The sequence below is a fragment of the Pseudomonas sp. NFACC51 genome (assembly GCF_900103575.1).
Taxonomy (GTDB): Bacteria; Pseudomonadota; Gammaproteobacteria; order Pseudomonadales; family Pseudomonadaceae; genus Aquipseudomonas; species Aquipseudomonas fluorescens_Q.
The window spans coordinates 285,858-341,657 of record NZ_FMXH01000007.1 but is presented as its reverse complement, the minus strand read 5'-3'; the positions used below and the strand labels follow the sequence as shown (position 1 = coordinate 341,657).

The window sequence follows — 55,800 nt, the reverse complement described above, 5'->3', positions numbered from 1 at the left end:
CGATGGCCGAGACGATCGCCGCGTCATCGCTGTCGTGCTCCAGGTCACGCACAAAGCCGCGATCGATCTTCAGCTCGTTGGCCGGCAGGCGCTTGAGGTACATCAGGCTCGAATAGCCGGTGCCGAAGTCGTCGATGGACAGGTCCACGCCCATGTCCGAGAGCTGTTGCAGCACCGTCATGCTCGCGTCCGCATCGCTCATGGCGGTGGTTTCGGTGATTTCCAAGGTCAGGCTGTTGGCCGGCAGCTGATGCGTTTCCAAGGCCTTGGCCACGCTCTGCACCAAACCGGTATGGCAGAACTGCAACGCCGACAGGTTCACCGCAATGCGCCAATCGGTATAACCGAGCACGTACCATTCACGCATCTGCCGACAGGCTTCGTTCAACACCCATTCGCCGATGGGGATGATCAACCCGGTCTTTTCCGCCAGGTCGATGAAGGTGTCGGGCATCAACAGGCCCTGGGTCGGATGGCTCCAGCGCAACAAGGCCTCGGCGCCGACCGGCTGGCCGTTGGCGGCATCGAACTTGGGCTGGTAGTACAGGCTGAATTGCCGCTGTTCGACGGCGATACGCAAGTCTTGCAGCAACTGCAATTGCTTGCGGGCGTTGCTGTTCATCGACGCGTCGAAAAAGCTGTAGCCGTTCTTGCCGGCGCCCTTGGCGTGGTACATCGCCGCGTCGGCGTTCATCAACAGTTCGTCGGCGCTCTGGCCGTTGCCAGGGTAAAGGGCGATACCGACGCTGGCGGAGATCTGCAAGTCATGCTCAGCCACCCGGAACGTGCGTGCGATCAGGCCGACCTGACGTGCCGCCAATCGCAAGGCGTCGTCGGGTTCAGCCAGTTGCACCAGCAGCACGAACTCATCACCGCCGATCCGCGCCAGGGTGTCCTGGCTGCGTAGGTCCTCACGCAGGCGCAGGGCCACGTCCCGCAGCAACAAATCGCCCATGTGGTGACCGAAGGCGTCGTTGACCGGCTTGAAACCATCCAGGTCGATGAACATCAGGGCGAAGCAGCCACCCTGCTCTTGCACCCGGTGCATGGCCTGGTCGATACGATCAGCCAGCAATACCCGGTTGGGCAGTCCGGTGAGGGGGTCGTGCAGGGCCAACTGGGTCAGTTCCCGGTTGGCCAGGGTCAGCGATTGGGCCAACTCCGCAGTACGGGCTTCCAGGCGCGCATCGAGAATCGACGTCAACAAGGCGATGGCCAGCACCGCCAGGGTGGTGATCAACACCAGATTGTCCAGGCCCTTGCCGCTCAAGCCGTCCAGGGAGCCACAAAAGCTGCCGTCGCTGAACCGCGCCCCGGCCATGCCGGTGTAGTGCATGCCGACGATGGCGACCCCCATGACCACCGCAGCGCCTGCACGAGCCAGACGCACGTGGGGCGTGTTCTGGCGCAGGCGAAAGGCAATCCACAACGCCGCCGCCGAAGCGCCGACAGCAATCACCAACGAAGCCCCGAACAGTGTCGGATCATAGTCGATGCCTGGCTGCATTCGCAGAGCGGCCATGCCGGTGTAGTGCATGGTGCTGATCCCGGCGCCCATGATCAGCGCGCCGAACGCCAGTTGCCACGCCGGCAATCGCGGCTGGCTGACCAGCCATAAGGCAAAACCGCTGGAAAGAATCGCGACCAGCAGCGACAGCGCGGTGATGGATACGTCGTAGCCAAGCTCCACCGGCAAGCTGAACGCAAGCATGCCGATGAAGTGCATGGACCAGATCCCCACCCCCATCGCCAGCGCGCCCCCGGCCATCCACAAATGCGCGGCGCGCCCCTGGGCGGTCGCGATCCGCCCGGCCAGGTCCAGGGCGGTATAGGAAGCCAGCACAGCAACAAACAAGGAAATCGAAACAAGGGCGGGGGAATAACTGCCGATGAGCATGTTTTTTTCTCGTAACTGGAGACCGGACTGCTTCCATGCCCGGTTGAAGGCCGGCGATTGTACTTAATCGTGACAGGGACGCACGAACCAAATATCAAAAAGCCATCAACGCTGGAATATTTTCGACGAAAGACACCACCCCTCGCAGAAGGACTATTTTTGTAAACCATCAATCCTGCGTTCACCGCAGATTCGTTGTGGGAGCGAGGCTGCTCGCGATGGCGGTGCGTCAGTCTACGCACCAGGCCCAAGCCGTTCAGCTACTATCGAAGAACCACTCCAAGGAGGATTCATTCATGGGCGTTCCCGCCAACCGGGCTTTGACCACTGCGCTGGTAGTCATCGATGTACAGAACGACTTCATCCCCGGCGGCCAACTGGCCGTGCCGGGTGGCGATGAGATCGTGCCGCTGATCAACCAGTTGGGGCATTCATTCAGGCACGTCGTCCTTGCCCAGGACTGGCACCCGGCCGGGCACGCCTCGTTTGCGTCCAGCCATCCGGGCAAGCAACCGTTCGACATCGTCCAATTGCCCTACGGCGAGCAGAAGCTCTGGCCCGACCACTGCATACAGGGCAGCAATGGCGCCGCGCTGCACCCGGCACTCGACCTCCCCCATGCCAAGCTGATCATTCGCAAGGGCTGCAACCCGGACATCGACAGCTATTCAGCCTTCATGGAAGCGGATCACCTGACCCCTACCGGCTTGACCGGCTATCTCAAGGAACGCGGCATCGACACCGTGTACCTGGTAGGGCTGGCCCTGGATTTCTGCGTGATGTTCTCGGCGCTGGATGCCCGGTTGGCGGGGTTCAATGCGCTGGTGATACTGGATGCCTGCCGGGGCATCGATATCGACGGCTCGATGGAGGCGGCAATCCGACGGATGCAGGAAGCGGGCGTGCAATTGATCGACTCCAGCGCGATAGATGGCCGTCCCTTCGCTTGACGGCTCATACTAGGTGCCTCCTTTGCGGACAGTGAGTCTCCATGCCCTTCCTCGCCCGTACCCACCCGCGTCTGTCCAGCGCCACGGTCCTTGGCCTGGCGGTGGGTATCCTGGTTCCCGTGGACTCGATCATCAGCAAAATCCTGATCGGCTGGAATGTCGGCGTCTGGACCTACCTGGTGCTGATGTCCTGGCTGACCGTGCGGGCCAAGGCGCCCGACGTCCGGCGCATCGCCGAAATCGAAGATGAAAATGCCGGGCTGGTCCTGCTGGTGGTCTGCATCGCGGCATTGGCCAGCCTGGCAACCATCACCTTCGAACTGGCCGGCAGCCGCGACCTGGACGCCGCCGGCAAACTGCTGCATTACGGTTTCACGGCAATGACCGTGATCGGTTCGTGGTTGCTGATCGGGGTGATCTTCAGCGTGCACTACGCGCGGTTGTATTACACCTGGGAAGGCAAGGAGCCGGCGCTACGGTTTGCCGAAGGGCTGACCACGCCCAACTATTGGGACTTCCTGTATTTCTCTTTCACCATCGGGGTCGCGGTGCAGACGTCCGACGTGGGGGTCGCCACCCGGCAGTTGCGCAAGATCGTCCTGGCTCAATCGTTGATCGGGTTTGTGTTCAACACGGCGATCCTGGGGTTTTCGATCAATATTGCGGCGGGGTTGTTTGGGTAAGGGGCCATTGGGACCGCTTCGCGGTCCAGCGGGAGCAAGCTCCCTCGCCACAGAGATCGGACCGAGGCTCAAGCGGGTGTTGGCAGCCACAGCCTGAAGCGCGCCCCGCCCAGCGGCGAGGCTTCGACGGTCAGCGTGCCGCCCTGGGCTTCCAGGGCTCGGCGGCTGATGGCCAGGCCAAGGCCGAAGCCGCCGGTGGCGCGGTCGCGGCTGCGATCCAAACGGTAGAACGGCTCGAACACGCGCTCGCGTTCGCTATCGGGAATGCCAATGCCATCGTCGTCGACCCAGATCTCACAGCCTTGATCACTGACCAACACGCCCACCTGGATGCGCTTTTCGCAATAACGCATGGCATTGCGCAACAGGTTCTGCAAGGCCCGAGCGGTCAGGCGTGGGTCCAGTACGAAACGCTCCAGCGCGCCGTGCAGCAGCACGTCGATCACCACATCCGGCGCCGCCAGGTCCTCGTCGACGCTGCCCAGGATGCTGTCGATGAACTCGTCCAATGCCACCTCGACCCGTTCGGGCAGGCGTTGCGGGTTCTGCAGACGGCTGTAGGACAGCAGTTCCAGCACCAGTTCATCCAGCTCACGAATGTGCGCGACCAACCCTTGCAGGCGCTCGCGACTGGCCGGCGGCAGGTCATCGGACAGCGCCAGGGCCAGGCCGAAGTCGAGCCGTGTCAGTGGCGTGCGCAGTTCGTGGGACACGGCGTTGAGCAGGTCCCGCTGTTGGTTGAGCAGGTTCTCGATGTCACCCGCCATTGTGTCGAACACATGGGCCAGGCTGCCGATGTTCGAACTGGAGGCAATGTGCGTACGCTCACCCAGATGACCTTTGCCGAAGCGTTCGGCGGTGCGCCTGAGGCGTTCCAGGTCGCGCCAGTGAGGCCGCAACCAGAGCAACAGGCAGGCCAGCATGGTCGCGCCGATCAACACGTTGATGCTCCAGTACAACCAGCTGACGTCGGCCGGGTCCGGCGGCACGACCATTTTCACCGCGGTGCGCCCGTCCAGCGGTGCCGCCGCCAAGGTGCGCCAGGCCCAGTCACCGATGCGCACCACGTTCTCGCCGCGCTTGAGACGCGCCTGCTCATCGGCACTGAAGCCGCCGTCATCGATCGCCGCCAGCTCGATGCGCAGCGGCTCGAACTCCTTGTCCATCTGCGCCGCCAGCGCCGGCCACTGCTCGCTGGGCACGGCGCGGAACTGCTTGACCATCAAGGTTTGCAGGCCACGGGAGTAATCGAGGTTGTAGGTCATGAAACGGTCTTGGAACAGGCGGATCACCAGTTCGGGCATCAGGTAGATCGCCGCGCTGTAGGACACGATGGTGACCAGGTAAAGGCGAATCAGCAGCTTCCACATCGGCTCAACATTCCCACTCGGAACGACTGAACAGATAACCCTTGCCCCACACGGTCTTGATCTTGCGGGCTTCGTCGGCGTTGTCGTCGAACTTGCGCCGCAACTTGGAAATCGCCACGTCCACCGAACGGTCGGTGCCGTTGAACTCGATGCCGCGCAGGCGCTGCAGGATCTGGTCTCGGCTCAGTACTTCGCCGGAATGCCGGGCCAGCACCACCAGCAGGTTGTATTCGCCGCTGGACAGCTCCACCGCTTGTCCGCGCCAGGTTACGGTGCGCTCGGATAGGTCGATGCAGAGGTTGCCCATGAGGATGCGGTCGTTGACCGTCTGCGGCTCGGTCAGGCTGCTGCGGCGCAACAAGGTACGCACTCGCGCCAGCAGCACCCGGGGCTCGCAAGGCTTGGTCACGTAGTCATCGGCGCCCATCTCCAGGCCCAGGACCTGGTCGTGGCTGTCGTCCCGGGCAGTGAGCATCAAGATCGGCAAGGTCGCCGAGTCGGCCCGCAGCAGGCGGCAGACTTGCAAACCGTCCAGCCCCGGCAGCATCAGGTCGAGAATCACCAGGTCCGGCGGATCGACGCGTGCCCGCTCACGCACATGATCGCCACGGCTGAGCACGCTGACCTGATAGCCGTTGCGCTCCAGGTAACTGGCGATCAGTTCGGAGAGTGCGCAGTCGTCTTCGACCAGGAGGATGTTGGGCATGGGTGTTTCCAGAAAGTGCTGTGGCGCCGGAAATGACGCTATCGCGAGCAGGCTCGCTCCCACAGGGGCCTGAGTTGCACTAAAGACTCAATGTGGGAGCGAGCCTGCTCGCGATGAGGGCCTGCCAGGCGCAGAAGATCTCAAGCTGCCAAGGATATACGCCCCCGCTCATCCACGAGCAAAACCCTTACACAATTTCACACAGCCACTACAAAACGTTACCGCTGGGCCCGCAGCAGATCCGCCGCACACGAGGTGATCCGCTGGCACGCATCCGCCAGCTTCACCTGATCGACCACCAGCCCGAGGCGGATATGCCCTGCCGCACTGGGCCCGAACGCCTCGCCGGCCAGCACCGACACGCCATAGTCGTCCAACAACCGTTCGGCAAATGCCTGGGCGTCGAGACCGGTCCGGCGCACATCGACCATCACGAACATGCCGCCATCGGGCCGCACCGGCTTGAGGCCTGGGCAGTCGTCGAGCATGGCGCACACCAGGTCCCGGCGCTGGCGATACTCGTCGTGCATCTGCGCCACTTCCGGCAACTCCTGCTCCAGGGCGACCTGGGCTGCGCGTTGCACGAAATCCGGCAGGCCAAACAACATACACAAGGACAGGTTTGCCAAATGGTCGGCGAGGGATTCAGGGCCGATGACCCAGCCGATGCGCCAGCCGGTCATGGCGTGGGATTTGGACAGGCTGTTGATCGTCGCGGTGCGCTCGGCCATGCCCGGCAGGCTGGCGGGGCTGATGTGCTCGCCGTCATAGAGCAAGTCGCTGTAGACCTCGTCACTGATCAGCCACAGGTCATGTTCGATGCACAACCGGGCCAATGCCTGCCAGGTGGGCATCGGCAGGCTGGCGCCGGACGGGTTGTTCGGGCTGTTGAGCAGCATCGCCCGGGTACGCGGGGTCACAAGGGGGGCAACGTCCGCAGGTTCGACCCGAAAACCGTTCTCCGGGCGGACCGCCACCGGCACCACTGTCGCCCCGCAGGCACCGAACACCGCTTCATAGGTGACATACATCGGCTCGGCGACGATGACTTCGTCGCCAGGGTTGAGCAGGCATTGCGCGACCGCATACACCGCGCACTGCGCCCCCGGCAGTACGACGACCTGTTCGGCCCCCGCAGGCTGGCCGCAACGCAGGCGATGACGCCGGGCAATACTGGTGCGCAAGGTGTGCAAGCCGCGGATGTCCGAATAATGGGTCTCACCGGCCCGCAGGCTGCCCACGGCAGCATCGACAATGGCGCGCGGGGTGTCGAAGTCCGGATCGCCCACTGACAGCAACAACACATCCATGCCCTGTTCGCGCATGGCCAGCGCCCGGTCGTGAATCTGCCAGGCGGCGGCACCATCGCCGGTGATGCGTTGGGTCAAGACTGAAAAGCGCATGTATCTCTCCTGATTGCGCAATATCCAGCCTCAACCCTATCTCAAATCACAAACCGCGCCACCATCGCATTCAACCCCACCGCCAGGCGCGACAGTTCGTGGGTCGCGTCGCTGGTCTGTTTGGCGCCGCTGGCCGACTGGGTGGCCAGGTCGCGAATGTTCACCAGGTTGCGGTCCACTTCACGGGAAACCTGGGCCTGTTCCTCCGATGCACTGGCGATGACCAGGTTGCGTTCGTTGATCTGGTGGATCGACTGAGTGATCTGCTCCAGGGCCACGCCGGCGGCGCGGGCCATTTCCAGAGTGCTTTGGGTACGCTGGTTGCTTTGTTGCATCGACTGCACGGCCTGGCCGGTGCCGTTCTGGATACCGGCGACCATTTTTTCGATTTCCTGGGTCGATTGCGCAGTGCGATGGGCCAGGGCCCGGACTTCGTCGGCCACCACCGCAAAACCGCGTCCGGCCTCCCCGGCGCGAGCGGCTTCGATGGCGGCGTTGAGGGCCAGCAGGTTGGTCTGTTCGGCGATGGCGCGGATCACGTCCAGCACCTTGCCGATGTCGCGGCCCTGGACCGCCAGGCCTTCGATCATCGAGGCGGTGGCCTGCACGTCGTGGGTCATGGTCTGGATCGCGTCGACGGTTTCGACCACACGTGTGCGGCCTTCCTGGGCGGCCTGGGTCGATTGGTTCGACGCCTCGGAGGTGGACACCGCGTTACGGGCTACCTCTTCGACCGCGGCGGTCATTTCGTTGACCGCCGTGGCCGCCTGTTCGATTTCGTTGTGCTGCTGTTGCAGGCCGCGGGAGGATTCCTGGGTCACGGCGCTCAGCTCTTGCGCCGCAGCGCCCAGTTGAGTGGCCGAACCGGCAATCTGCTCGATGGTCTGGCGCAGGCTGACTTGCATGGCGGCCAAGGCCTGGAGCAAGCGCCCAGGCTCATCCTTGCCATCGTCCGCGATGACCTGGACCAGGTTGCCACTGGCAATGGTCCGCGCAGCCTCCAATGCCCGGTTGAGCGGCGCGACGATGCTGCGGGTCAGCAGCAAGGCCAGCACCACGGTGGCCAGGGCGGCGGAGATCGAGACAATAATGATGCCGGTGATCGCGCTGTCGTAGTGCTCACCGGCCTTGGCCGAGGCTTCGCCGACTCCGGCCACGTTGATCGCGATGAGCTTGTTGAGCTGCTCGCCCATCAGGTCGGTGCCTTCCTTGATTCGCGTATTGATGTGGGTGCGCAGCTCATCGGCCTTGTTCTGCCGCGACAGGTCGAGCATTTCCTTCTGGGCTTGCAGGTATTTTTCCAGGGTCGCGGAAAAGACCTTGTACAGTTCGGCCTCCTGCGGCGTGCTCGGCAGCGCGGCGTAGCTGCTATTGGCCTTGTTCAGTTTTTCCACCAGCACGCCGATGCGGCTCTCGGCCTCGGTCAGGCTGGCCGGATCCCGGTTGACCAGAATGCGGAACGAGAGGATGCGCATGCGCAGCACGTTCTCCAGCACATTGGCCAGATAACCGACGCTGGGCACCTGGGTCTGTTCCATCTCCAGCGAGGCCTGGCGAATGACAGACATGCGGTTGGCGGCGAATACGCCGAGGATAACGACGAGCAACGCGATGACGGCGAAGCCGAGAAAGGCTCGTGGCGCGATATTCAGGCTGCGTAGGGACATGGAAAGACCTCGAAATGTTGGGTCGAGCGTCCATGCTGGCAAGCGCACTGATTGGAGTTATGGGGATACACGCTTAATCCGTTATCGGCTGGGCTTTAGGATTTGTGCAGGGTGTGTAAAAAAATATTTCCCAATGCTTTTTTGTGGCGAGGGAGCTTGCTCCCGCTGGGTTGCGCAGCAGCCCAAATCGAACGTGGTCAACCTTGCACATTGCGGTGGATGGTTTCGGCGCCGCTTCGCGGCCCAACGGGAGCAAGCTCCCTCGCCACGGGTACAGTGTTCGACCACTTTATCGATGCGCCACCCGCCAAAGCCGTGCAATGTCCCGGGCACGCTCGCTCAGCAGGCGCGGGGCGTCGGTGCAGGCTTGCTGCAAGGTCATCGGTCCGCTGGCCAGGGCGAAGGCGGCGTCGATGCCGTGTTCATACAGCGCCTGGTAACCCTCCCCCAACGTGCCGGCAATGACCACCACCGGTACACCGTGCTGGCGGGCGATGCGGGCCACGCCGAAGGGGGTTTTGCCGCGCAGGGTCTGGGCATCGAAACGGCCTTCGCCGGTCATCACCAGATCGGCGCCGTTGACCGCCTCGGCCAGCCCGGTCAACTGGGCGACAACGTCCACGCCGGTACGAAACTGCGCACCCAGGAACGCCTTGGCCGCGAACCCCAGGCCACCGGCGGCGCCGCTGCCCGGCTCGTCGCGCACATCCTTGTTCAGCGCCCGCGCGCAGTGTTCGGCGAAATGCCCCAGGGCCCGGTCCAGTGCCTGCACTTGAGACGCCGAGGCGCCCTTCTGCGGACCGAAAACCACGGACGCGCCATGGGGGCCGCACAGCGGGTTATCGACATCGGCAGCGATCTCGAAGCTGACCCGGGCCAGGCGTGGGTCGAGTTCACTCAGGTCGATGTGCGACAGGTTCACCAAGGCCAGGCCACCGGGAGGAAGGGGTTGGCCCTGGTCATCCAGCAACACCACGCCCAGGGCCTGCATCGCACCCGCCCCGGCGTCGTTGGTGGCACTGCCGCCGATCGCCAGGATGACCCGGCCAGCGCCCTCATCGAGGGCCGCGCGAATCAGCTCGCCGGTGCCGTAGGTGCTGCTGGAGCAGGCGTCGCGTTGCCCCGGCGGCACCAGTTGCAAGCCACTGGCTTCGGCCATTTCGATGATCGCGGTGCGGCTCTCGGCCAACCAGCCCCAGCGCGCCTCGACAGCGACACCCAACGGACCGCGGACCCGGGTGTGGCGCCACTCACCATGACAGGCCGCCAACACCGACTCCACCGTGCCCTCCCCGCCGTCCGCCATCGGACATTTGATCAACTGCGCATCCGGCCAGACCTCGGCCAGCCCCTGGGCGATGGCATCGGCGACGCCCTGGGCACTGAGGCTGTCCTTGAACGAGTCGGGGGCGATGACTATTTTCATATTATTCTCCGGTTCCGATGCACAGCATGCTGCCAGTTGACCGCCGCCATGATGCCGGTCCGCTGCACAAAAGGCAGCGGGCATTATTGTTCAAATTCACAAATACCGGTTTTCCAGGAAGATTCAGGTTGAAGCTGCCGGCCTCATCGCCAGCAGGCTCGCTCCCACAGAGGTAGTTCCGCAGCTCCCACAGCTGATTTGGAGGGTGTTTGAGAATTCTGTTTGATCCGTGCGGTGGTTCTGGGGTTTGATTGGGCCTTTCCCCATGGATGAAAGGATCTTGTCATGAGCTACCGCACGCTAGGCCATTCCGGGTTGCAAGTCTCGACGCTGACCCTGGGCACGATGATGTTCGGCGAACAGACCAGCACCGAGGATTCGCTGCGGATCATCGACAAGGCCTGGGACCAGGGCATCAATTTCATCGACACCGCGGACGTCTACACCAATGGTCGCTCCGAGGAAATCGTCGGCGAGGCGATCGCCCGTCATCGCCAGGAATGGGTGCTGGCCACCAAGGTCGGCTTCGGCCCGCCGGACGGCATGCCCAACCGCAGCGGCCTGAGCCGCAAGCACCTGTTCAATGGCATCGAGGCCAGCCTGACGCGCCTGGGCACCGATTACCTGGACATCTATTACCTGCACCGCGAAGACCACAACACGCCGCTGCACGTCACCGTGTCGGCCATCGGCGACTTGATTCGCCAAGGCAAGATTCGCTACTGGGGCCTGTCGAACTACCGTGGCTGGCGCATCGCCGAAGTGATCCGGATCGCCGACAGCCTGGGCATCGACCGGCCGGTGATCAGCCAACCGCTGTACAACATCGTCAACCGCCAGGCCGAAACCGAACAGATCACTGCGGCGCAGCACTACGGCCTCGGCGTGGTGCCGTTCAGCCCCCTGGCCCGAGGCGTGCTCAGCGGCAAGTACGCGCCGGACGTGGCGCCGGACGCCAACAGCCGTGCGGGCCGTCAAGACAAACGCATCCTGGAAACCGAGTGGCGGGTCGAGTCCCTGCGTATTGCCCAGCAGATCCTGCAATACACCCAAGGCCGCGGCGTGGGCATCGTCGAGTTCGCCATCGCCTGGGTGCTGAACAACAACGCCGTGACCTCGGCCATCGTCGGGCCGCGCACCGAGGAGCAGTGGGATTCGTACACCAAGGCGCAATCGGTGAAGATCAGCGCGGAAGATGAAGCGTTCATCGATTCGCTGGTGACGCCGGGGCATGCGTCGACGCCGGGGTTCAATGATGTGAGTCATTTCGTGCCGGGGCGAGTACCGCGTACGTCATAATCGTTCATCGAACAAGAACGTGGCGAGGGAGCTTGCTCCCGCTGGGCCGCGCAGCGGACCCTTCAGTTGCGGCCGCTTCGCAGCCGAGCGGGAGCAAGCTCCCTCGCCACAACTACTCTCGTCACCACAACAGTGTTCCCATCAAAATAAGAGGCCTCAGTGTCCAAAGGCATCGCTCTATCGGTCTCGGCCTCCGCGCTGTTCGCCGTCATGTACTACTACACCTCGTTGCTCTCACCGCTGACCGGCGTGGAGATCTTCGGCTGGCGCATGCTGCTGACGATGCCGTGCATGACCGCGTTCATGCTGGTGACGCGGGAATGGAAACTGGTCACGGCGCTGATCCAACGCCTGATCGCCACGCCACGGCTGTTGATCGCAGCAATAGCCTCGTCGGCACTGATGGGCGCGCAACTGTGGCTGTTCATGTGGGCGCCGCTCAATGGCTACAGCCTGGACGTGTCGCTGGGGTACTTCCTGTTGCCGCTGTCGATGGTCCTGACCGGACGCATCGTCTATGGCGAACGCCTTTCCTACCTGCAGAAAGTCGCCGTGTTCTTCGCCACCCTGGGCGTGTTCAACGAGTTGTACCAGGTGGGTGGTTTTTCCTGGGCAACCTTGCTGGTGGTGATTGGCTACCCGATCTATTTCATCCTGCGCAAACGCATCAAGACCGACAACCTGGGTGGACTCTGGCTGGACATGACCCTGATGCTCCCCGTTGCACTGTGGTTCGTGCAAAGCGGTGAACAGGGCCTCGACGTTTTCGATCAATACCCATGGCTGTCGCTTCTGATCCCGGTGCTCGGGGTGATCAGCGCCAGCGCGCTGGTGTCCTACATCGTCGCCAGTCGATTGCTGCCGTTCAGCCTGTTCGGGCTGTTGAGTTATGTTGAGCCGGTGTTGCTGCTGGGCGTTGCGCTGCTGTTGGGTGAAAGCATCAAGGCCGGTGAATGGCTGACCTATATCCCGATCTGGATGGCGGTGGCGGTGCTGGTGTTCGAAGGGTTCAAGCACTTGGTGCGGCAGCAGCGCCGGACTTAAGGTCACCGCCTGCCCTGTGGGAGCGAGCAAGCTCGCTCCCACAGTTTGGATTTGTATCGGCAATAAAAAGCCCGCCTGGCATCACTGCCGGGCGGGCTTTTTTGCACTCAGGCCTTACTCGGTCGCCAGCACTCCACGGCGCACCTGGTCGCGCTCGATGGATTCGAACAGCGCCTTGAAGTTGCCTTCGCCGAAACCATCATCGCCCTTGCGCTGGATGAACTCGAAGAACACCGGCCCCATCAGGGTTTCCGAGAAGATCTGCAACAACAGGCGCTTGTCGCCCTGCTCGGAAGCACCGTCCAGCAGAATGCCTCGCGATTGCAGTTCATCCACCGGTTCGCCGTGGTTCGGCAGGCGGCCTTCGAGCATTTCGTAGTAAGTGTCCGGCGGCGCGGTCATGAAGCGCATGCCAATGCTTTTCAGGTGATCCCAGGTCTTGACCAGGTCATCGGTGAGGAAAGCCACGTGCTGGATGCCTTCGCCATTGAACTGCATCAGGAACTCTTCGATCTGTCCGGCGCCCTTGGACGATTCTTCGTTCAACGGGATACGGATCATGCCATCCGGGGCGGTCATGGCCTTGGAGGTCAGGCCGGTGTATTCGCCCTTGATGTCGAAGTAACGGATCTCGCGGAAGTTGAACAGCTTCTCGTAGAAGCCGGCCCAGTAGGCCATGCGCCCGCGATACACGTTGTGGGTCAGGTGGTCGATGATTTTCAAGCCCGCGCCCACTGGGTTGCGGTCAACGCCCTCGATGAACACAAAGTCGATGTCATAGATCGAGCTGCCTTCGCCAAAACGGTCGATCAGGTACAGCGGCGCACCGCCGATGCCTTTGATCGCCGGCAGGTTCAGCTCCATCGGGCCGGTCTCGATGTGGATCGGCTGGGCGCCGAGTTCCAGGGCACGTTTGTAGGCCTTTTGCGAATCCTTGACCCGGAACGCCATGCCGCACACCGACGGACCATGCTCGGCGGCAAAGTATGACGCCACGCTGTGGGGTTCGTTGTTGAGGATCAGGTTGATCGCGCCCTGGCGATACAGGTGCACGTCCTTGGAGCGGTGGGTGGCCACTTTGGTGAAGCCCATGATCTCGAAGATCGGCTCCAGGGTATTGGGGGTCGGGGATGCGAATTCGATAAATTCGAAGCCCATCAGGCCCATGGGGTTTTCGTATAGATCTGCCATGTCGGCGCCTCATCAGTCGGGTCAATTAACAAAAAACGTTAGTTGCTGGCGATGCTGAGGACACGGGGCGGCGCGCAGGAAATGCCACGAACGCTGCGGGCGAGGAAATCGCCATAGATCAGTTGAAACCCAAGTATCTTCATTGTCGACCCAAGGCTCTTGCGGGCGAGGCTTCTGCTGCCAGAAGACGTTATTCTTATATGCGTAACTCGATTCTACACAGCGTAACCTGGTTTGTCCGCCTTCTGTATCAAATCGCCTTTTCCTTCGCCCGCGCAAGGGGTTTGTTGCACAGGAAAATGCCCACCAGAATCACGCCCCCGCCGACACACATCAAGGCCGTGAGCCGTTCGTCCAGCAGCAGCGCCCCCAACAGCACCGCCGTCAACGGGTTGAGCGCGATGAACACCCCGGAACGGGTCGCACCGATCCGGCGAATGCCGTCATACCAGGCGATATAGGCCAAGGCCGAGCCCAGCACGCCGAGGTACAACAGGCTCAGCCATTGCTCCAAATCCAGCGCGCGCAGGGCTTCGACACGAATCTCGCCCGCCGCCGCGCAGGCCAGCCACAACATCAGCGTGCCCAGCAGAATCGACCAGGTCACGGTCTGCAAGGGGCCGAGGCTGTCATTCAAGCGCCTGGAAAACAGCGAATAGATGCCCCAGCCCAGCACGCAACCAAAAATCAGCAGGTCGCCGATCCAACCCTGCGCGGCGCCTTGCAACAAGGACGGATCACGACTGACGATTACCAGCCCCGCCCCACCGATGCAGAGCACGATGCCCGCCACTTTCAAGCGGCTCAGCCGCTCCTTGAACAACCACCAGGACGCCAGCCCGATCACCGCTGGGTTCAAGGCCACGATCAGCGAAGCCCGCGACGCGTTGATGTACTGCAAGCCATAGAAGAAGCACAGGTTGTAGAAAAAGATGCCGAAGAACCCCAGCGCGGCCAAGTGCAGCCCCTGCTTCACACTGGGCCTGGCCAGCGGGATCCCGGCCAGGGCGAGAAATGCCAGCAGCGCGATACTTGCCAACAGGAAACGCAGGCTGGCGGCAAACATCGGCGCCAAGGCATCGGAAAGGATCCGGCCGGCGACGAAGGTCCCGCCCCAGATCATGGTGACCATGGCGAGCTTCAGGTAGACCGGCAGGTCTGACGGGGTTGGGAGGGTTTGTTCGAGGGTTTTCATGGTTTCACCACATTGAGATCAATCGGACATCCGTGGCGAGGGAGCTTGCTCCCGCTGGACCGCGCAGCGGGCCCCTGCTGATTTGGCCCGGAGGGCTGCTTCGCAGCCCAGCGGGAGCAAGCTCCCTCGCCACAGAAAAGCCTGGACCGCGGTTCCGTGCACGGTTGAGATGTCGCATTGTTTGCCTCATGCTTAATCATCGTAAAATGAGCAAACCCTCATGACCCTCACCCAACTCGAAATCTTCTCCCTGGTCGCCGAGCTGCGGGGGTTCACGGCGGCGGCAACGCGTCTGGGCATCGGCCAGTCAGCGGTGTCCCACGCCATCAAGTCCCTGGAACAAGAATTGGGCGTGGAATTGCTCAGGCGTCATCAATCCCAGGTGGAACTCAGCGACATTGGTCAGCAATTGCTGCTGCGGGCCCGGGCCATGCTCGGGCTGGCCAACACCTTGCGCCAGGAAGCCGCCGATGCCCGAGGCATGCGCCGAGGCACCTTGCGCATCGGCTCGTTCGGGCCGACGTCATCGATGAAACTGTTGCCCGGTATCCTGCGGCGCTATCGAGACTTGCACCCGGGCATCGAAGTGCACATCGATGAAGGGCCCGACAGGCAGGTCCTCCAATGGCTGGACGAACGGCGGATCGACGTCGGCTTCGTGGTGCTGCCCGAGGAGCGTTTCGATACGTTCATGCTGATGGAAGATCAGATGGTCGCCCTGCTGCCCACAAACCATCCCCTCACCGCCCAGGCCAGCCTGAGCCTCAAGGACCTGTGCAACGACCCCTTCGTGCACACCGAGGCCGGATCGTCGGAACTGGTTTCGCGCCTGTTCAATGCCGCCCGGCTGACCCCGAATGTGCGTTTTCGTTGTTCGCAACTGCTCAGCACCCTGGATATAGTCAGGCGCGGTGAGGCGGTGAGCGTGGTGTCCGAGGGGTCGTTGCCGGACGATGGAAATCCCGGTTACGTTGCCCGCCCCTTGTCCCCACGAGTGCCGCGTCAGATTGGCCTGGCAGTCCTGGACAGCCGCCAGGCCTCGCCCGCCACCCTGGCGTTCATCGAGCTGGCCCGACAGTCATGAGCCCGCTCCCACAGTCACGCTGCGGTCAGCAAGCGCTCGGCAAGCCATCTATCATGGACGGCATCCGACGATTCCCCCTCATCCCTTTTCTTCTCAGGTTGTGCCGATGCCCTTGACCGCCACACGCTCGCACACCCGGCCCCGTCGCGCGCTCGTCACCCTGCTTTGCGGCCTGGTACCGATGCTGTCAGGGCTGGCCATTTTGTACATGCAGGCCGAACGGACGCTGGCGCAACACACCCGGCAGACTGCCGAGGAACTGGTCAGGCAGATCGAACTGATGCTCGACAACACGGCCCTGGCGGCCCATGAACTATTACCCCTGGCCGGCCAGCCCTGCGAAGCGGTGAAGCTGGCATTACGCGAACAAGTGACGCGCCGGCCCTTTGTCCGTTCGACCAACCTTATCTGGGACAACAACCTGTATTGCAGCTCGCTGTTCGGTGCCTTCGAGGAACGCGTCAACCCGAGCGACTACCATCAAGGCAGCTTGTGGCTCATGGACGGCAACCCGGTCACGCCGAACACCGCGCTGCTGATTTACCGGCTCAACGAGGGCCATCAAGGCGCCTTGGCCACGCTTGACGGGTACCACCTGACGAACGTCTTGCGCTTGATCGGCCGCCAGACCCGGCTACGGCTGCAAGTCGGGCCGAACTGGCTGGCGGCGGACGGCAAGGTCCGGCCAGCGCCCATGCCCGGGCTGCCGGTCGCCCAGCATGAGCTGGGGTCATCGCGCTACGCCTTCAATGTAGAAGCCGGCTTCGACGAGGGTGAAACCTGGCGCTACATGGCCAGGGAATATCCGCCGCTGTTCAGCTTGCTGATCTTCTTCGGCGTCGTGGCCGGGACCCTCGGACACTGGCTGCAAAAACGCGCCTCCTCGCCCAGTCGTGAACTGCAACGGGCCCTGGAAGCCGGCGAGTTCGTGCCCTATCTGCAACCGGTCGTACACAGCGACAGCAAACGCTGGGCCGGCGTCGAAGTGCTGATGCGCTGGAACCACCCCAAGGAAGGCCTGGTTCGCCCGGACCTGTTCATTCCCTTCGCCGAACACAGCGGCCTGATCGTACCGATGACCCGGGCGCTGATGCAGCAGACCATGCGCCTGCTGGAACCGCTGGCGCCTCAACTGGAAGCGCCGTTTCATGTTGGCATCAACATCACCGCCCGCCACTGCCAGGATCTGGCGCTGGTGGACGATTGTCGCGAATTTCTCGCCGCCTTCGCGCCGGGTACGATTGCCCTGGTGCTGGAGTTGACCGAGCGCGAGTTGATCGAACCTACGCCCGTTACCCGGCAACTGTTCGACCAACTGCGGGAGCTGGGCGTCAAGATCGCCCTCGACGATTTCGGTACGGGTCATTCCAGCCTGGCGTACTTGCGTCAATTCAATGTGGACTTCTTGAAGATCGACCAGAGTTTTGTCGCGATGATCGGTGCCGATACTCTGTCACGGCACCTGCTCGACAGCATCATCGAACTGTCGGGCAAGCTGGGCCTGGACATGGTGGCCGAGGGGGTCGAAACCGTCGAGCAAAGCGACTACCTGAGCGCCCATGGGGTGAACTTTCTACAGGGTTATCTATTTGGTCGACCGATTAGCGGACAGGCGTTCATTGAGACCTTGACCGGGCTTAATGGCAGTTAACCGCCGCCGATCTATTGACGACGATGCCCAACTGATAAAAGCTTTTGCTGTTGTTACATAACGAAAAAGTTACGATTTACACTTTACGGATTAACTACTACAATTTTTCTACCTGTGCCAGATAGCAGGAGAGTCATTAACACCAAGGCGCTCGGCTTATAGCTTTGTTTGCGGTTGGTATCAGCCAAATATTTTGATTGGAGTAACGATTTTGTCCAGACTCGCTGAATTTCGTGCAGCCGAAAAGGCCCTTCAAGAACAGCTCAAGCAGTTGGAATCGCTGAAGAACGATGCCGGGCTCAAGAAGGAAATCGAATTCGAGGAAAAGCTCCAGGGACTGATGAAAACCTACGGCAAGAGCCTGCGCGACATCGTCGCGATCCTCGACCCGAACCCGTCCAAGGCAAGCCTGCAATCGACCAAACCCATCAAGACCCGCCGTGCGCGAGTGGTAAAGGTTTACCAGAACCCGCACACCGGTGAGTTGATCGAGACCAAGGGCGGCAATCACCGCGGCCTGAAAGCCTGGAAAGAACAGTACGGTGCAGCTACCGTCGACTCTTGGTTGCGTGGTTGACACGGGCGCGGTTGACAGCGTCCATGATGCAAAAAAGCCCTGAATACACTCAGGGCTTTTTTATGGGCTAAACTTTTGGATTAAATTCCGAGCGTACTACGCTGACGGCGTTATAGTTTCAAACTGTTTCGCACCGACTGTATTTCATCCTGGCTTTCAACAAACACCTGCGCCTGCCCTGCATAGGACAGCACATAAGCCTTGCCCTCATTTAGTGCCGCGACGAGTGCCTGAGACAATACATGTCGTCCGTTTTGCGTGATCGTACAAGTGGTTTCCAACGCAGTTACGCCGCCCAACATGGAAGCATGGATTTTATTGCACACACTTTGGTAACCGCCCTGGAAGAAATCCTTCTGGATCGATTTGCGCATTTCCAGCAACACGCCTTGCAAGTTGACCTGGTGATCGGGTTCGATGGTAGTCGTGGTCAATTCCATGACCATCACGGCATTGCCTGCCGAATCGCTCTTGGTTGCACGTTGTCGCAAGGGGCCCGGTGCCGCGGCGTCGGCGGGCAGAGGCTCGACAACCCAGCCTTGGGGCCAGGCGATCTGCGGTTCGTCCGCCTGGACGCCGCCGACACTCGCAATGCAGGCAAACAGCAGGACAAACAGCGAAAGGAACGGTCGAATCATTGCGTTGGCACTCAAGGGCGAATCGTAAAGTCTGAAGCCCGAGACAGAAGCAGGCAATAGCCACACACGGTTTGGCGACACCGCATCCCTTGCGTATCATGCTCGCACCTGCAAGGAAGCCGTCTGACGCAAGCCCAGGAACCGTCGCAACCAAGCGTGCGACGCCGTTTGCCCCACTTATATCCGGAGGGCCCATGAGCCTGCACGAACTCAACACTTTCCCTGGCGTCACCGCCCAACCCGACGCTGCCACGGCCAAGTTCGTCTTCAACCACACCATGTTGCGCGTCAAGGACATCACCAAGTCCCTGGATTTCTACACCCGCGTGCTGGGTTTCTCGCTGGTGGAAAAACGCGACTTCCCGGAAGCCGAATTCAGCCTGTATTTCCTGGCGCTGGTGGACAAGAACCAGATCCCGGCGGACGCAGCGGCGCGGACCGAATGGATGAAGTCGATCCCTGGCATCCTGGAACTGACCCACAACCATGGCACCGAAAGCGACCCGGCTTTCGCCTACCATAACGGCAACACCGACCCACGCGGCTTCGGCCACATCTGCATCTCGGTACCCGACGTCGCCGCCGCCTGCGAGCGCTTCGAAGCATTGGGCTGCGATTTCCAGAAACGCCTGAACGACGGTCGCATGAAAAGCCTGGCGTTCATCAAGGACCCGGATGGCTACTGGGTGGAAATCATCCAGCCTGCACCGCTGTAAACCTCACCACCGCTCCCGCAAAATAAGGGCCGATAAAAAACCCCATGAGCCAGGCCCATGGGGTTTTGTCTTGCCGCTTTCGGCTGCTTATGCCGGCGCGGAGGTGCGGATCAGGTGGTCGAAGGCACTCAGCGAAGCCTTGGCGCCCTCGCCTACGGCAATCACGATCTGCTTGTACGGCACGGTGGTCACGTCACCGGCGGCGAACACGCCAGGGATCGAGGTTTCACCCCGGGCATCGACGATAATCTCACCCCGCGGCGACAGCTCGACGGTGCCTTTGAGCCAATCGGTGTTGGGCAACAAGCCGATCTGCACGAAGATCCCCTCCAGCTCCACATCCCGCACGTCACCGCTCGGACGGTCCTTGTAGCGCAAGCCATTGACCTTCTGACCGTCTCCAGTCACTTCGGTGGTTTGGGCATTGGTAATCACCGTCACGTTCGGCAGGCTGTGCAGCTTGCGCTGCAATACCGCGTCGGCACGCAATTGCACATCGAACTCCAGCAAGGTGACGTGGGCGACGATACCGGCCAGGTCGATGGCCGCCTCGACACCGGAGTTACCACCGCCGATCACCGCCACGCGCTTGCCTTTGAACAGCGGACCGTCGCAGTGCGGGCAGTACGCCACGCCCTTGTTGCGATACTGCTGCTCGCCCGGCACGTTCATTTCACGCCAGCGGGCACCAGTCGCCAGGATCACGGTCTTGGCCTTGAGGCTCGCACCGCTGGCGAACTTGATTTCATGCAACATGCCGGCCTTGCCTGGCACCAAGGCGTCGGCACGTTGCAGGTTCATGATGTCCACGTCGTACTGCTTGACGTGTTCTTCCAGGGCGACGGCCAGTTTCGGCCCTTCGGTTTCCTGGACCGAGATGAAGTTCTCGATGGCCATGGTGTCGAGCACCTGCCCGCCGAAACGCTCGGCCGCCACACCGGTGCGAATGCCTTTACGGGCCGCATAGATCGCCGCCGAAGCACCGGCCGGGCCACCGCCCACCACCAGCACATCGAACGCATCCTTGGCGCTGATCTTCTCGGCCTGGCGCTCGATACCGCTGGTGTCGATCTTGGCAAGAATCTCTTCCAGGCCCATGCGGCCCTGGCCAAAGTTCACGCCGTTCAGGTAGATGCTCGGCACGGCCATGATCTGCCGTTCATCGACCTCGGCCTGGAACAGCGCGCCGTCGATGGCGACGTGGCGAATGTTCGGGTTCAGCACCGCCATCAGGTTCAGTGCCTGGACCACGTCCGGGCAGTTCTGGCACGACAGCGAGAAATAGGTCTCGAAGTTGAACTCGCCCTTGAGGGAGCGGATCTGTTCGATGACGTCGACACTGGCCTTCGATGGGTGACCGCCGACTTGCAGCAAGGCCAGCACCAGCGAAGTGAATTCGTGGCCCATGGGGATGCCGGCAAAACGCAGGCTGATATCGGCACCCGGGCGATTCAACGAAAACGAAGGCTTGCGCGCATCGGTGCCGTTGTCGAGCAAAGTAATCTGGTCGCAAAGACTGGCAACGTCTTTGAGTAACGCAAGCATTTCCTGGGATTTCGCACCGTCATCGAGGGAAGCGACGATCTCGATCGGCTGGGTGACCCGTTCCAGGTATGACTTCAACTGAGCTTTAAGATTGGCGTCCAACATACGGGCGATTTCCATTTTTTGAATTTCAGAAAAAACAACGCCCGAGCGAATCTCGCCCGGGCGTTTTTTTGTGGGCGGTGCAGCTTGCTTAGGTGCGGATGACCGCCCTCAAGGGACTCACGGTCTTAGATCTTGCCGACCAGGTCCAGGGACGGCGCCAGGGTGGCCTCGCCTTCTTTCCACTTGGCTGGGCAGACTTCGCCCGGGTGAGCGGCGACGTACTGGGCGGCCTTGACCTTGCGCAACAGCTCGGAAGCGTCACGGCCGACACCACCGTCGTTGATCTCGACGATCTTGATCTGGCCTTCTGGGTTGATCACGAAAGTACCGCGGTCAGCCAGGCCGACTTCTTCGATCAGCACGTCGAAGTTGCGGGAGATGACGTGGGTCGGGTCGCCGATCATGGTGTACTGGATCTTGCCGATGGCTGGCGAAGTGTTGTGCCAGGCGGCGTGGGCGAAGTGAGTGTCGGTGGAAACGCTGTAGATTTCGACGCCCAGCTTCTTGAATTCGGCGTAGTTGTCGGCCAGGTCTTCCAGCTCGGTTGGGCAAACGAAGGTGAAGTCGGCTGGGTAGAAGAACACGACAGACCACTTGCCTTTCAGGTTGGCGTCCGATACTTCGACGAATTCGCCATTTTTGAAGGCGGTAGCGTTGAACGGTTTAACTTGGCTGTTGATGATAGGCATCGATGTTTCTCCGTCAGGGTTGAAAGTTGATGGAGAGGATCTTAACCACTCATCGCCAGGCTGGCTCATTGGCAAACCTGATGTGAATGATTGGTTTTGGCTATCAGCAGCTAAATAGATAGAAGAAAACTTAATATGGCGAGCCGGCTCGCCCGCCATATGTTCGTCCGGTGATCAGGAGGCGACGGGCGTACGCATCGTCACGAATTCTTCGGCAGCTGTCGGATGCACGCCGATGGTTTCGTCGAAGTCACGCTTGGTGGCGCCAGCCTTGAGCGCAATGGCCAGGCCCTGGACGATTTCCCCGGCATCCGGCCCGACCATGTGGCAACCCAGCACCTTGTCAGTCCGGGCATCCACCACCAGTTTCATCAGCGTGCGCTCCTGGCATTCGGTCAAGCTCAGTTTCATCGGCCGGAAGCGGCTTTCGAAAATCTGCACCTCATGGCCTTCTTCCCGGGCCTGCTCTTCCGTCAGGCCAACCGTGCCGATATTCGGCAGGCTGAACACGGCGGTGGGGATCATCCGGTAATCCACCAGGCGATATTGCTCGGGCTTGAACAGACGTCGCGCAACCGCCATGCCCTCGGCCAGGGCCACGGGCGTGAGCTGGACACGACCGATCACATCGCCAATGGCCAGGATCGATGGCTCGGTGGTCTCGTATTTTTCGTTGACCTGGACAAACCCTTTCTCGTCCACCGTGACAGCGGTGTTCTCCAAGCCAAGATTATCGAGCATCGGCCGCCGGCCGGTGGCGTAGAACACGCAATCGGTGAGCAGCGTTTGGCCATTCTTGAGCTCGACCCTCAGGCTGCCATCGTCCAGTTTTTCGATGCATTTGATGTCAGCGTCGAATTGCAGATCCAGGCCACGGCGGGTCAGTTCTTCTGCCAGGTGCTTGCGCACCGCACCGTCAAAGCCGCGCAGGAACAGTCCGCCGCGATATAGCAACGATGTCTGCGCGCCCATGCCGTGGAAAACCCCGGCGAACTCCACCGCGATGTAGCCGCCGCCCACGACGATGACGCGCTTGGGCAGTTCCTTGAGAAAGAACGCTTCGTTGGAGCTGATGGCATGCTCGCGCCCCGGAATGTCCGGGATCACCGGCCACCCACCCGTGGCGACCAGGATGTGTTTGGCGGTGTAGCGCTGGCCGTTGATCTCGACCTCATGGGGCCCGGTGATCCTGGCGTGGCCTTCGTGCAGTACGACGCCGCTGTTGACCAGCAGGTTGCGATAAATCCCGTTGAGGCGATTGATTTCCCGGTCCTTGTTGGCGATCAGCGTGGCCCAGTCGAAACTTGCCTCGCCCGCCGTCCAGCCATAGGCCGACGCCTGCTCGAAGTCCTCGGCGTAGTGCGCGCCGTAGACCAGCAGTTTTTTCGGCACGCAGCCCACGTTCACGCAGGTCCCGCCCAGGTAGCGGCTCTCCGCCACAGCCACCTTGGCGCCGAAACCGGCGGCAAACCGTGCAGCCCGCACACCGCCGGAACCGGCGCCAATCACATACAAGTCAAAATCGTAGGCCATTTCTATCTCCTTCGGCAGGTCATCAGCATACCTGCTGTTTTCGCCTGAGGCAGCGTTGCGATGGTTATGGGGGCGGAAAGTGAAAAAGCCAGCCGGACTTCGCGACCACCTTCTTGTGGCTGAGCGACGAACCAAGGCCTGCCTCACCCACTTGTGGCGAGGGGATTTATCCCCGTTGGGCTGCGCAGCAGTCCTAAAGCCTGCAACGGCGGTGTATCAGGCTGATCGCATCCGGATGTTGGGGCTGCTGCGCAGCCCAACGGGGATAAATCCCCTCGCCACAGGGTTCTGTGTGCCTATCGGGCTTGAACTGCCTGGTGATTTTCCAAAAAAAAACGCCCCGAACCAGTCGGGGCGTTTTTCAAGGCGCGGCGCAGGCTATCAGTAAGCCTTGCCGGTCTTGTAGAAGTTCTCGAAGCAGAAGTTGGTCGCGTCGATGTAGCCTTCGGCGCCACCGCAGTCGAAACGCTTGCCTTTGAACTTGTAGGCCATGACACAGCCGTTCTGGGCCTGTTTCATCAGGGCGTCGGTGATCTGGATTTCGCCGCCCTTGCCTGGCTCGGTCTGTTCGATCAGGTCGAAGATGTCCGGGGTCAGGATGTAGCGACCGATGATCGCCAGGTTCGACGGTGCGTCTTCAGGTTTTGGTTTTTCAACCATGCTGTGAACGCGGTAGATGTCGTCACGGATCATTTCGCCAGCAATCACGCCGTACTTGTTGGTTTCCTGCGGATCGACTTCCTGGATCGCCACGATGGAACAGCGGAACTGCTTGTACAGCTTGACCATCTGCGTCAGTACGCCGTCGCCTTCGAGGTTGACGCACAGGTCGTCCGCCAGGACCACGGCAAACGGTTCGTCACCGATCAGTGGGCGGCCGGTCAGGATCGCGTGACCCAGGCCTTTCATTTCAGTCTGGCGGGTGTAGGAGAACGAGCACTCATCCAGCAGTTTGCGGATACCGACCAGGTATTTTTCCTTGTCGGTGCCCTTGATCTGATTCTCCAGCTCGTAGCTGATGTCGAAATGGTCTTCCAGGGCGCGTTTGCCGCGGCCGGTGACGATGGAAATTTCCGTCAGGCCCGCATCGAGGGCTTCTTCGACGCCGTACTGGATCAGTGGCTTGTTCACCACCGGCAGCATTTCTTTGGGCATGGCTTTAGTCGCTGGCAGGAAGCGAGTACCGTAACCGGCTGCTGGGAACAAGCATTTCTTGATCATATAAGTCCTTGAAAAGGCGGTGTGTACGAGTTTCGGCGCAGTCTAATCAGGCGACGGGCACCTTACAATGCCCGCACTGGCCAACCGGTGCCATCATAGAGAAATAAAAAACGGCGGATAGTTCAATCGCCTTTCGTTTCGATGGCTGCAGCGGACCCACTGTACGCCAGTAGGCGCTGTTTGCGAGCATTTGACGTATCATGGCGCCCTTGATCACGCCAATGAGGCAGCTAGATGTCGGTAACAAGAAACGCAAACGGCTATTCGGTCAGCCAGGGCAAGGACGGCCAGTGGTGGATTATCAACTACCACGGCGAGCAGGTCGCCGGTCCCTTGCCCAGCAAGGCCATGGCGGTGGAAGTGGCCGCGGTATTCCAGGATGAGCGCGCTGCCCCGGCGGCGAAAGAACGCGACACCGCTCCCGCACGCAGCCCCCGCCGCAAGAAATAACCAGACGAGCCTCTAGTAGATGCCACCCGGGCATTGAACGAGGCTGGTTCAGCTGTACTTTAGCTGTACCGCAATGGCCATTCGCTATAATCTCGCCGTTGCCCTTCCCTTCTCGATGACGATCCCATGAAGACACTTCTGGCACTGTTTACAGTCCTGGCCCTGGCGGGCTGTGCCTCGGCCGAAAAAACCTATCTCGATAACGGCGAGCAAGGCTTGGCCATCGACTGCTCGGGCGAGGCCAACTCCTGGGCGACGTGCTACGAAAAGGCTGACGCGTCCTGTGCCGGCACCGGCTACCGCATCGTCGGCACCGACGGCACACCCCAGGCCAAGGAAAGCGAGAAGACCCTGGGCGTCGACGTCGGTAACTTCACCAGCCGCAGTGTCGTGGTGGTCTGCAAGTAATCAAATGTGGATCTCGGCAAACTTGATGCCCAGCCCGCGCAAGGTTTCGATCAGTTCATCAAGACGGCTGAAGGACTCCACTTCGTCCTGGTCATCCACCAGGAAAAAACTGCGCCCGGCGCTTTTCTTGAAGAACACGATCCATTCGCCCGGGCTCGCCGGGTTCTGGATCACGTGGGTGGCACAGATAAGACCTTCTGCATGGCGCTCGCGCACCTGCTCGCGTTTCATCGACTGGCTCCATAAATGACAATGCCGCCAACGTGAACCGTGGCGGCATCTTTTGTCGAGGGCAGTAGTTTATCCGATGCCCGGTCCGCTCGTCAGGCGCGGAATGTGATCAGCCGGAAATGCAGGCGTTGGCCGCATCCTGCACGTCGCCCGGACGCACCGGTACATTGGACATGCTTTCGTGCAGCTTGATGCTGCTGCCGCTGGAGCGCTCGTCAATATCAAACACCGCCGCCGGCAGGGTCGACAGTTTGCCCGGGACGATCAGTCGAACACCATTCTTGTGTGGCTCCACTTGCAGCGGACCACGGCTTTTGGCCAGTTTGTCGGAAACACACTTGGCATATTCGTGAGGTTTCTTTCCGGAGATGACGCTCATGGTGGGGGGCGTCTGGTTGATGTCCGATACCGATGCACATCCACTCATGGCCAATGCCAACACCCACACGCTGCGCTTCATATGATTCCTCCGATAAAGATCCTCCGACAGTGCAGGCCCCGTTTTTCTCCGGTGCCACACAGCTTTATTTTTCCCGCAACCTGCAATAAATGAACAAAGCCTGGAGCGCGGGCCGGATATTAACACTCGGGGCTGATAAACTGCGCATCATTGCCCCTTGCTATCGTTTTGATTTTGTAGAAAAAGCCCTTCTGGAGGCGCCCATGAAATTCATCCACCAGCGCGAGCACCTGAACGAAGACGACATTGTCGTCATCGAATGCTCCCAAATGTGCAACATCCGTTTGATGAACGACGCCAACTTCCGTAGTTTCAAGAACGGCGGTCGGCACACGTATCACGGCGGCGCGTTCGACACTTTCCCGGCCCGGATCACTGCCCCTAGCACCGGTTTCTGGAACATCACCATCGACACCGTCAACCGCCGTGCAATCAGCGTCACGCGCAAGCCGACCCTGACCCACAAGATCAAAATCATCCGGCGTTCCAGCTCGAAGCTGAGCTGAGCCTCGCCCACTTTCAAGACAGGCAAAACCGTGGCCCAGACGACCAAATACGTCATCAAGTACAAGCTCAACGACGAACGCCGCTTCGAATTCGCGCAACTGGAAACCGGCACCGAGGAAGAAGCCCGAGCCGCGTTGCAAAAGCTGCATGGCGAAACCGACGATGTGATCAGCGACGTCAGTGTCAGCAAGGCGCTGTAAAGACTCACCCTGATAAATGTTTGTGGCACCAGGGCGGGCACGATGCTTTTGTGGCGAGGGAGCTTGCTCCCGCTGGGCGGCGAAGCCGCCCCAATTGCCTGGTGCATTCTTGCAGGCAGACCGCGCTGGCAGGTTTTACGACTGCTGCGCAGTCGAGCGGGAGCAAGCTCCCTCGCCACAGGGGATCTGTCGTGCCTGCTGACGGGAGTGACTCAGGACATTGATGCATCGCAAGAACCGGAGTGCTGACCAACGAAACACCCTCCAGACTGACCAATCCTTTGCACCAAGGATTGTCATCATGCCCACTCCCCCGCATCTGCCCTCACTGACCCAACGAATAAATCAACTGGATTGGTCGGCCCTGGAACACGGTCTCGAGCAGGACGGCAGCGCGCTCATCCACAACCTGCTGCCCGCCACGCAATGTCGAATGCTCAGTGGTCTGTACGCAGAGAGCGGGCTTTTTCGTTCGCGGGTGATCATGGCCCGCCATGGATTCGGGCGCGGCGAGTATCAGTATTTTCGTTACCCGCTGCCTGACCTCGTCCAGCAACTGCGTCAGTCGTTGTATCCGCTGCTGGTACCGCTGGCCAACCGCTGGAACGCGTGCATGGGCCTAGAGGTGCGCTATCCCGACCGGCATGCCGATTTCATCCAGCGCTGCCATGCCGCCGGGCAGCAACGCCCGACGCCATTGTTGCTGCAATACGGCCCCCAGGACTACAACTGCCTGCACCAGGATCTGTACGGCGAGCAGGTGTTCCCGCTGCAGGTCGCGATCCTGCTGTCGGCACCGGGCCAGGACTTTACCGGGGGCGAGTTCGTGCTGACCGAACAACGTCCGCGCATGCAGTCGCGGCCGCAGGTCATCGATCTGAAACAGGGTGACGCAGTGGTGTTCGCGGTGCATCAGCGGCCCGTCAAAGGCGTTCGCGGTTATTATCGAGTGAACATGCGCCATGGCGTCAGCCGCGTGCACGACGGTAGGCGGCACACCTTGGGAATCATTTTTCATGATGCGCAATGACGACAACCCGATCACCCTCGACCTGTTCGCCGACGAGACGCCGACAACGCCCGGCCAGGTCGAACAGATTGGCCCGCAATCGTTCGTGTTGCGTGGCTTTGCCCTGCCCTGGCTCGACCGTTTGCTGCCGGCCCTGGAAACCGTGTTGCAGGCCGCGCCGTTCCGGCAGATGGTCACACCTGGCGGCTTTACCATGTCGGTGGCCTTGAGCAGTTGTGGCACGCTGGGCTGGACCACCGACCGCAGCGGCTATCGCTATAGCGCCGTTGATCCTCAGACCGGCCACCCCTGGCCCGCCATGCCGGCGGTGTTTCGTGAACTGGCCCAGGCCGCCGCCCGGCAGGCACGGTTCGAGCATTTCGAGCCGGACTCCTGCCTGATCAACCGCTACGTGCCCGGCGCACGGATGTCGTTGCATCAAGATAAAAACGAACGCCAACTCAGCGCCCCTATCGTCTCGATGTCCCTGGGCCTGCCGGCAATGTTTCAGTTCGGCGGGTTCGAGCGCAGCGACAAAAGCCTGCGTGTGCCACTGTTCCATGGTGACATCGTGGTTTGGGGTGGCACGGACCGGTTGCGTTACCACGGCGTGCTGCCGCTCAAGGCGGGAGAGCATCCGCGCCTGGGCGCCCAGCGCATCAACCTGACGTTTCGCACCGCCGGATGAAGGTGCAGAATTCAACCGCAAGACCCGGAGTGTCGCCGCTCCCCAGGCTCGCTACTGTAGCCAAAACGGGCCAATGGACATAACGACCATGAACAGCACTTCGAATCATCTCGCCCCTGAACTGGATCCGCGCTGGGCCGCCGTGCTCGCCCGGGATCCACGCGCCGACGGCACCTTCGTCTATGGCGTAAAAACCACTGGCATCTATTGCCACCCCAGCAGCCTGTCGCGCCTGCCCAACCCGCGCAACGTCGAGTTCTTCGACACGCCGGAACAGGCCCAGGCCGCCGGTTATCGGCCCAGCAAGCGCGTAGCCCGGGACCAGACCCAGATCGCCGCCCAACAAGCGGCACGGGTTGCCGCCGCTTGCCGGCAAATCGAGGCGGCCGAGCAACTGCCTGGCCTGAATCAGCTGGCAGAAAGCGCAGGCTTGAGCCCCTTCCATTTTCATCGGGTCTTCAAGGCTGTCACCGGCCTGACCCCCAAGGGTTATGCCGCCGCCCACCGCTCACGCAAGGTGCGCGAACGCCTGGCCGATGGCGGCACAATCACCGAGGCGCTGTACGACGCCGGTTTCAATTCCAACAGCCGCTTCTATGAAGCAGCCGACAAAGTGTTGGGCATGAAACCCGCCGACTACCGCGCCGCCGGGCAGAACACCGACATTCGTTTCGCCGTCGGCCAATGCTCCCTCGGGGCAATCCTGGTGGCGCAAAGCGCGCGTGGCGTGTGCGCGATCCTGCTGGGGGACGACCCGGACGCGTTGGTGCGCGACCTGCAAGACAAGTTCCGCCGGGCCAACCTGATCGGCGCCGACCGCGAGTTCGAGCAGTTGATCGCCCAGGTGGTTGGCTTCATCGAAGCACCGGCCCTAGGCTTGGACCTGCCCTTGGACCTGCGCGGCACTGCCTTCCAGGAGCGGGTCTGGCAAGCCTTGCGGGACATTCCCGCAGGCAGCACCGCCAGCTATGCCGAGATCGCCCAGCGCATCGGCATGCCCAAGGCCGTGCGCGCCGTGGCCCAGGCCTGCGGCGCCAACAGCCTGGCGGTGGCGATCCCTTGCCATCGGGTGGTACGCAGCGACGGCAACCTGTCGGGCTATCGCTGGGGCGTGGAACGCAAGCGTCAGTTGCTGGCGCTGGAGCGCTCATCCGGGGATTGAATGCCGATGTAGATCGCCACCGAGTCGGGGCCGCTGTAGACCTCGAAATCGGTGGTGAAACGGCGCAATGTCTGCGGGTTATCCGCGAAGTACGCCCAGATCAGGCCCCAGGTCTGGATCACGCAATCGGGCATCGGCCCCTTGGCCGAAAACACCAGGTAGTCGCCGCCCTCGATGTCCACGGCGGGATAGCCTGCGCTGGTCGCATCCACCTGCACCCCGGCCGTCACATCGAAGTGGCCGGTGGCGTCGGATTCGTAATTGGAATACACCCCGTAGACGAACGACTCCGACTGCCGGGCCGGAATCGTGTCGAACAGCCCTTCGTTGAAGAACTGCTGCCACATCGGGCCGATTCGGGCGGTGCCGGGCTGCTGCTCGTCGGTGTTGCGGGTGCGCACCTGCAGGCCGGCCACGGTGAAGGGTTCGACGGTCTTGAGTTTCACGTCCATGGATCGGGCTCCTTGATGTATGAAGCCCGCATGGTAACCCTCCCACCGTCGGGATCAAGTTGCAGCGCTCGATTGAAAAACTCGACTGGCCCTCGCCGGTCCACACCTGCTAAAACCGCTGTTTCCTTCTGCCGTCGGAGACCCCGCCCATGAGCCAGTGGCCAGACACTCGCATTCTTGACCTGCTCGGTATCGAGCTGCCCATCATTCAGGGGCCGCTGGCCGGGGTGACCGGGCCGGCCATGGTGGTCGCGACGTGCAATGCCGGCGGGCTGGGTTCGATGCCGGCGGCGATGCTCGATGTCGAACAACTGCGCCAGGCGCTGACGACCATCGGCGAGCAAACCGACAAGCCGTTCAACGTGAATTTTTTCTGTCACCAGCCCCCGGCCTTCGACGAACAGCGGGCCGCGGCCTGGAAGCAACGGCTCAAGCCGTACTACCAGGAACTGAGCGTCGACTTCGACGCGCCGACCCCGGTGTCCAACCGCACCCCCTTCGATGATGCCGCCTGCCAGGTGTTGGAAGAGATGCGTCCCAAAGTGGTCAGTTTTCATTTCGGCCTGCCGGAAAAATCCTTGCTGGATCGGGTGAAGGCCACTGGCGCGAAAATCCTTTCCTCGGCCACTACCGTCGAGGAGGCCATCTGGCTGGAACAGCATGGTTGCGATGCGATCATTGCCATGGGTTACGAAGCCGGTGGTCATCGCGGAATGTTCCTCAGCGACGACCTCAACACCCAAGTCGGGCTGTTTGCCTTGCTGCCGCAGGTAGTGGATGCGGTGAAGGTGCCGGTGATCGCCACCGGCGGCATTGGCGATGCACGGGGGATCGTCGCGGCGTTCGCCCTGGGCGCCTCGGCGGTGCAACTGGGCAGCGCCTATCTGTTCACCCCCGAGGCGAAGATCAGCGCTTCCCATCACCGCGCGTTGCGCACGGCCAAGGAAAGCCAGACCGCTGTTACCAACCTGTTCACTGGGCGCCCGGCCCGAGGCATCGTCAACCGGGTGATGCGCGAAGTGGGCCCGATGAGCCCGCTCGCACCGGCCTTTCCCCTGGCGGGCGGCGCGTTGATGCCGCTGCGCGCCAAGGATGAAGCGGACTTCAGCAACCTGTGGGCCGGCCAGGCGTTTCCCCTGGGCCGCGAACTGTCGAGCGCCGAGTTGACCCGGCGGTTGGCTGAAGAGGCATTGGCCCGATTCAACAATCGTGGGCGGTCCTGACAGCCGTCATCGCTTGCTCCCTCGCTCCCCAGGCAAAATGCCACGTTCCGTTTGTCGGCCATTCGCTATATATTCCGGTATATAGCGAACCTGCCCTCGGAGCCTCACCTATGCGCCTCACCCGCTTCGCGCCGTTGCTGTTGATCCCGTTCCTGACTATTGGCGCCGTCCAGGCCGCAGAGGTGCAGGTGGCGGTCGCCGCCAATTTCACCGCACCGATCCAGGCCATCGCCGCCGACTTCGAAAAAGACACCGGGCATAAATTGGTGGCGGCTTACGGCGCCACCGGGCAGTTCTACACGCAGATCAAGAACGGCGCGCCATTCGAAGTTTTCCTCGCCGCCGACGACACCACCCCGGCCAGACTCGAGAGCGAGGGCGACACCGTCAAGGGCTCGCGCTTCACCTACGCCGTCGGCACCCTGGCGCTGTGGTCAGCCAAAGAGGGTTATGTCGATGGCACGGGGCAGGTCCTCAAGCACAACGACTTCCAGCACCTGTCCATTGCCAACCCGAAAGCAGCACCCTACGGCCTCGCCGCGACCCAGGTGCTGGACAAGCTCGGCTTGACCGCGCAGGTGAAAGGCAAGCTCGTCGAAGGCCAGAACATCACCCAGGCCTATCAGTTCGTCTCCACCGGTAACGCCGAACTCGGTTTCGTCGCCTTGTCCCAGGTGTACAAGGACGGCAGAGTGACAGGCGGCTCGGCATGGATCGTCCCGGCCGAACTGCACGACCCGATCAAACAGGACGCAGTGATCCTCACCAAAGGCCGGGACAACCCCGCCGCCGCGGCCCTGGTGGATTACCTCAAGGGCCCGAAAGCCGCCGCCATCGTCCAAGCCTACGGTTACCATCGCTAAAATGCCCCTGACCAGCGCCGACTATGCCGCCATCTGGCTGACCCTCAAACTGGCGTCCTTGACCACGGTGATCCTGCTGCTCATCGGCACGCCCATCGCTTTATGGCTGTCGCGCACCCGCTCGTGGCTGCGCGGGCCGGTGGGCGCGGTGGTGGCATTGCCATTGGTGTTGCCACCCACGGTGATCGGCTTCTACCTGTTGCTGGCGTTGGGGCCGCACGGCTGGATCGGCCAATTCACCCAGGCCCTCGGGCTGGGCACCCTCACCTTCAGCTTCACCGGGCTGGTGATCGGCTCGGTGATCTACTCCATGCCGTTTGTGGTGCAGCCGTTGCAGAACGCCTTTGCCGCCATCGGCAGTCGCCCCTTGGAAGTCGCCGCTACCCTGCGGGCCGGGCCTTGGGATACGTTTTTCAGCGTCATCCTGCCCCTGGCCCGCCCCGGCTTCATCACCGCGGCGATTCTCGGCTTTGCCCACACCGTCGGCGAATTCGGCGTGGTGCTGATGATCGGCGGCAACATTCCGGAGAAAACCCGGGTGGTGTCGGTGCAGATCTACGACCATGTCGAAGCCTTGGAATACGCCCAGGCCCACTGGCTGGCAGCGGCGATGCTGGTGTTTTCATTCCTGGTGCTGCTGGCGCTGTATTCCAGCCGCCGAACCCGTGCCGGTTGGAGTTGATCGATGATTCAGGCGCGTTTTCAGCTCGACCACGGGGCTTTTTCCCTGGACCTGGATGTGCAACTGCCCGGCCGTGGCGTGACCGCACTGTACGGGCCTTCCGGTTCCGGTAAAACCACCTGCCTGCGCTGCATTGGCGGGTTGGAGCGACCGGCCCGGGGTTTTATCGAGGTCAACGGCCAAGTCTGGCAAGACAGTGAGCACGCGGTGTTCATGCCGCCCCATAAACGGCCGGTGGGGTATGTGTTCCAGGAGGCGAGCCTGTTCGCCCATCTGTCGGTGCAGGCCAACCTGGCGTTCGGCCTCAAGCGCATCGCGCCGGCACAACGGCGGGTGGACATGCAACAGGCGACCGAACTGCTGGGCATCGGCCACTTGCTCGATCGGCAGCCGCACAACCTGTCCGGCGGCGAGCGCCAGCGGGTGGGCATCGCCCGCGCCTTGCTCACCAGCCCGCAACTGCTGCTGATGGATGAGCCGCTGGCGGCCCTCGATACCCGGCGCAAAAACGAAATCCTGCCGTACCTGCAACGGCTCCACGATGAGCTGGACATTCCAGTGCTGTATGTCAGCCATTCCCAGGACGAAGTGGCGCGCCTGGCCGATCACATCGTGTTGCTCGACGGCGGCCGCGCGCTGGCCAGTGGGCCGATCGGCGAAACCCTGGCCCGGCTCGACCTGCCATTGGCCCTGGGGGATGACGCTGGCGTGGTGATCGAGGGCAAGGTCAGCGGTTATGACCCGGCTTATCAACTGCTGACCCTGAATCTGCCCGATAGCCAACTGAACGTACGCGTGGCCCACACGTCCCTGGCCCTCGGCCAGCCGCTGCGTTTCAAGGTCCAGGCCCGGGACGTCAGCCTCAGCCTGGCGAACGATGCCCAGACCAGCATCCTCAATCGCCTGCCGGTCACCGTGGTCAGCGAACAGGCCGCCGACAACACCGCCCATGTGCTGGTCCGCCTGGAAGCCGCCGGCACCCCGCTGCTGGCGCGCATCACCCGCTATTCGCGCGATCAGCTCAAGCTGCATCCGGGGCAGTTGCTGTGGGCGCAGATCAAGGCGGTGGCGGTGTTGGCGTAGTCCACCTTGTGTGCGAGCTTGCTCGCGATGACGACGCATCCAACCTTGATGCAAGCTGATTCACCGCTATCGCGAGCAAGCTCGCTCCCACAGGGGTTGCGGGTAACCGCAGAATCTTGGCACGACCGCAACGGGCTGCGGTCAATCGATGACAGGCCACCGGATTCGCTGCCAAGGACTTTCTTCATGCCCGACACCCTGCCGCCGGATGCATTGCCGGCCGACCTGCATTACGTCGACGACACGGCCCCCGGCATCACCCGCAAGAAATTGCGTGGCAAGTTCTGTTATTTCGACCCGCAAGGCCAGCGCATCACCGACGCAGCCGAGATCCAGCGCATCAATGCCCTGGCGGTGCCACCGGCCTATACCGATGTCTGGATCTGCACCGACCCGCGCGGCCATCTCCAGGCCACCGGGCGCGATGCCCGTGGACGCAAGCAGTACCGTTACCATGCGCGCTGGCGTGAGGTCCGTGATGCGGACAAGTATTCGCGGATGCTGGAATTCGGACGGGCCCTGCCGCGCTTGCGCAAACGCCTGGAGGAAATCCTCGCCACGCCCGGGTTCAGCCGCGACAAAGTCATGGCCACGGTCATCACCCTGCTGGACACGACCCTGATCCGCGTCGGCAACAGCCAATATGCCCGGGACAATCGCTCCTATGGCCTGACGACCCTGCGCAACAAGCATGTCGAGGTCAACGGCAGCGCCATCGCCTTCCAGTTCCGTGGCAAGAGCGGCATCGAGCACCAGATCACCGTGAAGGACCGGCGCCTGGCGCGGATCATCAAGCGCTGCCAGGAGATCCCCGGGCAGAACCTGTTCCAGTACCTGGACGAACACGGCGAACGCCACGCCATCAGTTCTTCGGACATCAACGCCTACCTCAAGACCCTCACTGGCGCTGACTTCACCGCCAAGGACTACCGCACCTGGGCCGGCAGCGCAGCCGCTCTGGCCGGGTTGCGGACGCTGCGCTGGGAAACCGAAAGCGAGGCCAAAAGGCATGTCGCCGAGATGGTCAGGCAAGTCGCCCGACAACTGGGCAACACGCCGACCGTCTGTCGCAAGTGCTACATTCATCCTGCGGTGGTGGAGAGTTTCCTGCTCGGTGCCCTGACCCAGCTGCCCAAACCCCGGGCACGTAAAGGCCTCAGCGAAGAAGAAGCCGGGCTGACGTTATTCCTGCAGCGCATGACGCAAGCTGCCCAGAAATGCGAACAGCAGCAACCGGCTTGATGCGCTCACCGGCAGCCAGCCACGGATGAGGAACATCCGCAGACCGCTGGACTCCCAACTGTACGGCACAGCCGATCCGCAGGCACTTGCAAAGGGTGAAGTCGACAGGAGTTTCAGATGTCCGAACACATTGTCCATTTTCATTGCCAGATCGATCAGGGAACCACGGAACGCTTTCGCGATAACTGCCTGGAGGCCATTGAGAAAGGCGCCGACTCGCTGATGCTCAATCTCTCCACAGTCGGTGGCAGCACCAACTTCGGCTTCACCCTCTACACCTTCATCAAGTCCCTGCCGGTACCGGTACGTGCGGTGAACGCCGGCAACATCGAGTCGATGGGCATCGTCATGTACCTGGCCGCCAGCGACCGCACCACTACCCCACATTCGCGTTTCCTGATTCATCCGATGAACTGGTACTTCGGCCAGAAGTCGGTGGACCACTCACGCTTGCGCGAGTACCTGTCCAGCCTGGACAACGACGTGGCGCGCTACGTGGAAATCTACGTCAAGGAAACCGCTGGCGCGGCGACGCAGCTGGATATCTTCAAATGCCTGTGTGCCGAGGAACGGGTGATTCCAGCGGAGAACTCCCTGGCTTTCGGCATTGCCCATCGGGTCGAGCAAGTGGTGTTCCCGGCAGATGCCAAGCATTGGAAAGTCAGCGGTGGGGAGGATTAGAAGTGAAGGCTGGTGGCAGACCATTCGTCGCCAGCAAGCGGTTTTTTTTAAACTTCCCCCGGCCATTTTCTTTCCCAACTAATGCGAGGCACGTTGCTCGCTCAACCAAAATGAGGATTCTCGAAATGGCCAGTAGCGGAAACAAAAACCCAGGCAACTTCGCCAATGATCGTGAAAAAGCATCGGAAGCCGGCAAGAAAGGCGGACAAGCGTCGGGCGGCAACGTTGCTAACGACCGGCAAAAAGGCACTGGAGCCGGTAACAAAGGTAGCGAACGCAGCCAAGGCGGCGGCAGAAAATCGTAACCACGCAAATCGTTGGGGCGCAGACGTATTGCGCCCCGGCGCTATCCGCTCTCGCTCTCGCTCTCGCTACAAATACGAAATTCCATATATTCGATTGTCCGCATATACTCCGGCGCAGCCCAACCTTGCGCTTATCGGAGCCGATCGATGAAAGTCCTCTTCATGTGCACAGCCAACAGTTGCCGCAGCATTCTCAGCGAAGCGATGTTCAACCATCTGGCCCCGGCCGGATTCCAGGCCGTCAGCGCCGGCAGTTTCCCCAAGGGCCACGTGCTCCCGCGCAGCCTGAGCACCTTGCAAGAAGCCGGTATCAGCGTAAAAGGCTTGCGCAGCAAGGGTAACGACGCATTCGAGGGCAGCCCGCCGGACATCGTCATCACCGTGTGCGACAGCGCCGCTCGCGATGCTTGCCCGGTGTACTTCGGTCCGGCCATCAAGGCCCACTGGGGCCTGGTCGATCCATCGACCGTCAGAGGCAGCGATGATCAGATCGGCCAGGCCTTCCATGCCACCCTGGATCGTATCGAAACCCGCTGCCGGGCCTTTTTTGCCCTGCCCTTCGACCAGCTCGATGCCCAGGCCTTGAAAGCCGAGCTCGACCGCATCGGCACCCTCTGACCGCTCAACCTGCGCGATAGGCCTGCTTCACCGTCTCGATCCAACTCGCCTCCAGGCGCGACTGTTCGGTGCCCAGGCCCAGCGCCTGCATCTTCGCCAGGTGCGCGTCGGCCTCTCGCGCCAGGGAGCCCTGGGCGCTGGAGTTGGCGTCCAGCTGATGCATCTGGGCCAGCCCCAGGTGATAGAAACGCAGCAGCTTCATAGCGGTGGGATCCTGGGCTTGCACGCCAGCGGTCACCTGGTGCATCACGTTGGTGATTTTCATCAGGCTGCGCTTGAGCTGCCAGCCGTACACGGCGGCGGCCATCCATGGCTGCGACCAGAAATACAGGCGCATCAGCGCGGCCATTGCCAGCACCGCGACAAGCACCCCGCCGAGATTGAAACGAAAGTTATCGCCTCCGGGCGTGCCCAGCAGCAGCACGGCCAGGCTGGACAGCAACATCGCCAGGGCCAGGAACACCACCGCGATGATCAGGGTGCTGCGGCGAGTCTGCTTGCGATAGGTGTCGCTATCCCACGGTTTGATCTCGAACATCGCGGTGCAATTTCCTTGTACGGCATCAAAAGAGTCACGCATTATCGCCTGCCCGGTCGATTTAGCTATGCTGGAGCTCATTTTGTATCGCAACCGACTCGCCGGGTCCGGATCGAAGTCCATGGCGATAGCGCAAGGATCGTGCGATCTTTCTGCGTGGACGTTTTTTTCAAGATGCCGTCGTTGTGTGCATGGCATCGTTTTCAAGGAAAGCTGAATGAATCAAAGACATGTAATCAACGCCTCGGTAAGCCCCAAAGGCAGCCTGGAGACCTTGTCCCAGCGCGAAGTCCAGCAACTGAGCGAAGCCGGTTCCGGCAGTATCTATACCCTCTTCCGCCAGTGCGCCCTGGCCATCCTCAACACCGGCGCCCATGTTGATAACGCCAAGACCATCCTGGAAGCCTACAAGGACTTCGAGATCCGTATTCACCAGCAGGACCGGGGCGTGCGCCTGGAGCTGCTGAACGCACCGGCCGACGCGTTCGTCGACGGCGAAATGATCGCCAGCACCCGGGAAATGCTGTTCAGCGCCCTGCGCGACATCGTCTACACCGAGAACGAGCTGGACAGCCAGCGCATCGACCTCAGCTCGTCCCAGGGCATCAGCGACTACGTCTTCCACCTGCTGCGCAACGCCCGCACCTTGCGTCCTGGCGTGGAGCCGAAAATCGTCGTGTGCTGGGGCGGTCACTCGATCAACACCGAAGAATACAAATACACCAAGAAGGTCGGCCACGAGCTGGGCCTGCGCAGCCTGGATATCTGCACCGGCTGCGGCCCTGGCGTGATGAAAGGCCCGATGAAAGGCGCCACCATTGCCCATGCCAAGCAGCGTATCCATGGCGGTCGCTACCTGGGCCTGACGGAACCAGGCATCATCGCCGCCGAGGCGCCGAACCCGATCGTCAATGAGCTGGTGATCCTGCCGGACATCGAGAAACGCCTCGAGGCTTTCGTACGTGTCGGTCACGGCATCATCATCTTCCCGGGTGGCGCTGGTACGGCGGAAGAGTTCCTCTACCTGCTGGGTATCCTGATGCACCCGGCCAACCAGGACCTGCCATTCCCGGTGGTGCTCACCGGACCGAAAAGCGCCGCGCCGTACCTCGATCAGTTGCATGCATTTGTCGGTGCAACCCTGGGTGAGGCCGCGCAGAAGCACTATCAGATCATCATCGACGACCCGGCCGAAGTGGCGCGGCAGATGACCCAGGGGCTCAAGGAGGTCAAGCAGTTCCGCCGCGAGCGCAACGACGCCTTCCACTTCAACTGGCTGCTGAAGATCGACGAAGGCTTCCAGCGCCCGTTCGACCCGACCCACGCCAACATGGCCAGCCTGGGCCTGAGCCGCGACCTGCCCGCCCACGAACTGGCGGCCAACCTGCGCCGGGCGTTCTCGGGCATCGTGGCCGGTAACGTCAAGGACAAGGGCATCCGCCTGATCGAAGAACACGGCCCTTACGAGATCCACGGTGACGCCGCCATCATGGAACCCCTCGACCGCCTGCTCCAGGCCTTCGTCGCCCAGCACCGCATGAAACTGCCAGGCGGCGCGGCGTATGTGCCGTGCTATCGCGTGGTGACCTGACCTACCCGAAGACCACAGATCCAATGTGGGAGCGAGCCTGCTCGCGATGGCGCCGGTACATTCAGCACTGATGCAAGCTGAACCACCGCTATCGCGAGCAAGCTCGCTTCCACAGGCGTTCTGCGGCGGTCATAGAATCGAAGGCAGTCGCATCAGGCCGGCCTCATCCACCTCAATGCCTAGCCCAAGGTAATCCTTGATCTGCGGATGAAGGGTGACCACCGGGTGCGTATGCGTCGCCGTCACCACCAGCACATCCGCCCCCGCCGCCTCGCCGGCCCGAATGCCCGCCTCGGCGTCTTCAAACACCAGGCATTCCTGCGGTGCCACCTGCAAGCGTTCGGCAGCCAAGCGGTAGCAGGCGGGGTTGGGCTTGCCGTCGCTCACGTCCTCGGCAGTGACCATCACTGCAGGGCGTGGGATCCCGGCCGCTTCCATACGCCGCAAGGCCAGTGCCATCGGTGCCGAAGTGACGATCGCCCAGCGCTCTGGCGGCAGGCTGTTCACAAAGGCCTGCGCACCGGGCACCTGCACCACGCCTTCGACGTCTTCGATTTCCTCGCGGGTAATCTGCTCGGCCTCGGCCTGGGCATCCACCCCCGGCAGGTGCTGGCGGGTGATGGTGTCGATGGCGCGCACGCCATGGATCGTCGGCAGGAATGTCGCCACGTCCACGCCGTGGCGCAGGGCCCAGCGCGTCCAGATCCGCTCGGCGGCGGCAATGGAATTGAGCAGTGTGCCGTCCATGTCGAACAGGAAGGCGCGGTAGGCAATGTGGGTGGGGGGACTGGCAGGCATCGGATCCTCGGTGGCGGCGTGGCGGGTGATGGCCACAGGATTAAATGGTGGGTTGGTTACACCAACCGCTCGATCGGCTGATGCTGCCACACCTGCTTGTAGTACAGCGTCTGCAACAGCAGCATGCTCAAGTAGGCCACCGGGAACGCCATCCACACCCCTTGCAGGCCGAAGTGAGCGTCCAGCAGATACGCCGTCGGCACCTGCACGGCGACGATGCAGAAGATCGAGATAGCGACTGGCACCAGCACCGTGCCGCTGGCGCGCATGATGCCGCCGACAATCGCCTGGAAGCCGAACACCAGCAGGCTCCAGAGCATGATGTGCAGCAGGTGTTCGGCCTGGACCCGTGCCGCCGGGTCGGTGATGAACAGCCCCAGCAGCCAGTGGGACAACAGATACCCCAGGACCACCAACCCGCCCGTAAGCCAGAGGTTGATCAACAACCCCGTGCGCAGGATCGGCCCCAGGCGCTCCAGGCGTCCGGCACCGATGGCCTGGGCGCCGAGGATCGAAGCGGTGATGGCGATCGACAGCGCCGGAAACTGCACGTAGTTGACGATCTGCGTCACCGCGCCGTAGGCCGCCGTGGCCTGGGAGCCATGGCTATTGACCAGCGTCAGGATGACCAACTCGGACAACGAGATCACCACCATCTGCAACCCTGTGGGCAAGCCTATGCGCAGCACTTTGCCAAGGATCTCCATGTCCAGGCGCATCGCCGCGAACAACGCCCGGTCCGGCGCCAGGGCATGCTCGCGACGGTTCAGGCGCCACGCCAGCATGGCCATGGCCGAGGCCGTCCCCACCAACCCCGCCAGCGCCGCGCTCTGGATGCCCATCTGCGGCAACCCCAACCAGCCACGAATCAACGCTGGCGTGAGCAGCAGCCCGACACTGGTGGAGGTCAGCAGCGCCAACATCGGTGACACCGTATCGCTCACCCCGCGCAGCAACTGGGTAAACAGCACAAATACCAGCAACATCGGCAGGATCCACAGCATGACCCGGGCATAGGAAACGGCATCCTCCAGCACATCGGCCGGCGTGCCGAGCCCCTGCAACGCCTGACGCGCAAAGACACTGCCAAGCACCGCCGCCGCCAGGCCGATGATCGCCCCCAGCAACAAGGTCGAACCAGCAATCGCCTTCACCGTCCCGGTTTCGCCGGCGCCGTAGGCCTGCCCGATCAACACCCCCGCCCCCGCGCCGAGGCCGATGACCAATGCGATAAAGAAAAACACGATGGGAAACATGCCCGACACCGCCGCCAAGGCCTGGGTACCGAGCATCTGGCCGATGTAGATGCTGTTGAACGTGCCAGACATGGACTGCAGGAAATTGGACAAGACCATAGGGGCCAAGAACAGGAGATAGGTTTTCCAGAGGGGCTGGGTGGGCATGGGGGCTCTGATGGCAGGTTCGAAATCCAATGCGGGGTAATTTAGCGCAATCCATGGATTCTGTTTCGGAAGATGTCCGTTTTTCGTGGCGAGGGAGCTTGCTCCCGCCGGGCTGCGCAGCAGTCCAAAAACCTAAACACGCAATCTATCAGGCCAACCGCACCCGCCAAGTTTGGGACCGCTTCGCGCTCCAGCGGGAGCAAGCTCCCTCGCCACAAAAGCCCATGCGCCATCTCCCTTGCCAGGTGGCTCATACCTTCGTCGGGTGCATTCGACATTTCCCAGACAGCGTCTAACCTGAAATAGCACAGTGCCACGTACTGTGTAGGCCAATGCCTATGCAATACCGGTATCGGACAGCCGGTCTTAAAGTCCGAGTAGAGGTCGCAGATAACCAGTTATTCGCAAATAACCTGTTAGAAACTCTGTTCAAGGACCGAACCATGACGTCGTACCCACACGGTCATTCCTTCGCCCAACAACCTCGCATCCTCTGGAACACAGTGCTCGTCGCTTTCGTTGCTGCCGTTGGCGTCTTACTGCTCAATGGTCCAAGTGTACAAAACATCATCCTGGCTGTTGCCCTCCTGGCCGTTGGTGTCGGTGCTGGCGTATGGGGTGCGCGTTCGCAACGTCAGCAGTTCGACAGCGCCATCGCCGCCGCCATGGCCCGCCACGACCTGCAAGCCAGCGAGCATCTGGCCCATAAAGCCAGCGAGCAACTCAACGAAGTCATTCTCGGCGCCATGCCGATCTGGGCCAAGCAGGTCGAAAGCTCCCGGCAGCAGACCGAAACCGCAATCGTCTCGCTGACCAGCCGCTTCACCGGCATTTCTTCGCGCCTGGAAGAGACCGTGCAAGCTTCGCAACTGGCCGCCGGTGAGTTGGCCGGCAGCAGCAGTGGCGGTGCCGTGCAGGTGCTGGCCCAGAGCGAAAGTGAACTGGTCAAGGTCATCGATTCGCTGAAGGCCACCCAGGCCAGCCGCGATGAAACCCTGGCCCAGGTACGCAACCTGACGGCCTATACCGGGGAACTGCGGACCATGGCCGCCGATGTCGCGGCGATTGCCGCGCAGACCAACCTGCTGGCCCTCAACGCCGCCATCGAAGCCGCCCGTGCCGGCGAGGCCGGGCGTGGGTTTGCGGTGGTGGCCGACGCCGTGCGCAGCCTCTCGAGCAAGTCCAGCGAGACCGGCCAGCAGATGTCGGCCAAGGTCGACATCATCAACACCGCCATCACCCAACTGGTGCATGCCGCGTCCAGCGGCGCGGACCAGGACAGCCATTCGGTCAGTGCCTCCGAGCAAAGCATCCAGCAGGTGCTGGAGCGCTTCAAGAGTGTCACCGGCAGCTTGGCCGACTCGGCCGACATGCTGCAGCGGGAGAGCTTCGGCATCCGCGATGAACTCACCGAGGTGCTGGTCAGCCTGCAATTCCAGGATCGGGTCAGCCAGATCCTCAGCCACGTGCGCGACAACATCGAGGACCTGCATGTGCACATGCAGCAGGCCAGCCAGTCGCCCGAACAGGCCGTTTCCATCGACGCTCGCCAATGGCTGGCGCGCATGGAAACCACTTACGCCACCGACGAGCAACGCCGCAATCACCACGGCGACTCAGCCGCGCAACAGACTTCACAGGAAATCACCTTCTTTTAGGAGCGCCGTTCATGGCTAAAAGTGTATTGGTTGTCGACGACTCCGCGAGCGTTCGGCAGGTGGTCGGCATCGCGTTGAAAAGTGCCGGCTATGACGTGATCGAAGCCAGCGATGGCAAGGATGCCCTGGGCAAACTCAATGGCCAGAAAGTGCACCTGATCATCAGTGACGTGAACATGCCCAACATGGACGGCATCACCTTCGTCAAGGAGGTCAAGAAGCTGGCCAGCTACAAGTTCACGCCGATCATCATGCTCACCACCGAATCCCAGGAATCGAAGAAACAGGAAGGCCAGGCCGCCGGAGCCAAGGCCTGGGTGGTCAAGCCGTTCCAGCCGGCGCAGATGCTGGCGGCGGTATCCAAGCTGATTCTTCCTTGATGAGCGGAGGCGCCCATGTCGTTGCACTACGAAACACAGGATGACACCGCCCAGGTGCACATCGACGGCGAGCTGACGATCTACACCGCCGCCGACCTGGCCGCGCAATGGTTACCGCAGTTGGGCGCAACACCGCGGATGGCCCTTGATCTGTCGCAGATTACCGAAATGGACGGCGCCGGCCTGCAACTGCTGCTGATGGTACAACGCGAGGCCGCCAAGGCCGGCACCCAACTGACATTGACCGGCCAGAGCAAGGCCGTCATGGAAACACTTGCCCTGTGCAACCTGGTTGCCTAGGGCTGCTGCAATACGTCGGACACGACAAAGGATATGAGCGTGAGCATCAATCTCGATCAGGCACAACAGACGTTCATCGTCGAGGCACGGGAACAGTTGCAAGCGATGGAAGAATCGCTGCTGCAACTGGAAACCGACCCCGGCGACGATGACGCCATCGGCGCGATCTTCCGGGCGGCGCACACGATCAAGGGCTCGGCCGGGCTGTTCGGCCTGGAACCGATCGTCAGCTTCACCCACATCGTCGAAGACGTGCTCGATCGCCTGCGCAACGGCAGCGTCGAAGTGGACGCCGGCCTGATCGCGGTACTGCTCAAGTCCAGCGATCACATGCTGGAGCTGATCAACGTGGCCGCCAACCAGGGCGGAGCGCTACCGCCACCGGCCCTGCAACGGGAAGTGGAACTGTGCCAGATCCTGCAGGAGTACCAGGCGCCCTCGCCGGCCACGGCCCCAACGCCTGCCCAGGACACCGAAACCCGTGAACCCGGCGAAACGCGCCTCTGGCACATCTCCCTGCGTTTCGGCCAGGACGTGTTCCGCAACGGCATGGACCCTCTGTCGTTCCTGCGCTACCTGCAAACCCTGGGTGAAATCGTCGACATCACCGCCTTGACCGACGCCCTGCCCGCCGCCGATGCCTGGGACGCCGAGTCCTGCTACCTGGGCTTCGACATCGAGTTTCGCTCGACCGCCAGCCACGGCGCGATCAATGAAGTGTTCGATTTCGTCCGGGAAGACTGCGAGATCGAGATCGTTGCCCAGGACGACGACATCGCGCCCCAGGCCAACACCGGCCTGGTCACGACGTCGCCGGAACCGGCCGAGGAAACCACCGCATTGGTCGCCACCGGCGAGTTGTTGTCCGACCAGCGCAAGACGCCACGCATGCCCGCCCAGATCGCCACCGACAAACAAGCGGTGAGCAGCGACAGCAAGGCCAAGGACGGCACCTATGTGCGGGTCAATGCCGACAAGCTCGATGAACTGATCAACCTGGTGGGCGAACTGGTCATCGCCAGCGCCGGTGCCAGCCTGTTGGCCCGCACCTGCCAGAACGATCCGTTGCAGGAGGCCACCTCGTCAGTCTCCGGACTGGTGGAAGAAATCCTCGATGGCGCCCTGCGCCTGCGCATGATCCCCATCGGCGAAACCTTCAACCGGTTCCGTCGGGTGGTGCGCGATGTCAGCCAGGAACTGGGCAAGGACATCGACCTGATCATCAGCGGCGCGGAGACCGAACTGGACAAGACCGTGGTGGAAAAAATCGGCGACCCGCTCATGCACCTGCTGCGCAACGCCATGGACCACGGCATTGAAACCGCCGAGGCCCGGCTGGCGGCGGGCAAACCGGCCAAGGGGCACCTGCACCTCAACGCCTATCACGACTCGGGCAGCATCGTGCTGGAAATCGCCGACGATGGCGCCGGCCTGAACCGCGACCGGATCCTGGAAAAAGCCCAGGAGCGCGGCCTGGTCGCCCCCGGCGCGAGCCCGACCGACCAGGAGATCTACAACCTGATCTTCGAGCCCGGTTTTTCCACCGCCCAGGCCGTGACCAACCTTTCGGGGCGTGGCGTGGGCATGGACGTGGTCAAGCGCAACATCACCCTGCTGCGCGGCACCGTCGACCTCGACAGCCAGCCCGGCAAGGGTACCGTGGTGCGTATCCGCCTGCCGCTGACCCTGGCGATCATCAATGGATTTCTGGTGGGCATCGGTCAGTCAACCTATGTCATTCCGCTGGACATGGTCCAGGAATGCATCGAGCTGAGCGAGAACGATGGGGTCGCCAGCCGCGAACAAGGCTATCTCGACCTGCGCGGCGAGGTGCTGCCCCTGGTCTACCTGCGCGATCACTTCAGCCACGAAGGCCCGCCCGCTCGCCGGCAGAACGTGGTGGTGGTGCGCTACGCCGAACTCAAGGCCGGGTTGGTGGTGGATGACTTGCTGGGTGAATTCCAGACCGTGATCAAGCCGCTGGGCAAGCTGTTTGGTGCCCTTCGCGGTATCAGTGGCTCGACCATCCTGGGCAGTGGCGCGGTGGCGTTGATTCTCGACGTACCGGCGTTGCTCACCCAGATCGCCCAAGTGGAAAACCGCTACACCCCGACTCAATTACAACAAGCCAACGCTCGCTGACGCTTAAGCAATTCCATGGAGAGGTACTTCCCAATGAAATGGTTCTACGATCTTAGAATCGCCACCAAACTGATCACTTCATTTCTTGTGGTGCTGGCCCTGACCGCCGTCATGGGAGTGTTCGCGATCATCCAACTGGGCGAGGTGAACAGCACCACCGTCGATATTAGGGAAAACTGGATGCCGTCCATGCGTGCGGCCTCGGGCATGCGTTTCTACGCGGCAAACTATCGCCTCAAGGAAAACCGCCACATTACCGCCGATTCCGAACAGGAACGCCTCACTGTCGAACAAGAAGCGGAAGACGCCAGGAAGGGGTTTGAAACCCGCATGGCGACCTATGAAAAACTGCTCTCCAGCGCGGAAGATCGCCAGCTGTTCGAAACCACCCGCAATGACTGGGTCGCTTACCTCGCAGTCAGCAAAGACCTGCTTGCACTGTCTCGGCAAAACCTGACCGAGCAAGCCCATGCACTGCTCAAGGGCCAATCCAAGCGTCAATTCGATCTGGTGGTCAACGACCTGCAAAAACTGGTGGAACTCAATGACGCGGGCGCTGGCGCCGCCAGCGAGCATGGCGCAGCGCTGTTTGAAAAATCGCGCCTGTCGATCATCGTCGTGCTGATTGCCGCCCTGCTGGTGGGCCTGGGCCTGGCGCTGTTCATCTCGCGCATCATCTCGCGCCCCTTGAAACAGGCCGCGACCGTCGCCGAGCAATTGGCCGAAGGCAACCTGAACGCAAAAATCGACGGCGGCTCCAAAGACGAAACCGGCATGGTGCTCAACGCCATGCAGAATATGATCGGCAAGCTCTCGCACATCATTGGCGAAGTGCGTAACGCTGCGGACAACCTGGCCAGTGCTTCCGAAGAAGTCAGCGCCACCGCGCAATCGATGAGCCAGGCCACCAGTGAACAGGCAGCCAGCGTCGAGGAAACCAGCGCCTCCATCGAGCAGATGAGCGCCAGCATCAACCAGAACACCGAGAACGCCAAGGTCACCGACGGCATGGCCAGCAAGGCCGCCAAGGAAGCCACCGACGGCGGCGAGTCGGTGCAGCAGACCGTGGTGGCGATGAAGAAAATCGCCCAGCGGATCAGCATCATCGACGACATCGCCTACCAGACCAACCTGCTGGCGCTCAACGCTGCCATCGAAGCCGCCCGCGCCGGTGAACACGGCAAAGGCTTTGCGGTGGTCGCCGCCGAAGTGCGCAAGCTGGCCGAACGCAGCCAGGTGGCCGCCCAGGAAATCGGCGAGCTGTCCTCCAGCAGCGTCGATATGGCCGAGAAGGCCGGGAACCTGCTCAACGAGATGGTCCCCTCGATCAACAAGACCTCGGACCTGGTGCAGGAAATCAGCGCCGCCTCCGAAGAACAGGCCGCCGGTGTGGCGCAGATCAACACCGCCATGACCCAGCTCAACCAGGTGACCCAGCAAAACGCCTCCAGCAGCGAAGAACTGGCCGCCACCGCCGAGGAAATGAGCAGCCAGGCCGAACAGCTGCAACAGGCCATGAGCTTCTTCACCCTGGACACGCCGCCCAAGTCTGCCGTGCAAGTTGCCAGGGTCGACAACACCCCAGGTTCCTCCGGCCGCAAACCGACGCGGACACCGGCACCGATCATGCCCAAGGCGTTTGCCTACAACATGGCCAGTGCCCCGGACGAATCGGAATTCACCCGGTTCTGATGGCCCGGTTCCACAGGCTTGCTTAAAGGAGAAAAAGCAATGGGCGCCATCGCGACCACACGTCAAACCGCCATCGCGGTCGAGGAAGAAGCGCAATACCTGACGTTCATGCTCGGCACGGAGATGTTTGCCATCGGCATCCTGTGCATCAAGGAAATCATCGAATACGGCAACCTGACCGTGGTGCCGATGATGCCGACGTTCGTGCGCGGGGTGATCAACCTGCGCGGTGCCGTCGTGCCGGTGGTGGACTTGTCGGCCCGTTTCGGCCGGCCGAATTCGGCGATCAGCCGGCGCTCGTGCGTGGTGATCATCGAGGCGTCCAGCGCCGACGGCCAGGCCCAGGACATTGGCCTGCTGGTGGACACGGTGTCGGCGGTGCTGGAAATCCCGGCCTCGCAGATCGAGCCGCCACCGAGCTTCGGCGCGAAGATCCGGGCCGATTTCATCAGTGGCATGGCCAAGGTCGATGGCAAGTTTGTCATCGTACTGGAGGTGGACCGCGTGTTGTCCATCGACGAAATGTCCCAACTCGCCGAAGCCAGCCCGAACGTGCTGGAAGTGGATGCCCCGTGAACGCCGATACCTGCAAGGAACGCACGGCGAACGCGCTGGCGCTCAGTGACCGAGAGTTCGGCCAGTTCCAGTCCTGGCTGTACCAGGCCGCCGGCATCAGCCTGTCCGAGGCCAAGAAAGCCTTGGTGGCCGGGCGTTTGTTCAAGCGCCTCAAGCACTATGGGCTGGACAGTTATGGCGAGTATTTCAAGCTGATCATGAACGGCCAGCGCACCGATGAGTTACAAGTGGCGCTGGACCTGCTGACGACCAACGAGACCTACTTTTTCCGCGAGCCCAAACATTTCGATTTCCTGCGCCAACACGTACTGCCCCACGCAACGCCGGGCAAGACCTTCCGCCTGTGGAGCGCGGCCAGCTCTTCCGGGGAAGAGCCCTACAGCCTGGCCATGACCCTGGCCGAAGGGCTGGGCACCACGCCTTGGGAAGTGATCGGTTCGGACATCAGCAGCCAGGTACTGGCCAAGGCGCGCTCCGGGCATTACCCGATGGAACGCGCCCGCACCCTGCCTCAGCCGCTGCTGGTGAAATATTGCCTCAAGGGCACCGGTAGCCAGCAAGGCACGTTCCTCATCGACCGGGCGTTGCGCAACCGGGTCAACTTCATCCAGGTCAACCTCAACGACACCTTGCCGGAGCTGGGGGAGTTCGATGTGATCTTCCTGCGCAACGTCATGATCTATTTCGACCAACCCACCAAAAGCAAAGTGGTCGCCCGCTTGATCCCCCGACTCAAGCCCGGCGGGTATTTCATCGTCAGCCACTCGGAGAGTCTCAACGGTGTGTCCGATGCGTTGAAACTGGTGGCCCCTTCGATTTATCGCAAGCCATGAACACCGCAATGAGGGCAGTGGCCGAGGTGTACCTGGCGCCGGGGGAGTTTCGCTTTGCCACTTGCCCGACCCGCCTGCGCACGATTCTCGGCTCTTGCGTGGCGATCACGCTGTGGCACCCCGAACGCAAGATCGGCGGCATGTGCCACTTCATGCTGCCCAGTCGGGTGCGTTGCTCCAAGGCCTTGAACGGCCTGTACGCCGATGAAGCCATTGAGCTGTTCATCCGCCAGGCCAGGGCCCATCACACCGAACCCGAGGACTATCAACTCAAGCTGTTCGGCGGCGGCGAGATGTTCCCCGAACTGCAACGCCATGTGCCCTACGGCGATGTGGCGCGGTTGAACGTCAATGCGGCGCTGGAAATCGCTGCCCTCTACCGCCTGGACCTGATCGCCCAGGACATGGGTAGCACCGGCCACCGAAGCATCATCTTCGACCTTTGCAGCGGCGATGTATGGGTCAGGCACCAACCTATAAGGACCCGGCACTGACTATGTCAAAAAAGATCAATGTACTGCTGGTGGATGACTCTGCGGTGGTTCGCCAGGTGTTGCTGGCGATCCTCAGCGACACACCGGACATCCACGTCATGGGCGCGGCGTCCGACCCGATTTTCGCCATGGACAAACTGGCCAAGGAATGGCCCGACGTGATCGTGCTGGACGTGGAAATGCCGCGCATGGACGGCATCACGTTCCTGAAAAAAATCATGAGCGAGCGCCCCACTCCGGTGGTGATCTGCTCGTCCCTGACGCCCCGGGGCGCGGAAACCACCTTGCAGGCGATGGCCGCTGGCGCGGTGGAAATCATCACCAAGCCCACCACCGGCCTGAAGAACTTTCTGTTGGAGTCGGCGCCGGAACTGGTGTCGGCGATCCGTGCCGCCGCCCAGGTCAACGTGCGCAACCTGGGCAAGCGTCCCGCCCCGATCGCGCTGACGCCCGCGACCAAACTCACCGCCGACGCCATGCTGCCCGCCGCCAACGGCCACGCCATGGCACAGACCACCGAACGCATCGTCGCCCTGGGCACCTCCACCGGTGGTACCCAGGCCCTGGAAGCGGTGCTCACCGCCCTGCCGCGAGTGTGCCCGGGCATCGTCATCGTCCAGCACATGCCGGAAAAATTCACCGCCTCGTTCGCCGCCCGGCTGAACAGCCTGTGCCAGATCGAAGTGCGCGAGGCCCGCAACAACGACCGCATCCACCCGGGCCTGGCACTCATCGCACCAGGCGGCAAACACATGATGGTGACCCGCAGCGGCGCGTTCTATCACGTGCAGGTGGTGGATGGCCCACTGGTCAACCGCCACCGCCCTTCGGTGGATGTGCTGTTCCGCTCCGTGGCCAAATTCGCCGGCCGCAACGCCACCGGCATCATCATGACCGGCATGGGCGACGATGGCGCCCGCGGCCTGAAGGAAATGCTCGACGCCGGCAGCACCACCGTGGCCCAGGACGAAGCCAGTTGCGTGGTCTTCGGCATGCCCAAGGAAGCGATCAAACTCAATGCGGCGCAACGGGTGATGGGGTTGCAGGAGATTGCGCAGGTGATCTTGCATCGGTAACAACGACCGTCCCTACAGTGGAGCTTGATCAGGTGAATGATCGCTCCCCACGCTCCGCTTTCTGGAAAGTGACGCAGAGCATCACGGGATGCATTGCCCACGCAGAGCGTGGGAATGATCGACCGCAGTGGGCTTGTCGCCACAGGCGCTCCAGCAGCCTGTGCCTACACGGGCGAAATCGTCGCCAGCACGCCGATCAAAAGAGTCAGTGCCAAAAACCCACCTAGAAAAATCGCCATCTTCGCCATGAGCACTCCTGGACCAAAAAATTGCAGTACACGGGTAGCCCGATAGGCCAGCCGCGTGATTATTCTGGAGCTGGGCCCGGGGTCATTACAGAGGCACCTGGCGCAGAAAAATACGGATCAGACGAACGCCTTCCCTCGTCGCACAACTTTCAATAGGCGAAAAAAGTTAAAGCCATACCGCGAAGTTCTCTCTCCGACTGACGGCGAGCGCGAGGTGATGGAACTGGTCGTGTCAGGGCTGTTGAACAAGCAGGTGGCCGCCCGACTGGGCTTGAGCGAGGTGACCGTGAAAGTGCGGCGCGGGTCGTTGATGCGCAAGATGAATGCGGACTCGTTGGCAACGCTGGTGAAGATGTCGGAAAAACTCAAGGAAGCCGATCGCTAGCGGCCCATGATCACGGCTATCATTGCCGTTCGCCCTGTTGCCAGGCGATGTCGCTGCCCCCCCTCAAGGACTCAGGTATGAACCTTCTGCCGTCACGCTCCACCCTCTTCGTCTCCAGCCTTTTGCTCAGCTCGCTGTGCTTCGCCGAAGGCGAGCCAACCGACGGCAGCCTCATCAAGGACTCGACCAAGGCAGCCGTCTCAAGCTTCATTACCGCTGGCAAGAACTTGCTGGGTGGCGTCAGCGAAGGCGTGCTCGATGGCCGCGAATCGGCCCAGGGCGCCGACGGCGCGGCGATCATTTCCTCCAACGAGCAACTGAAAGACCGTGTCTCCATCGAAGTCCTGAAGCTGGAGCCCGTCGACGACACCTTCAGCGTCACCCTCGGCTTCAAGAACAGCACCGACACGCAACTGCGCCTGATCAACCTCGGCCAAACGGGCGCCTTGCTCGCCATCGACCAGGCCGGTTACGCCAACAGGCTGGCAGGGTTTGAAAACCCGGATGAAGTCACCATTCCGCCGAAGACGGCCGTGCGGCAGAAGTTTGTGTTTGAAGGGTTGAACGAGAAAATCAACACCGTGCGCGTGTGGGGCCAGGATTATCAGGTTAAAAAATAAGGTGGCGCTGCGTTGATCGTTCCCACGCTCCGCGTGGGAATGCATCCCGTGACGCTCTGCGTCACATGCCAAGGGCGGAACGCAGAGCGTCCCTGGTGGCATTCCCACGCGGGAGCATGGGAACGATCGATCCGCGTCAGCCGGCCTGGCACATCACCATCCGGTCAGGTAATCCTCAGTCAGCGGCGGCTTTTGCCACCTTCGCCGGCTCAAAATTCAACGCAAGCACACTCGCCAACACGATAACCGCCCCAACAATCACCATCGCCGCTGGGCGTTCGGCCAGGACTAGACAAGCCATCAACATCGCGCTGGGCGGTATCAGGTAAAGCGCCATGGAGGCTCGGCTCACGTCGCTGTGAGCCAGCACGTAAGCCCAGGCGAGGTACGCCAGCGCGCTGGGGAAAATACCGAGAACCAACACCGCCAGGTTCACCGAAGCCGAAGCCTGTCGCGCCGCGCTCAACATCCCCGGTGCGAAAATGAACAACAGGAGTGTGCCCGACCAGACGGTGTAGCAAACCAGGGTCAAGCCGTCGTAGCGATGGGCATGGTGCTTCTGCAAAGCGAAATACACACTCCAGGACAGCGCCGCCAGCAGGATCAACAGTCCATGGGCGTCCATGTCACCCAAGCCTCGATCCCCCGTGACGACCACGGCTGCGCCAAGCAAGCCGCACAGGACACAGCCCCATTGCCAAGCGCCGACTCTTTCCTTGAAGACAAAATGCGCAAGCAATGTGCTGAACAACGGCGTGGACTGGGCCAACACACTCGCCGCCGCGGCACTGACGCCCCGTTGGCCGTAGTTGAGGGCGATGTGGTGCAGACTCACGGCAAAGAAACCCAATACCGCCAGCAACGGTAAATCCCCGAGACGCGGCCAGGCAATACCCTTCGCCATCGCGACGACGACCATGAACACCGAAGCGATGAGAAACCGCATCAACGCCAGTTGACCCGGTTCGTAGGCCTGCAAGCCGATGCGAATACCAATGGGCGAATAGGCCCAACAAAGAATCACGAACGTGGTCGCCAGGATCACTTTTACGCGGGGTCTGGGGTTCTTCAAGCCCTCAAACGGCACACAACGGGTTTCCATTCAGAGTTCCTGCGCACTGGGCGTCTTGTCGATTTACCCTGAAGTATCAAAACCACCCACTCTCAATACAAGTGACTTAAACTCAGCCAACCATTCACTTTGGGTGAGTTATGGAACTGTCCCAACTGCGCATGTTCAAGACCGTCTGCGACACCGGCAGCATCGCCCGCGCCGCCGAAGTCCTGCACTGCGTACCGTCCAACATCACGGCACGACTCAAATCCCTGGAGCGGGAGTTGGGTACACCGTTGTTTTTCCGCGAAGGCCGCGGCTTGCAGGTCAGCCCGGCGGGCGAGGTGTTCCTGGGTTATGCGACAAAAATCCTCGGCCTGACGGAAGAAGCCCGCCGCGCGGTAAACCCCAGCCACACGCCAAGCGGACCGTTGCGCATTGGCGCCATCGAATCCAGCGCCACGGGGCGCCTACCGCAGTTATTGGCCAAATATCACGCGCAGTATCCTCAGGTGTCGCTGGAACTGAGCACGGGGACTTGGGCGCAGTTACTGGACGATACCCAGCACCACCGGCTCGACGGTGTGATCGTGGCGGTCGACGTGGAACGGCCGGGGCTCAAGCGCGCCGTAATGTACCGCGAAGACCTGATGCTCATCGCCTCCGAATCCCACGGCCCCTTGCGCAATGCCGCAGACCTGCAAGGCAAGGCGATCTTCATGTGGCCCCCAGGCTGCCCGTATCGCTTTGCCCTGGAGCAGTGGTTGCTACGCCATGACCAAGTACAACCGATCATCAGCATCGCCAGCTATGGCGCCATCGTCGGCTGCGTCAGTGCCGGTGCCGGCATCTCGCTGGTGCCGCGTGGGATCTATGAGCAATACCGCCAGGGCGCTGGCTGGACAGGGTATGAGTTCCCTGGATTGACGGGCATCGACAACCTGTTCTACTGGCATGAAAACGCTGGCCGGCATCCTGCCAGGGAAGCGTTTCTAGCGATGTTGCAGGCGGAGTTCGAAGGTTAGTTACAACCTCGCCACAAAAGCCATTGAACTGCATTGAACGGCATCCCGCTGACCATCCTTGTGCATTCTTATGCATCCCTGTGGCGAGGGGATTTATCCCCGCTGGGCCGCGAAGCGGCCCTAAAGCTTTCACCTCGGTGCCCGGACAACACAAAACCCCGTGGCGAGGGAGCTTGCTCCCGCTGGGTTGCGAAGCGACCCCAACCAAGCTGAACGCGTTCTGCCTGATGCACCGCGGGGTAGTTTTTAGGGCTGCTGCGCAGCCCAGCGGGAGCAAGCTCCCTCGCCACGGGTCCTCATCAGCCTCGCCTGTCAGCGCACGGCTGAAAAAATGTTACATAGTTGAAGGATCGGTCCTAACCGCACTACGACAGGGAGTCAGCTTTGGAACTAGCACCACCGTTTATCCTCCATGAAACGAACCATTGGACAGTCAACCATCACCTGGCGTCCGCCCTACCCGGCTACCTCATGCTCGGCGCCAAGGCTCATGTGAACTCATTGACCCAATTACCCGCCCCGGCGTTAGCGGAACTGGGTGGCCCGGGCGGTCGGGCAGATACAGCGTCTTGCTGTCATGGACATGAACGAACCCCGGCGCGTCGCCCCTCGGAGACGCATCCAGCCCTCCGGGGCCTGAGGAAGCGAGGATCACAAAGGATGCCGCCTCGATGAAGGGCTGGTAAACCGGATGGATATGGTCGACTTCCTTGAGGATCGAGGGTGTCGCGACGGGGCCGTAGAGGCTTTCCAGCGCCTGGGTGGTGGTGATGTAGGCGCTGCTGTCGTTCTGGCGTTCCATGCTCATCTCCTCTGTAGCTGTTTAAAAATCGCATTCAGTTGCGCCGCGCCCTCTCAACCTTCCGACCCAACGACGACCGAATCGACCGCTTTCAGGTCTTGGAGCTCATGCGCCCCTGGATCGCCACGCGCAGGCAACCCCAGGCAATAAAGCCGACGATCACGCCCTCGGCGACACCCACCAGCAAGTTGAAGGAAAAGCTCAGCGGCTGTTCGGCCCAATAGAACGTCGTCGAGCCCGTTCGAAAACCACTGACGCGCAGCCGTCCGGTAAAAATGGCCGGCACCAAGGTCATGATGTTGGTCAGTTCCAACACCGCAAAGAAGGCGCCCAATAGCATGAGCAAGGCTCGTGCGGGCATGCCCAGTTTCTCGGTCGGCTCAGGCGAAGGAGCGTCGCCGTTTTCCCGGCGCTGACGGGCTGCCCTTACCGCCTTGCCGCTGGTAGGGGCCGGAGTTGGCCTATAGGGCACCTTCACAACCGGCGCCGCCCCTTCGACCACCTCGGTGGGCAGCGCCACGCCCAGGTAGTCGGCCAGCTCCCGCAGCCACAAGTCCGTGCGTTGAGTGCCCGGCACCACCGGAACGTTGTCGGTGGTCAGGCGGTGCGCGGTGCCATCGCGCAGTATCAGCCACAGCTGGGTGCGAGCTCGCCCAGCCTGCGGGAGGCGGCGTAGTTCGAGGAATTTGGCAGCCTCGATCTGGAAGGCCGATTGCACACGCTCGCGGCGCCCGAAAAAGTTTCGGGTCAGGTGCTTGCCTTCGCCGTCGGCCCGCGACAACACCAACGTCTCGTGGACGCCGGTGTACACCACCAGCAGCAGGCCAAGGGCAGGAATCAGCAGCCACAGCAGCACCATCAATAGAGCGGACAGTGGATCCACCTCAGCCATCAACGAGGCCCCGTCAACCATCACGAACACGGCGAACGCCATTGGCAAGATAAAGGCCAACGCCCCTATCACCAACACGACCAAGCTCTGCACCACGTTGCGCGAATGGATGTGCAGGTCACCCTGCGCCGTGCGCTCGAACCGATGTCCTATCAACATGCATGACTCCTGTTGCGTTGCTTTGCAGACTGTTCGAGGGGTTGGGATGACGATTGAACGCCTCGGGCCAGGGTGGGGTTTCAGGGGGCGGAGAATACCTGATGCCCGGGAGACTCAGGAATCGGGTGGGTTTTCTGCGGTGTGAGCAATTGGTCCTACGGAAATGGATCACGTCGATTCGTTTCCTTGGAGAATTCTCATGATTCCTACGAAGGCGTCGGAATCTCTCACCTTGTTCGTCTTGGGGGCGCAAATCTATAGTTCTTTCCGTCGCCAACCA

At 61.7% G+C, this 55,800-nt stretch carries 56 protein-coding genes and 4 pseudogenes (1 of these 60 cut by a window edge); 37 read left to right on the top strand and 23 right to left on the bottom strand.

Going from position 1 to position 55,800, the window contains the following annotated elements; all coding sequences use genetic code 11:
* Positions 1-1,897 carry the 5' portion of a putative bifunctional diguanylate cyclase/phosphodiesterase gene (locus tag BLT00_RS16825; RefSeq protein WP_063320637.1) on the bottom strand. 182 nt of this gene lie to the left of the window's left edge, so the window shows 1,897 of its 2,079 coding nt (coding positions 1-1,897); it begins with the start codon at positions 1,895-1,897; its stop codon lies off the left edge, out of view.
* Positions 1,898-2,193: 296 nt separating this feature from the next.
* Between BLT00_RS16825 and pncA the strand changes: the two genes are divergently transcribed.
* Positions 2,194-2,847: a bifunctional nicotinamidase/pyrazinamidase gene (gene pncA / locus BLT00_RS16820; protein ID WP_063320636.1), complete on the top strand. Its 654-nt coding sequence runs from the start codon at positions 2,194-2,196 to the stop codon at positions 2,845-2,847.
* Positions 2,848-2,888: 41 nt separating this feature from the next.
* Positions 2,889-3,530 (top strand): DUF1345 domain-containing protein, encoded by a 642-nt coding sequence (locus BLT00_RS16815; protein WP_063320635.1) that lies wholly within the window; start codon positions 2,889-2,891, stop codon positions 3,528-3,530.
* Positions 3,531-3,598: 68 nt separating this feature from the next.
* Here the strand turns inward: BLT00_RS16815 and BLT00_RS16810 are convergent, their stop codons facing one another.
* The 6 genes and pseudogenes from BLT00_RS16810 to BLT00_RS16790 all read right to left on the bottom strand — a co-directional run bounded on the left by BLT00_RS16810 (position 3,599) and on the right by BLT00_RS16790 (position 10,102).
* Positions 3,599-4,900, bottom strand: coding sequence for an ATP-binding protein (locus BLT00_RS16810; protein WP_063320634.1), 1,302 nt, complete (start codon positions 4,898-4,900; stop codon positions 3,599-3,601).
* A gap of 4 nt (positions 4,901-4,904) precedes the next feature.
* Complete coding sequence (locus BLT00_RS16805) at positions 4,905-5,606, bottom strand: response regulator (RefSeq protein ID WP_063320633.1); 702 nt, start codon at positions 5,604-5,606, stop codon at positions 4,905-4,907.
* A gap of 218 nt (positions 5,607-5,824) precedes the next feature.
* Positions 5,825-7,009, bottom strand: coding sequence for a pyridoxal phosphate-dependent aminotransferase (locus tag BLT00_RS16800; protein ID WP_092144685.1), 1,185 nt, complete (start codon positions 7,007-7,009; stop codon positions 5,825-5,827).
* 41 nt (positions 7,010-7,050) lie between these two features.
* Positions 7,051-7,914 (bottom strand): methyl-accepting chemotaxis protein, encoded by an 864-nt coding sequence (locus tag BLT00_RS32560; protein WP_371856948.1) that lies wholly within the window; start codon positions 7,912-7,914, stop codon positions 7,051-7,053.
* Positions 7,906-8,676, bottom strand: a pseudogene (locus tag BLT00_RS32555) (MCP four helix bundle domain-containing protein); the annotation flags it as partial. The gene BLT00_RS32560 and the pseudogene BLT00_RS32555, both read right to left, overlap by 9 nt.
* 289 nt (positions 8,677-8,965) lie before the next feature.
* Complete coding sequence (locus tag BLT00_RS16790) at positions 8,966-10,102, bottom strand: glycerate kinase (protein WP_092144681.1); 1,137 nt, start codon at positions 10,100-10,102, stop codon at positions 8,966-8,968.
* Positions 10,103-10,387: 285 nt separating this feature from the next.
* Here BLT00_RS16790 and BLT00_RS16785 point away from each other — a divergent pair, with 285 nt between their 5' ends.
* Together BLT00_RS16785 and rarD are read left to right on the top strand one after the other, a co-directional pair.
* Positions 10,388-11,401, top strand: coding sequence for an aldo/keto reductase (locus tag BLT00_RS16785; protein ID WP_092144679.1), 1,014 nt, complete (start codon positions 10,388-10,390; stop codon positions 11,399-11,401).
* A 159-nt stretch (positions 11,402-11,560) separates the two neighbouring features.
* A complete protein-coding gene (gene rarD / locus BLT00_RS16780) occupies positions 11,561-12,445 on the top strand; it encodes an EamA family transporter RarD (protein WP_063320628.1) in 885 nt (294 codons plus the stop codon).
* A 114-nt stretch (positions 12,446-12,559) separates the two neighbouring features.
* On the opposite strand, the gene hppD is transcribed toward rarD, so the two are convergent.
* Positions 12,560-13,636 (bottom strand): 4-hydroxyphenylpyruvate dioxygenase, encoded by a 1,077-nt coding sequence (gene hppD / locus BLT00_RS16775; protein WP_003202983.1) that lies wholly within the window; start codon positions 13,634-13,636, stop codon positions 12,560-12,562.
* A gap of 250 nt (positions 13,637-13,886) precedes the next feature.
* Positions 13,887-14,831 (bottom strand): DMT family transporter, encoded by a 945-nt coding sequence (locus tag BLT00_RS16770; protein WP_092144677.1) that lies wholly within the window; start codon positions 14,829-14,831, stop codon positions 13,887-13,889.
* A gap of 220 nt (positions 14,832-15,051) precedes the next feature.
* On the opposite strand from BLT00_RS16770, the gene BLT00_RS16765 reads away from it, so the two are divergent.
* The 3 genes from BLT00_RS16765 to BLT00_RS16755 all read left to right on the top strand — a co-directional run bounded on the left by BLT00_RS16765 (position 15,052) and on the right by BLT00_RS16755 (position 18,143).
* A complete protein-coding gene (locus BLT00_RS16765) occupies positions 15,052-15,915 on the top strand; it encodes a LysR family transcriptional regulator (protein ID WP_063320626.1) in 864 nt (287 codons plus the stop codon).
* A gap of 106 nt (positions 15,916-16,021) precedes the next feature.
* The gene (locus BLT00_RS16760) at positions 16,022-17,566 is read left to right on the top strand and encodes an EAL domain-containing protein (RefSeq protein WP_092144675.1); all 1,545 of its coding nucleotides are present in this window, start codon (positions 16,022-16,024) and stop codon (positions 17,564-17,566) included.
* 211 nt (positions 17,567-17,777) lie between these two features.
* Positions 17,778-18,143 carry a histone-like nucleoid-structuring protein, MvaT/MvaU family gene (locus BLT00_RS16755; RefSeq protein WP_003202992.1) on the top strand — a complete coding sequence of 122 codons (366 nt, stop codon included), beginning with the start codon at positions 17,778-17,780 and terminating at the stop codon, positions 18,141-18,143.
* Positions 18,144-18,253: 110 nt separating this feature from the next.
* Here the strand turns inward: BLT00_RS16755 and BLT00_RS16750 are convergent, their stop codons facing one another.
* Complete coding sequence (locus BLT00_RS16750) at positions 18,254-18,781, bottom strand: DUF4946 domain-containing protein (protein WP_063320624.1); 528 nt, start codon at positions 18,779-18,781, stop codon at positions 18,254-18,256.
* Between the two features lie 194 nt (positions 18,782-18,975).
* Between BLT00_RS16750 and gloA the strand changes: the two genes are divergently transcribed.
* A complete protein-coding gene (gene gloA, locus BLT00_RS16745; RefSeq protein ID WP_063320623.1) occupies positions 18,976-19,497 on the top strand; it encodes a lactoylglutathione lyase in 522 nt (173 codons plus the stop codon).
* Between the two features lie 87 nt (positions 19,498-19,584).
* Here the strand turns inward: gloA and ahpF are convergent, their stop codons facing one another.
* The 4 genes from ahpF to galU form a co-directional block, all read right to left on the bottom strand.
* Positions 19,585-21,147, bottom strand: a complete 1,563-nt coding sequence (gene ahpF / locus BLT00_RS16740) for an alkyl hydroperoxide reductase subunit F (protein WP_092144674.1) — start codon at positions 21,145-21,147, stop codon at positions 19,585-19,587.
* Between the two features lie 125 nt (positions 21,148-21,272).
* Complete coding sequence (ahpC, locus tag BLT00_RS16735) at positions 21,273-21,836, bottom strand: alkyl hydroperoxide reductase subunit C (RefSeq protein ID WP_063320621.1); 564 nt, start codon at positions 21,834-21,836, stop codon at positions 21,273-21,275.
* A gap of 174 nt (positions 21,837-22,010) precedes the next feature.
* A complete protein-coding gene (gene gorA / locus BLT00_RS16730) occupies positions 22,011-23,369 on the bottom strand; it encodes a glutathione-disulfide reductase (RefSeq protein ID WP_092144673.1) in 1,359 nt (452 codons plus the stop codon).
* 381 nt (positions 23,370-23,750) lie between these two features.
* Complete coding sequence (gene galU, locus BLT00_RS16725; RefSeq protein WP_003182953.1) at positions 23,751-24,590, bottom strand: UTP--glucose-1-phosphate uridylyltransferase GalU; 840 nt, start codon at positions 24,588-24,590, stop codon at positions 23,751-23,753.
* A gap of 234 nt (positions 24,591-24,824) precedes the next feature.
* Between galU and BLT00_RS16720 the strand changes: the two genes are divergently transcribed.
* Both BLT00_RS16720 and BLT00_RS16715 read left to right on the top strand, forming a co-directional pair.
* Complete coding sequence (locus BLT00_RS16720) at positions 24,825-25,040, top strand: hypothetical protein (RefSeq protein WP_063320619.1); 216 nt, start codon at positions 24,825-24,827, stop codon at positions 25,038-25,040.
* Between the two features lie 126 nt (positions 25,041-25,166).
* Positions 25,167-25,448, top strand: coding sequence for a hypothetical protein (locus BLT00_RS16715; protein ID WP_063320618.1), 282 nt, complete (start codon positions 25,167-25,169; stop codon positions 25,446-25,448).
* On the opposite strand, the gene BLT00_RS16710 is transcribed toward BLT00_RS16715, so the two are convergent.
* Together BLT00_RS16710 and BLT00_RS16705 are read right to left on the bottom strand one after the other, a co-directional pair.
* Complete coding sequence (locus tag BLT00_RS16710) at positions 25,449-25,679, bottom strand: hypothetical protein (protein WP_072348699.1); 231 nt, start codon at positions 25,677-25,679, stop codon at positions 25,449-25,451.
* Positions 25,680-25,788: 109 nt separating this feature from the next.
* Positions 25,789-26,139 (bottom strand): hypothetical protein, encoded by a 351-nt coding sequence (locus tag BLT00_RS16705; protein ID WP_003203007.1) that lies wholly within the window; start codon positions 26,137-26,139, stop codon positions 25,789-25,791.
* A 203-nt stretch (positions 26,140-26,342) separates the two neighbouring features.
* Here BLT00_RS16705 and BLT00_RS16700 point away from each other — a divergent pair, with 203 nt between their 5' ends.
* The 5 genes from BLT00_RS16700 (at position 26,343) to ada (ending at position 29,705) form a co-directional block, all read left to right on the top strand.
* Positions 26,343-26,645: a DUF1883 domain-containing protein gene (locus BLT00_RS16700; RefSeq protein ID WP_003182962.1), complete on the top strand. Its 303-nt coding sequence runs from the start codon at positions 26,343-26,345 to the stop codon at positions 26,643-26,645.
* A 30-nt stretch (positions 26,646-26,675) separates the two neighbouring features.
* Positions 26,676-26,846, top strand: a complete 171-nt coding sequence (locus tag BLT00_RS31905; RefSeq protein ID WP_092144672.1) for a hypothetical protein — start codon at positions 26,676-26,678, stop codon at positions 26,844-26,846.
* A 301-nt stretch (positions 26,847-27,147) separates the two neighbouring features.
* Entirely contained in the window at positions 27,148-27,876 is a 729-nt protein-coding gene (locus tag BLT00_RS16690; RefSeq protein ID WP_092144671.1) for a 2OG-Fe(II) oxygenase, read from the top strand.
* On the top strand, positions 27,863-28,543 hold the full coding sequence (gene alkB, locus BLT00_RS16685) for a DNA oxidative demethylase AlkB (RefSeq protein WP_371856945.1): 681 nt from the start codon (positions 27,863-27,865) through the stop codon (positions 28,541-28,543). The genes BLT00_RS16690 and alkB overlap by 14 nt, the downstream gene beginning before the upstream one ends.
* 88 nt (positions 28,544-28,631) lie before the next feature.
* On the top strand, positions 28,632-29,705 hold the full coding sequence (ada, locus tag BLT00_RS16680) for a bifunctional DNA-binding transcriptional regulator/O6-methylguanine-DNA methyltransferase Ada (protein ID WP_092144670.1): 1,074 nt from the start codon (positions 28,632-28,634) through the stop codon (positions 29,703-29,705).
* Here the strand turns inward: ada and BLT00_RS16675 are convergent.
* Positions 29,669-30,157, bottom strand: a complete 489-nt coding sequence (locus BLT00_RS16675) for a GyrI-like domain-containing protein (protein WP_063320614.1) — start codon at positions 30,155-30,157, stop codon at positions 29,669-29,671. The two genes, ada and BLT00_RS16675, sit on opposite strands and share 37 nt — an antisense overlap.
* Positions 30,158-30,306: 149 nt before the next feature.
* On the opposite strand from BLT00_RS16675, the gene BLT00_RS16670 reads away from it, so the two are divergent.
* From BLT00_RS16670 to BLT00_RS16635, 8 genes are all read left to right on the top strand, one after another.
* Complete coding sequence (locus BLT00_RS16670; protein ID WP_092144669.1) at positions 30,307-31,380, top strand: NAD(P)H-dependent flavin oxidoreductase; 1,074 nt, start codon at positions 30,307-30,309, stop codon at positions 31,378-31,380.
* Between the two features lie 110 nt (positions 31,381-31,490).
* On the top strand, positions 31,491-32,243 hold the full coding sequence (gene modA / locus BLT00_RS16665; protein WP_092144668.1) for a molybdate ABC transporter substrate-binding protein: 753 nt from the start codon (positions 31,491-31,493) through the stop codon (positions 32,241-32,243).
* A 1-nt stretch (position 32,244) separates the two neighbouring features.
* On the top strand, positions 32,245-32,925 hold the full coding sequence (gene modB, locus BLT00_RS16660) for a molybdate ABC transporter permease subunit (RefSeq protein WP_063320611.1): 681 nt from the start codon (positions 32,245-32,247) through the stop codon (positions 32,923-32,925).
* A gap of 3 nt (positions 32,926-32,928) precedes the next feature.
* Positions 32,929-34,008 carry a molybdenum ABC transporter ATP-binding protein gene (gene modC / locus BLT00_RS16655; RefSeq protein WP_092144666.1) on the top strand — a complete coding sequence of 360 codons (1,080 nt, stop codon included), beginning with the start codon at positions 32,929-32,931 and terminating at the stop codon, positions 34,006-34,008.
* A gap of 186 nt (positions 34,009-34,194) precedes the next feature.
* Positions 34,195-35,250, top strand: a complete 1,056-nt coding sequence (locus BLT00_RS16650) for a DNA topoisomerase IB (RefSeq protein WP_092144664.1) — start codon at positions 34,195-34,197, stop codon at positions 35,248-35,250.
* 117 nt (positions 35,251-35,367) lie between these two features.
* Positions 35,368-35,931, top strand: a complete 564-nt coding sequence (locus BLT00_RS16645; RefSeq protein ID WP_014337800.1) for an ATP-dependent Clp protease proteolytic subunit — start codon at positions 35,368-35,370, stop codon at positions 35,929-35,931.
* Between the two features lie 125 nt (positions 35,932-36,056).
* A complete protein-coding gene (locus BLT00_RS16640; protein ID WP_003203031.1) occupies positions 36,057-36,236 on the top strand; it encodes a con-10 family general stress protein in 180 nt (59 codons plus the stop codon).
* Positions 36,237-36,383: 147 nt separating this feature from the next.
* A complete protein-coding gene (locus tag BLT00_RS16635) occupies positions 36,384-36,854 on the top strand; it encodes an arsenate reductase ArsC (RefSeq protein ID WP_063320607.1) in 471 nt (156 codons plus the stop codon).
* A gap of 4 nt (positions 36,855-36,858) precedes the next feature.
* Here the strand turns inward: BLT00_RS16635 and BLT00_RS16630 are convergent, their stop codons facing one another.
* The gene (locus tag BLT00_RS16630) at positions 36,859-37,392 is read right to left on the bottom strand and encodes a DUF3087 family protein (protein WP_063320606.1); all 534 of its coding nucleotides are present in this window, start codon (positions 37,390-37,392) and stop codon (positions 36,859-36,861) included.
* Between the two features lie 217 nt (positions 37,393-37,609).
* Between BLT00_RS16630 and ppnN the strand changes: the two genes are divergently transcribed.
* A complete protein-coding gene (gene ppnN, locus BLT00_RS16625) occupies positions 37,610-38,983 on the top strand; it encodes a nucleotide 5'-monophosphate nucleosidase PpnN (protein ID WP_063320605.1) in 1,374 nt (457 codons plus the stop codon).
* A 129-nt stretch (positions 38,984-39,112) separates the two neighbouring features.
* On the opposite strand, the gene BLT00_RS16620 is transcribed toward ppnN, so the two are convergent.
* Both BLT00_RS16620 and BLT00_RS16615 read right to left on the bottom strand, forming a co-directional pair.
* Positions 39,113-39,781, bottom strand: a complete 669-nt coding sequence (locus BLT00_RS16620) for an HAD family hydrolase (RefSeq protein WP_092144736.1) — start codon at positions 39,779-39,781, stop codon at positions 39,113-39,115.
* 56 nt (positions 39,782-39,837) lie between these two features.
* Complete coding sequence (locus tag BLT00_RS16615) at positions 39,838-41,184, bottom strand: MATE family efflux transporter (protein WP_092144662.1); 1,347 nt, start codon at positions 41,182-41,184, stop codon at positions 39,838-39,840.
* A 332-nt stretch (positions 41,185-41,516) separates the two neighbouring features.
* Between BLT00_RS16615 and BLT00_RS16610 the strand changes: the two genes are divergently transcribed.
* The 11 genes and pseudogenes from BLT00_RS16610 to BLT00_RS16560 all read left to right on the top strand — a co-directional run bounded on the left by BLT00_RS16610 (position 41,517) and on the right by BLT00_RS16560 (position 51,588).
* On the top strand, positions 41,517-42,842 hold the full coding sequence (locus BLT00_RS16610) for a methyl-accepting chemotaxis protein (RefSeq protein WP_371856944.1): 1,326 nt from the start codon (positions 41,517-41,519) through the stop codon (positions 42,840-42,842).
* Between the two features lie 11 nt (positions 42,843-42,853).
* Entirely contained in the window at positions 42,854-43,222 is a 369-nt protein-coding gene (locus tag BLT00_RS16605) for a response regulator (RefSeq protein ID WP_003203044.1), read from the top strand.
* Positions 43,223-43,237: 15 nt separating this feature from the next.
* A complete protein-coding gene (locus tag BLT00_RS16600) occupies positions 43,238-43,522 on the top strand; it encodes an STAS domain-containing protein (RefSeq protein ID WP_063320602.1) in 285 nt (94 codons plus the stop codon).
* Positions 43,523-43,561: 39 nt separating this feature from the next.
* A complete protein-coding gene (locus tag BLT00_RS16595) occupies positions 43,562-45,664 on the top strand; it encodes a chemotaxis protein CheA (RefSeq protein WP_092144734.1) in 2,103 nt (700 codons plus the stop codon).
* 33 nt (positions 45,665-45,697) lie between these two features.
* Positions 45,698-47,356, top strand: coding sequence for a methyl-accepting chemotaxis protein (locus BLT00_RS16590; RefSeq protein ID WP_092144657.1), 1,659 nt, complete (start codon positions 45,698-45,700; stop codon positions 47,354-47,356).
* Positions 47,357-47,395: 39 nt separating this feature from the next.
* On the top strand, positions 47,396-47,932 hold the full coding sequence (locus BLT00_RS16585; protein ID WP_092144655.1) for a chemotaxis protein CheW: 537 nt from the start codon (positions 47,396-47,398) through the stop codon (positions 47,930-47,932).
* On the top strand, positions 47,929-48,765 hold the full coding sequence (locus tag BLT00_RS16580; protein WP_063320599.1) for a CheR family methyltransferase: 837 nt from the start codon (positions 47,929-47,931) through the stop codon (positions 48,763-48,765). The genes BLT00_RS16585 and BLT00_RS16580 overlap by 4 nt, the downstream gene beginning before the upstream one ends.
* The gene (gene cheD / locus BLT00_RS16575) at positions 48,762-49,259 is read left to right on the top strand and encodes a chemoreceptor glutamine deamidase CheD (protein ID WP_063320598.1); all 498 of its coding nucleotides are present in this window, start codon (positions 48,762-48,764) and stop codon (positions 49,257-49,259) included. The genes BLT00_RS16580 and cheD overlap by 4 nt, the downstream gene beginning before the upstream one ends.
* Positions 49,260-49,261: 2 nt before the next feature.
* Positions 49,262-50,335, top strand: a complete 1,074-nt coding sequence (locus BLT00_RS16570; RefSeq protein WP_003203057.1) for a protein-glutamate methylesterase/protein-glutamine glutaminase — start codon at positions 49,262-49,264, stop codon at positions 50,333-50,335.
* Between the two features lie 450 nt (positions 50,336-50,785).
* A pseudogene (locus tag BLT00_RS16565) lies at positions 50,786-50,968 on the top strand (LuxR C-terminal-related transcriptional regulator); the annotation flags it as partial.
* A 77-nt stretch (positions 50,969-51,045) separates the two neighbouring features.
* Positions 51,046-51,588 (top strand): hypothetical protein, encoded by a 543-nt coding sequence (locus tag BLT00_RS16560; RefSeq protein WP_072406658.1) that lies wholly within the window; start codon positions 51,046-51,048, stop codon positions 51,586-51,588.
* A gap of 175 nt (positions 51,589-51,763) precedes the next feature.
* Here the strand turns inward: BLT00_RS16560 and BLT00_RS16555 are convergent, their stop codons facing one another.
* Positions 51,764-52,690, bottom strand: a complete 927-nt coding sequence (locus BLT00_RS16555) for a DMT family transporter (RefSeq protein WP_092144653.1) — start codon at positions 52,688-52,690, stop codon at positions 51,764-51,766.
* Positions 52,691-52,800: 110 nt separating this feature from the next.
* Here BLT00_RS16555 and BLT00_RS16550 point away from each other — a divergent pair, with 110 nt between their 5' ends.
* Together BLT00_RS16550 and BLT00_RS32170 are read left to right on the top strand one after the other, a co-directional pair.
* The gene (locus BLT00_RS16550; RefSeq protein ID WP_092144651.1) at positions 52,801-53,667 is read left to right on the top strand and encodes a LysR family transcriptional regulator; all 867 of its coding nucleotides are present in this window, start codon (positions 52,801-52,803) and stop codon (positions 53,665-53,667) included.
* Between the two features lie 384 nt (positions 53,668-54,051).
* Positions 54,052-54,210: pseudogene (locus BLT00_RS32170) on the top strand (HIT family protein); the annotation flags it as partial.
* On the opposite strand, the pseudogene BLT00_RS16540 reads toward BLT00_RS32170, so the two are convergent.
* Positions 54,206-54,469 (bottom strand): annotated as a pseudogene (locus tag BLT00_RS16540) (pyridoxamine 5'-phosphate oxidase family protein); the annotation flags it as partial. The pseudogenes BLT00_RS32170 and BLT00_RS16540 sit on opposite strands and share 5 nt — an antisense overlap.
* Before the next feature lie 91 nt (positions 54,470-54,560).
* Positions 54,561-55,520 (bottom strand): hypothetical protein, encoded by a 960-nt coding sequence (locus tag BLT00_RS16535; RefSeq protein WP_092144649.1) that lies wholly within the window; start codon positions 55,518-55,520, stop codon positions 54,561-54,563.
* Positions 55,521-55,800 lie beyond the last annotated feature (280 nt).

Coding starts and splice junctions, on each gene's coding strand:
- BLT00_RS16620 (WP_092144736.1), bottom strand. CDS start 39,781: ATGCCTGCCAGTCCCCCCACCCACATTGCCTACCGCGCCTTCCTGTTC.
- BLT00_RS16635 (WP_063320607.1), top strand. CDS start 36,384: ATGAAAGTCCTCTTCATGTGCACAGCCAACAGTTGCCGCAGCATTCTC.
- BLT00_RS16810 (WP_063320634.1), bottom strand. CDS start 4,900: ATGTGGAAGCTGCTGATTCGCCTTTACCTGGTCACCATCGTGTCCTAC.
- BLT00_RS16785 (WP_092144679.1), top strand. CDS start 10,388: ATGAGCTACCGCACGCTAGGCCATTCCGGGTTGCAAGTCTCGACGCTG.
- BLT00_RS16710 (WP_072348699.1), bottom strand. CDS start 25,679: ATGAAACGCGAGCAGGTGCGCGAGCGCCATGCAGAAGGTCTTATCTGT.
- ada (WP_092144670.1), top strand. CDS start 28,632: ATGAACAGCACTTCGAATCATCTCGCCCCTGAACTGGATCCGCGCTGG.
- BLT00_RS16560 (WP_072406658.1), top strand. CDS start 51,046: ATGAACCTTCTGCCGTCACGCTCCACCCTCTTCGTCTCCAGCCTTTTG.
- BLT00_RS16760 (WP_092144675.1), top strand. CDS start 16,022: ATGCCCTTGACCGCCACACGCTCGCACACCCGGCCCCGTCGCGCGCTC.
- BLT00_RS16585 (WP_092144655.1), top strand. CDS start 47,396: ATGGGCGCCATCGCGACCACACGTCAAACCGCCATCGCGGTCGAGGAA.
- BLT00_RS16650 (WP_092144664.1), top strand. CDS start 34,195: ATGCCCGACACCCTGCCGCCGGATGCATTGCCGGCCGACCTGCATTAC.
- cheD (WP_063320598.1), top strand. CDS start 48,762: ATGAACACCGCAATGAGGGCAGTGGCCGAGGTGTACCTGGCGCCGGGG.
- BLT00_RS16535 (WP_092144649.1), bottom strand. CDS start 55,520: ATGTTGATAGGACATCGGTTCGAGCGCACGGCGCAGGGTGACCTGCAC.
- modA (WP_092144668.1), top strand. CDS start 31,491: ATGCGCCTCACCCGCTTCGCGCCGTTGCTGTTGATCCCGTTCCTGACT.
- gloA (WP_063320623.1), top strand. CDS start 18,976: ATGAGCCTGCACGAACTCAACACTTTCCCTGGCGTCACCGCCCAACCC.
- BLT00_RS16630 (WP_063320606.1), bottom strand. CDS start 37,392: ATGTTCGAGATCAAACCGTGGGATAGCGACACCTATCGCAAGCAGACT.
- BLT00_RS16600 (WP_063320602.1), top strand. CDS start 43,238: ATGTCGTTGCACTACGAAACACAGGATGACACCGCCCAGGTGCACATC.
- BLT00_RS16590 (WP_092144657.1), top strand. CDS start 45,698: ATGAAATGGTTCTACGATCTTAGAATCGCCACCAAACTGATCACTTCA.
- gorA (WP_092144673.1), bottom strand. CDS start 23,369: ATGGCCTACGATTTTGACTTGTATGTGATTGGCGCCGGTTCCGGCGGT.
- BLT00_RS16700 (WP_003182962.1), top strand. CDS start 26,343: ATGAAATTCATCCACCAGCGCGAGCACCTGAACGAAGACGACATTGTC.
- BLT00_RS16800 (WP_092144685.1), bottom strand. CDS start 7,009: ATGCGCTTTTCAGTCTTGACCCAACGCATCACCGGCGATGGTGCCGCC.
- modB (WP_063320611.1), top strand. CDS start 32,245: ATGCCCCTGACCAGCGCCGACTATGCCGCCATCTGGCTGACCCTCAAA.
- BLT00_RS16715 (WP_063320618.1), top strand. CDS start 25,167: ATGAAGACACTTCTGGCACTGTTTACAGTCCTGGCCCTGGCGGGCTGT.
- modC (WP_092144666.1), top strand. CDS start 32,929: ATGATTCAGGCGCGTTTTCAGCTCGACCACGGGGCTTTTTCCCTGGAC.
- pncA (WP_063320636.1), top strand. CDS start 2,194: ATGGGCGTTCCCGCCAACCGGGCTTTGACCACTGCGCTGGTAGTCATC.
- hppD (WP_003202983.1), bottom strand. CDS start 13,636: ATGGCAGATCTATACGAAAACCCCATGGGCCTGATGGGCTTCGAATTT.
- BLT00_RS16765 (WP_063320626.1), top strand. CDS start 15,052: ATGACCCTCACCCAACTCGAAATCTTCTCCCTGGTCGCCGAGCTGCGG.
- galU (WP_003182953.1), bottom strand. CDS start 24,590: ATGATCAAGAAATGCTTGTTCCCAGCAGCCGGTTACGGTACTCGCTTC.
- BLT00_RS16570 (WP_003203057.1), top strand. CDS start 49,262: ATGTCAAAAAAGATCAATGTACTGCTGGTGGATGACTCTGCGGTGGTT.
- BLT00_RS16610 (WP_371856944.1), top strand. CDS start 41,517: ATGCCTATGCAATACCGGTATCGGACAGCCGGTCTTAAAGTCCGAGTA.
- BLT00_RS16555 (WP_092144653.1), bottom strand. CDS start 52,690: ATGGAAACCCGTTGTGTGCCGTTTGAGGGCTTGAAGAACCCCAGACCC.
- ppnN (WP_063320605.1), top strand. CDS start 37,610: ATGAATCAAAGACATGTAATCAACGCCTCGGTAAGCCCCAAAGGCAGC.
- BLT00_RS16805 (WP_063320633.1), bottom strand. CDS start 5,606: ATGCCCAACATCCTCCTGGTCGAAGACGACTGCGCACTCTCCGAACTG.
- alkB (WP_371856945.1), top strand. CDS start 27,863: ATGATGCGCAATGACGACAACCCGATCACCCTCGACCTGTTCGCCGAC.
- BLT00_RS16770 (WP_092144677.1), bottom strand. CDS start 14,831: ATGAAAACCCTCGAACAAACCCTCCCAACCCCGTCAGACCTGCCGGTC.
- BLT00_RS16615 (WP_092144662.1), bottom strand. CDS start 41,184: ATGCCCACCCAGCCCCTCTGGAAAACCTATCTCCTGTTCTTGGCCCCT.
- BLT00_RS16640 (WP_003203031.1), top strand. CDS start 36,057: ATGGCCAGTAGCGGAAACAAAAACCCAGGCAACTTCGCCAATGATCGT.
- BLT00_RS16690 (WP_092144671.1), top strand. CDS start 27,148: ATGCCCACTCCCCCGCATCTGCCCTCACTGACCCAACGAATAAATCAA.
- BLT00_RS16720 (WP_063320619.1), top strand. CDS start 24,825: ATGTCGGTAACAAGAAACGCAAACGGCTATTCGGTCAGCCAGGGCAAG.
- BLT00_RS16790 (WP_092144681.1), bottom strand. CDS start 10,102: ATGAAAATAGTCATCGCCCCCGACTCGTTCAAGGACAGCCTCAGTGCC.
- BLT00_RS16670 (WP_092144669.1), top strand. CDS start 30,307: ATGAGCCAGTGGCCAGACACTCGCATTCTTGACCTGCTCGGTATCGAG.
- ahpF (WP_092144674.1), bottom strand. CDS start 21,147: ATGTTGGACGCCAATCTTAAAGCTCAGTTGAAGTCATACCTGGAACGG.
- BLT00_RS16750 (WP_063320624.1), bottom strand. CDS start 18,781: ATGATTCGACCGTTCCTTTCGCTGTTTGTCCTGCTGTTTGCCTGCATT.
- BLT00_RS16645 (WP_014337800.1), top strand. CDS start 35,368: ATGTCCGAACACATTGTCCATTTTCATTGCCAGATCGATCAGGGAACC.
- ahpC (WP_063320621.1), bottom strand. CDS start 21,836: ATGCCTATCATCAACAGCCAAGTTAAACCGTTCAACGCTACCGCCTTC.
- BLT00_RS16550 (WP_092144651.1), top strand. CDS start 52,801: ATGGAACTGTCCCAACTGCGCATGTTCAAGACCGTCTGCGACACCGGC.
- BLT00_RS16705 (WP_003203007.1), bottom strand. CDS start 26,139: ATGAAGCGCAGCGTGTGGGTGTTGGCATTGGCCATGAGTGGATGTGCA.
- BLT00_RS16675 (WP_063320614.1), bottom strand. CDS start 30,157: ATGGACGTGAAACTCAAGACCGTCGAACCCTTCACCGTGGCCGGCCTG.
- BLT00_RS32560 (WP_371856948.1), bottom strand. CDS start 7,914: ATGCAAGTCAGCCTGCGCCAGACCATCGAGCAGATTGCCGGTTCGGCC.
- BLT00_RS16605 (WP_003203044.1), top strand. CDS start 42,854: ATGGCTAAAAGTGTATTGGTTGTCGACGACTCCGCGAGCGTTCGGCAG.
- BLT00_RS16815 (WP_063320635.1), top strand. CDS start 2,889: ATGCCCTTCCTCGCCCGTACCCACCCGCGTCTGTCCAGCGCCACGGTC.